Below are 50,975 nucleotides of genomic sequence, written 5' to 3' on the forward strand. Positions count from 1 at the left end.
GTGCAGGTGTAAAGACGGTGACGTCAAAGCCGAGCACTACTAATTGCCCGAGATCTTTCGCTTCATGCTGATATTATCAGATGTAATCTAGTATCTGAAACAAACTTCTACGGAGGTTTCTTGTGTCGACAATGTCAATAACCTATATCAGGTGGTTATTGCAGTGGGGTCCCACCTCTTCCCATTCCGAACAGAGAAGTTAAGCCCACCTGCGCCGATGGTACTGCAATGCAATGCGGGAGAGTAGGAAGCCGCCGTCTTTTTTCGAAGAGAAGCCTCGGGAATACAATATTCTCGGGGCCTTTTCGTTTTATCTATGTATGCAGTGGACTGATAGAATCCGACAAACGCTAATTTGATTATTATAACTGTTCATTGCGCTTGTTTATGTAGATGGCTATACCGATAACGATAAGAATTATGACTATTATGATGTGTAATGTGTCCATAATGTAGTGACGTTAATTCGTCCCAATAGGTTCTTCTTGATTGCGTAATTTTGCCATTTCTAGGTTGATGAATTGATGGGTACGGAAAAATTCATTTAGTTCCAATTTTATATAGTCCTCAATGACAGGAATCTCTGGAATGAAGAGAATGGTTGATTTACAATGTATATTAACTGTTTTTGCATTCTCGTCTATGGTATATACTGTTATCACACTATTATTGAGATTAGCAGCGTTAATCACTTTCTTTAAACGTGCGAACTCGTCGATATCGTAGAGTTCAATTTGTGCCCAATGGGTATCCCATATCTGAATGAATCGCAAATCGTTTTTGGCGTTTGCGATAAAATGTTCGCCTTGATATGCAAAGAGAATGCGATCGTCTTCCTCGTTCTGTGCAAGTTCGTATTGACAGCCAATCTTGTTAAGAGTCTCTAAAAGTAGATCGCGCGTACCTTTTTGTTCCATATTATTATTTTTTTCTGTTATTGTTTGCAAAGATACTTTTTTTTTCTCAATAATCCGAGTTTTCTATTATTATTTGTTTATCTGTGTGAGAAAATCCATATAAATGTGGATTGCATGTATTCAAAGAATGCATTACCTTTGCACCCATGCAAAACAAACTGATTAATAAGTATAATAGCCCAGTGCCTCGTTACACCAGTTACCCGCCTGCAAACTACTTTACTAAGTTTGCGGAAGAAGAGTTTCTGTCGATGGTAGTTAAGTCGAATCTGGCACATCAGAATCAGATATCATTTTATCTGCATATCCCGTTTTGTCGTCATTTGTGTCACTATTGTGGCTGTAATTCTTATCCTCAGGCTAAACCAGAAGTAGTGAAGGCGTATGTAGACGCTCTTCATCATGAGATAGATATGGTAGCTTGCCATATTGACCATAATCGACAGATTTCACAGATTCACTATGGTGGTGGTAGTCCTACAACCCTTCCTATTCAGTTAATTCGTGAGTTGAACGAGCATCTGCTATCTATTGCACCAACCATAGAGAAACCTGAAATTGCCATTGAGTGTCATCCTGGCTATATGTCAGAAGGAGATTGGGTACAGTTGACGGAATGTGGTTTCACTCGCTATAGTTTAGGTGTTCAAGATTTGCATCCTGAGGTGCTTAATGTTGTAAACCGCCGTCCGTCATTACTGCCCGTTTCCCAGATACTTGATATTCTGCGCGCATCTGGTGCTACTGTGAATCTTGATTTTCTCTATGGCTTACCTTTGCAAACTGTTGAATCGTTCAGATCAACCATTGAGCAGGCTGCAGAGTGGCTACCAGATCGTCTTGTCACCTTCTCTTATGCACATCTGCCTCATTTGTTTCCCCGTCAGCAAGTATTGGATAAGGTTGGATTGCCTCTTTCTAGTGAAAAGGGACGTATGTACGAGGTGGCTTCCGAAGTATTGTTAGAGGCAGGCTATCAGCCAATTGGTCTTGATCATTTTGTGTTACCTGGGGATGAACTTGCTGTGGCCTTGAATCAGGGTCAGTTACATCGTAACTTTCAAGGGTACTGTACACGTCGCACTACTGCGCAGGTTTATGCCTTTGGTGTAACGGCCATAAGTCAGCTTGATGATGCCTATGCCCAGAATGGACGTAATATCAGTGAATATATTGAAAGTATTAAGGCTGGGCGGCTTTATGTTCAGAGAGGTTATCACCTTTCGGCTCAGGAAAAAATGGTGCGCGAAGTTATTGAGACTTTAATGTGTAACTATACGCTCAGTTGGAGCGATGTGGCTTTACGTCTGGGTGTTGGTGTGGGCGAATTGCGCGAGGCATGTGGTTACAAAGAACAGCAGCTCTTGGAAATGCAGACCGATGGATTGCTACGTTTCGATGCTGACCGTATCGAGGTAAACACTTATGGTAGGCCTTTTGTACGTTGCGTAGCTGCTGCCCTCGATCCCTTGATGGCACATACGGATAAGAAATACTCTAAACCAATTTAATATGCAAGAAACAGATATTGTCATTATAGGTGCTGGATTGACTGGACTTAGTACAGCCTTTAATTTGAAAAAAGCAGGTCGCGATGTGCTGGTACTCGAAAAACAGCAACGTATAGGTGGACAGATATGTACTTACATCGATGAAGGATTTACTTTCGAGAGCGGTCCCAATACAGGTGTGGTGTCATTTCCTGAAGTGACAGAATTATTCCAGGCATTGGCTAATGAGTGCCAGATGGAAACGGCACGTGAGTCTTCAAAGCGTCGATTGATTTGGAAAGGCAAACATTTTCATGCTTTGCCTTCAGGTCTGATTAGTGCGGTAACCACTCCGCTTTTCTCGTTGAAAGATAAGTTTCGTATTCTCGGTGAACCTTGGCGCAAGCAAGGGACTGATCCTGACGAGTCTATCGGTTCGTTGGCTCAGCGTCGTTTGGGACGTTCGTTCTTCGAATATGCTGTCGATCCCTTTATCTCAGGTGTCTATGCTGGTGATCCGATGAAGCTATGTACACGCTATGCCTTGCCTAAACTGTATAATCTTGAGGCCAATTATGGCAGTTTCGTACGTGGAGCAATGGCTAAGGTTAAGGAGCCAAAGACCGATCGCGATCGCATGGCTACTAAGAAGGTTTTTTCGGCTGTTGGTGGCCTGCAACATTTGGTGCAGGCGTTAGCGAAGAATGTGGAAATTGTAACTGGTGCTCAGGATATTCGTGTAAGGCCTGACGGCGAGGGAATGTGGAAGGTTAGCTATGCTGATACAGTTATCAGTTGTCATCATGTGGTGACTACTGTTGGCGCTTATGCTTTGCCTGATTTGTTGCCTTTTATTCCCCAAGAGCAACTTGAGCCTATCACTCGATTGTTCTATGCTCCCATCATTCAGGTTTGTGTGGGGGTTCGTGATGCTGGTGCCTTACGTCTGCCAGCTTTTGGTGGCTTGGTGCCCAGTAAGGAGGGAAAGCAGGTTCTTGGTATCCTGTTCCCGTCAGAGTGTTTCGAGGGGCGTGCACCAGAGGGGGGCGCACTCTATTCCTATTTTATGGGTGGTGCTCGGCATGCTGATTATCTACAGAAAAGCGACGATGAGATCCGTCAAATGGTGATTGATGCCTTCCACGAGATGTTGAAATATCCTTCAGACATAGAGCCGGACATGATTCGTATTTTCCGTCACGAGCATGCCATTCCCCAGTATTATGCTGATAGTGGTGAGCGTCTTCGAGCGGTTGCTGATCTTCAGCAGCGTTATCCAGGTTTGGTGCTGGCTGGAAATCTTCGTGATGGCATCGGTATGGGTAATCGCATTCATCAAGCAGCAGAGATAGCAGCAACGATATAAATAGGAAGGGCGGACATCTGTCTTTTGGAAAAAATAAGAGAGAGGACTGGTAAAAGCCAATCCTCTCTCTTTCTGAGCCTCTTGTCGGATTCGAACCAACGACCCCGAGATTACAAATCACGTGCTCTGGCCAACTGAGCTAAAGAGGCGGGTGGGTAAGCGATCTGTATCGCGCCGCTACGACCTAATACCCTTGCTGCGTTCCCACCCTGGGGGATTCAAAGGGAGCTGGCCGTACAGGACTTACCCATTTTAGCGGGTGCAAAGGTACATAAATTAATTAAGAATTAAGAATTGGGAATTAAGAAAATTGGGATTTTTAACTATTTTTTTAGAGAAAGGACCTGTTATATGCAGGAAAATGCGTAATTTTGCACCCTGAAAGTGGTAAATGTTAAAAGATGACTGCACCAGAATACATACAATTGAAGGCTTACGCCCGTCAGGATGGTTTCTTCCTGGCAATTCTTTGGATTGTTAGCTTTGCCAGCTATATCATTGGATTATCTAATCAGTTGTTGGCTATGGCTTCTTTGCTGATGGTAGTTTCGACTCCCTTTTTTGTTGCCAATCGTTTACGTAAGTTTCGTGATGAGGGTCGGGAAGGTGTTATCTCCTTTGGACGCAGCTATGCGTATACCATTTTTGTGTTTTTCTATGGTGCTATTTTGTTGGCTGTGGCTCAGTACCTCTATTTTGCTTATTTGGATGATGGCTATCTGGTTAACTCTTTTTCTAAGATGATGACCAGTGAAGAAGGTCGCACCATGCTTGAACAATATGGTATGACCAAAGTGATAGACGAAAGTCTGACAGAAATGGCAACCACTCGTCCTATCGATTATGCACTGAATGTTTTGACAATCAATATTTTGTTGGGTTTCATTTTTGGTGTACCCATTGGTTTGATCATGCAGAAAAAAAGATTGAAGATTGACGAATAGAAATACTTATGGATATATCAGTAGTTATACCTCTTTATAATGAGGATGAGTCTATTCCAGAACTTTATGCCTGGATAGAGCGTGTGATGAAAGCTAATAAATTCAGCTATGAGGTGATTTTTATCAATGATGGTTCTACTGACCGTTCGTGGGAGATCATTTCGGAGTTGAACAAGCAGCAACCTGATGTGGTGAAGGGCATCAAGTTCCGTAGAAACTACGGAAAGAGTCCTGCACTGTATTGTGGTTTTGAACAGGCTCAGGGCGATGTGGTAATTACCATGGATGCTGACCTTCAGGACTCGCCTGATGAAATCCCCGAGTTGTATCGAATGGTTAAGGAAGATGGTTACGACCTTGTTAGTGGCTACAAGCAGAAACGATATGATCCTATTTCGAAAACTATCCCCACCAAGTTGTTTAATGCAACAGCTCGCAAGATTAGTGGAATCAAGAATCTGCATGATTTTAACTGTGGTCTGAAGGCTTATCGTAAGGCTGTTGTGAAAAATATTGAGGTTTATGGCGAGATGCATCGTTATATCCCTTATCTGGCAAAGAATGCTGGATTCAACAAGATTGGTGAGAAAGTGGTGCAGCATCAGGCCCGTAAGTACGGCTCGTCAAAGTTCATGGGGTTAAACCGTTTTGTGAATGGCTATCTTGATTTGCTGACACTCTGGTTTCTGAGTACTTTTGGCAAGAAGCCGATGCATGTTTTCGGATTTTTGGGTACTGTGATGTTTTTTATCGGATTCGTAGCTGCTGTTTGGATAGGTGCAGATAAACTATTGTGCTTGGCTAATGGTGTCCCCCAGCGACTGGTAACTGATTCTCCCTTCTTCTACATTGCACTCACTATGATGCTAATGGGTACCCAGTTGTTCTTGACCGGATTCCTGGGCGATCTGATTAGCCGTTCGTCGAGTGGACGTAATGACTATCAAATAGAAGAGAAGATATGATGAAACGTCTTGTATATCTGTTCCTGATGGTGCTGATGACAGCTTGTTCATCCATCGATTGTCCCGTAAACAATACGGTTGCTACTTTGTATCAGATACGTAATAGCGACGGAACAGAGTTGAAACTTACAGACACAATGACCATTTCGACAGTTCGTGCTGACGAGAATAAAGTTGTACTTTATAATGGTCGCGACTCTATCATCCTTAATAAAGGTATTGGTATCAGCAAATTTACCTTGCCTATTAGCTACTCGCATCCTGAGGATGTGTTGCTGTTTCAGTTTGATAATAACGATACCGATTTGCATGTTACCGATACGGTATGGATTAAGAAGAATGATTATCCTCATTTCGAGTCTGTAGACTGCAATACCGCTTTTTTTCATACCTTGACAGATGTGAAATATACGTGTCATCATATCGACTCATTAGTGATTAATAACCCCTCAGTGACCTATGATTATCAGACGGTTCATTTCTACCTCTATCCTAAGAGCGGCAATTAGTTTTGTGGCGCTTTCGGCATCGGTGCCAGCTCAGGCTCAGAAGTTTTTCTCATTCCAGAAAGACTCTATTCCTATGTTTCGTGGATTTGCCGTTTCGTTTGATCTGGTGGGTGCTGGCATGATGGCATTCTCGGATTGCGGACAGTATGAGGGCGCTTTGCGTATCAATCTTCACGATGAGTGGTTCCCGATTATCGAGGCTGGTTTAGGCAGATCCAATCACGATGACGATGTAACTCATATCCACTATAGCACTTCGGCTCCCTATTTCAAAATAGGTGTAGATAAGAACTTGTTGAAGGATAAGCATGGAGTTAACCGATTATATGGTGGTTTGCGCTATGCTTTTACGTCATACAAAGTGGATATTTCGCGTGCAGATTTCCCTGATCCTGTATGGCTTTGGAATACTGGCTATGGGGTGAAGGATGCCCAGTGTAACCAGCATTGGCTGGAAGCTGTGATAGGAGTGGATGCAAAGATCTTTGGCCCTCTACATCTGGGGTGGAGTTTGCGATATAAGCGTCGTATAGCCCATAAGGAGGGCGATTTTGGCAATACGTGGTATGTGCCGGGATATGGTAATTTTGGTGATACCCGATTGGGAGGGACTTTCAATGTCATAATAGATATTTAGACTGATGCAGAAACAGGTAAACAAGAAACTGATGTGGCAGTTGCCTTTCTTGGTACTGCTTATTGTGGGTACGGTGCTGATTATCCGTCAGCAGCGCAATCTCCCTTATCAGAAAAGTGCTGACAAGGTGTTTGGTACTTTCTACCATGCTGTTTACCAGTGCGATTCTGACCTTACGTATAGTATTAATGCTGAACTGGCAAAGGTCGATCTGTCGTTATCGCCTTTCAATAAGCAGTCAATCATTACTGTTGTCAATCAGAATCAGGACGTGAAGCTTAACGATATGTTTCTGGATGTTTATCAGTTGGCGATGAAGATATCGAAGGAGACTGATGGCGCATTCGATATTACAGTGGCTCCTTTGGTTAATGCCTGGGGCTTTGGTTTCAAAAATGGTATTGAGCCTACTAAGGAGCAGGTGGACAGTCTGATGCAGATTGTCGGCTATCAGAAAGTGTCGCTTGAAAAAGGACGGATTCATAAGACTGACCCTCGTATTATGCTCGATTGCTCAGCTATAGCAAAGGGATATGGCACCGATGTGGTGGCCAGGTTGTTGCGTAGTAAGGGAATCAATAATTTTATGATTGAGATTGGTGGCGAAATTGTGACCAGTGGTGTGAACCCTGAGCAGAAGCCTTGGCGTGTGGGTATCTCGAAACCTGTAGAAGACCCTCAGGGTGTTGGTCAAGGCGTTCAAAGTATTATTGCTATTACAGATAAAGCGATGGCTACCAGTGGAAACTATCGTAACTTCTATTATAAGGATGGTAAGAGATATGCTCATACCATCGATCCCAAGACGGGATACCCCGTTCAGCATAGCATCCTCTCTGCAACGGTTTTTGCCAATAGTTGTGCCATGGCCGATGCCTATGCCACCTCGTTTATGGTGATGGGTGTGGAAAAAGCGCAGATGATTCTTAATGAGCACCCGGAACTAATGGCTTATCTGATCTATAGTGATCAGAATGGCAAGAATGCCGTTTGGTATTCTCCTTCGCTTAAAAATAAAATCCAGCAATAGTGTTATGGCTGTACTCCAGTTGTTCGACAAGTTGTTGCAATTCCCCTTGTTTCAAGGGATGAGTCGCGACGATCTGGAGATAGTGGCTGGACATACCCGTTTCGGATTTGTGAAACTGGGGGCTGGCAAGACTGTCGTCAAGTCGGGCGATGCGTGTCATCAGCTTCATTTCTTGATTAATGGCAGTTTGAAAGTTCGGACCTATGCCGACGACTATGGCTATTCGGTTGAGGAACAGATGGTTGCACCTCATATTCTTCAGCTTGAAGCTGTGTTTGGCTACTATCAACGTTATACCCACGATTTCATTGCTCAAACGGATGTGAATTTCATTACTATCGATAAGGAGGAGCTCGTGCGGTTGACGGAGGATTTTCTAGTGTTCCGTCTGAATATGATGAACCATTTTGCTACGCAAACCCAAAAACAGATGCGATTGCTTTGGAATCGTCCAGTTCCGTCGCTCGAAAACCGTATTATTCGTTTCTTGACTCAGCACGTCACTTATCCAGCAGGTCATAAGGTGTTTAGTATTCTGATGACTCGATTGGCAGAGGAAGTGAACGATAGTCGCCTCAATGTATCGCGTGTATTGAACGAGATGCAGCATCAGGGACTGATATCTCTGAGCAGGGGTAAGATCGAGATTCCACAGCTTGAAAGACTGCTCTATACCAAGTAGAGTCGGCTATTCTGGCTGTTTTAACTTTTTTAATGCATACTTTTAACAAAGTATCGGATTTTTGTCGTAACTTTGCAATCCAAAAGATGTTAGTATGAAGACGAACGAAAATATTGAGAGAACGAATCCGTTTTTCGAACCTTATAACACACCTCACAACACAGCTCCTTTCAATCGTATCCGCATGGAGGATTACGAAGAGGCTATGTTGGAGGGTATCCGCCGTGACGATGAGCAGATAGAGAAGATCATCAATAACCCTGCCAAACCTACTTTCGATAATACTATCATCAGTGTAGATGATGAGAAGGATAAGGATGGCTATTACGATTTGCTGGGGCGTGTGTCTACCGTGTTTTTTAATCTGCTCTCGGCTGAGACCAACGATGATATGGATGCGTTGGCTCAAAAGATGAGTCCTATTCTCACCAAGCATTCTAATGATATCCGACTGAATGAGCGCTTGTTCGAGCGTGTGAAATATGTGCATCAGCATCACCGCAAGCTGACGCCTGAGGAAAAGATGCTGCTTGACAACTGCTATGATGGTTTTGTACGTAGTGGAGCCCTGCTCGATGTTGCAGGTAAGGAGCGCTTGCGCCAACTTACCGAAGAGGCTTCTATGCTTAGTCTGCAGTTCTCACAGAATCTGTTGAAGGAGAACAAGGCTTTTACACTGCATATCACAGACGAGGCACAGCTTGACGGTCTGCCTGATACAGCCCGAGAGGCGGCTGCATTGGCGGCTAAGGAGCAGGATAAGAAAGGTTGGGTATTCACACTCGATTTCCCTTCGTATTCTCCTTTCATGACCTATTCAACTCAGCGCGAACTGCGCAAGCAGTTGTATATGGCTAAGAATACGGAGTGTATCCACGATAATACGGAGAATAACCTTGAGATTTGTAAGCGATTGGTCAATCTGCGTCGTGAGTTGGCTCAGTTATTAGGTCATAAGACCTATGCCGACTATGTGCTGAAGCACCGTATGGCCGGCAATGTGCGTAATGTGTATAAGTTGCTCAACGATCTGATAGCTGCCTATAAACCCACCGCTATCAAAGAGATTGAGGCCATCGAAAAAATGGCCCGAAAGCTGGAGGGTAAGGACTTTAAACTCGAGCCTTGGGATTTTTCATATTATTCGCATAAGTTGCAGCTCGAAAAGTATAACCTTGATGCAGAGATGCTGCGCCCTTATTTCGAATTGTCGAAGGTGATTGATGGCGTGTTCGGGCTGGCTAATCGTTTGTATGGCATCACCTTCAAGGAGAATAAGGAGATTCCTGTATATCATCCTGACGTGAAAGCCTACGAGGTGTTCGATGCCGATGGCTCGTTCCTTGCAGTCTTTTATGCCGACTTCCATCCCCGCAAGGGTAAGCAGGGTGGTGCCTGGATGACCGAATATCAAGGTCAGTGGAAAGAGCGCGTTGACTCGAAGAAACCCTTCGGTCCCGATAATATGAAGAATGTGCGTCCCCATGTCAGCGTGGTGATGAACCTTACTAAACCTACAGAGGACAAACCTGCACTGCTGACATTGGGTGAGGTGGAAACCTTCTTGCATGAGTTCGGCCATTCATTGCACGGCATGTTTGCCAACACACGCTTCGAGAGCCTGAGTGGCACCAATGTGTGGTGGGATTTCGTAGAACTGCCCTCTCAGTTTATGGAGAACTTTTCCATCGAGAAGGAGTTCCTCCGCACTTTTGCTTTCCATTATCAGACAGGCGAACCATTGCCCGATGAACTTATCGACCGTATCGTGAAGAGTCGTAACTTCAATGTGGCTTATGCTTGTATGCGTCAGGTTAGCTTTGGTCTGCTTGATATGGCCTACTATACTCAGAAGGATGAGTTTACTGCCGATATCATTCCTTTCGAAAAGAAGGCATGGGAGAAGGCTATGATACTGCCGCAATTGCCTGATACCTGTATGACAGTGCAGTTCTCGCACATCATGGCTGGTGGTTATGCTGCAGGCTATTATAGTTACAAATGGGCCGAGGTGCTCGATGCCGATGCCTTCAGCGTGTTCAAGAAGCATGGCATCTTCGATAAGAAGACTGCTGACAGCTTCCGTGAAAATATTCTTTCGAAAGGTGGCACGGAGAATCCGATGACATTATATAAACGGTTCAAGGGTGGCGAACCCACCATTGACGCATTACTGAAAAGAAATGGAATCAAACGACAAGCAAAGTAAACTGGACGTACGCTATCTGCGGATGGCGCGTATCTGGGCAGAGAATTCCTACTGCAAGCGTCGCCAGGTCGGCGCGTTGGTGGTTAAGGATAAGATGATCATCAGCGATGGTTATAATGGCACACCAAGTGGCTTCGAGAATGTTTGCGAGGACGACAGCAATGTGACCAAGCCTTATGTGCTCCATGCTGAGGCAAACGCCATCACCAAACTGGCCCGTAGCAACAACAATAGCGATGGTGCTACCATCTATATCACCGCTTCTCCTTGTATCGAGTGTGCTAAGTTGATTATCCAGGCAGGCATCAAACGTGTGGTCTATGGCGAGAAGTATCGTTTGACCGATGGTATCGAACTGTTGGAACGTGCTGGTATCGAGGTGATTTATATAGGATTAGATAACATTGAGTAATGAGTAAGAATAGAACCAATCGTTTCATGCCTTTGCTGATGGCCGTTTGCGTGGTTGTCGGCATAGTGATAGGCTCTTTTTATGCCAACCACTTTTCGGGCAATCGTTTGAATATCATCAATTCGAGTGGCAATAAGTTGAACAATCTGCTTCATCTTATCAACGATCAGTATGTTGATACCGTCAATATCAATGATCTGGTTGAAAAAGCCATGCCTCAGATTCTGGCGGAGTTGGACCCTCACTCAGTGTATATTTCTGCCCGCGATGGCGAAATAGCTAACGATGACTTACGTGGTTCGTTCTTCGGTATCGGTATCGAGTTCACCATTCGTCAGGATACTATCCGTGTACAGAATGTGATTGGCAATGGTCCTGCAGAGCGTGCCGGCGTGTTGGCTGGTGATAAGATTGTGGAGGTGGATGACTCTGCCTTTGTAGGAAAGAAAGTTACTAACGAGGAGGCGATGCACCGCTTGAAGGGACCTAAGGATACCAAGGTCAAGTTGGGTATTATCCGTTATGGCGAGAACAAGATTCATCATATCACCATCACTCGTGGTGAGATTCCTACCAAGAGCGTTACCGCTTGCTATATGCTCGACACGGAGTGCGGTTACATCAAGATCCGTAACTTTGGCGAGAATACTTACCCAGAGCTGTTGATTGCGCTTGCCAAACTGTCGCAGCAGAACTTTAGCAATCTGGTGATCGACTTGCGTGGCAATACAGGTGGCTATCTGGAGTCGGCCGTGCAGATTGCCAATGAATTCCTGTCTCGTGGTCAGTTGATTGTCTATACACAGGGTCGTGCCTTCCATCGTCAGGACTATCGTGCTGATGGTCGAGGCTCTTACCAGCGTATTCCTTTGGTAGTTCTGGTCGACGAGAGCTCTGCATCAGCCTCTGAGATCTTGGCTGGTGCCATCCAGGATAACGATCGTGGAACCATTATTGGTCGTCGCTCGTTTGGTAAGGGATTGGTACAGAAACCTATTGAGTTCAGCGATCACTCCATGATCCGTCTCACCATTGCCCGCTACTACACACCTTCTGGACGTTGTATCCAGAAGCCTTATAACAACGGCAATCATTATGACGACGATTGGTTGACACGTTATCAGCATGGTGAGTTCTTCTCGAAGGACAGTATTAAGAATACCGGACCGGAATACCATACCAACAATGGTCGTATTGTCTATGGCGGTGGTGGTATCACTCCCGATATCTTTATTCCGGAGGATACACTTGGTGTCACCTCATACTATAAAGAGGCTGCCATGTCGGGCTTGATTCTGCAGTTCGCCTTCACCTATACCGATGAGAACCGCGCCAAGCTCAGCGCTTTGAAGAGTGTGAAAGAGATGGAAACCTATTTGAAGCGTCAGAATGTGTTGGAGAAGTTTGTGGTATATGCTGATAAGAACGGTCTGAAGCGTCGCAATCTGATGATTCAGAAATCTCAGAAGCTGCTGGAGCGTTTCGTTGTGAGCCGTATCATTTACAATATCCACAACGAGCAGTCGTGGACAGAGTATCTGAATCAGGATGATCCTGTAATTCTGGAAACGCTTCGTCTGTTCCACGAAGAGGGCGCTTTCCCTAAGAAGCCAGTGGCGCCGGTCAAAGGAAAACAAGTGGCAAAGATAGCTGATGATCGCTCTTTGAGACTCCGTAGCACATTTATAGCTTATGCTTAAGAGCGAGCTCAGAACATTAGTGCGTCAATACAAACGACAGTTCACTCAGCAACAACTGTGTGGGCTGTCGTTGCCCATTATAGACCGCATCAAGCCGTTGCTCCGTGAGGCCCATACCATTGTGGCCTATTATTCGTTGGCAGACGAGGTTGATACCCATCGCTTCATTGATGAACTTCTGGCTGCAGGTAAAACTGTTTATCTGCCTCGGGTGGTGAGTGCCGAGGAGATGGTGCTTTGTCGTTATACGGGTGCCGATAGTTTGCGTCAGGGTGCTTACGGTATTATGGAACCGATTGGCGAGCCGATGCCTGCCGACGAGTCTATTGATGTGATATTGGTGCCTGGAATGGCGTTCGATGCCCAAGGTCATCGGTTGGGTAGGGGAAAGGGGTACTACGACAGGTTCTTGGGTTCGTTATCTCAGCCTTGCCCTCAACTCATTGGTGTTTGTTTCGATTTCCAGAAAGTGGAAATTGTACCCACAGAGCCATGCGACGTGTCTGTCGACGTGGTGATTTAATTAAACTTGATGTCAACAATGATCTGAGTGCCTACATGGGCATTCAGTTTTTTCACCAGTTCGCTGCGCATCATCGACAGGTCGGCTCTCAGAGCAGGATTTGTGATGTGTACGAATAGTGTCTGGTTCCTGATAACCAAGCCGTCGGTATAGCTGGTTATCATCTGGCCCACCACTTCGCTCCATGAGTCAATCAGCCGCTTCTGTAGCAGAGGCGTCTCCAGTCCCTGATTTCTCAGATTCTTCAGAATCAGGTCTTTGATATTGTGTACGTCGCGTTTAAACATCTTTCTTGATTTCTTCTATTTCACCGTTGTCAACATGGAAAATCTTATAGTCGAGGCTAGATCGGCTGAGAATCAGATCCAGATGGTCGCGGTTGGTATCGGTAATGAAAATCTGTCCGAATTCATCACCTGCCACCAGTTTCACGATTTGTTCCACACGCTGCGCATCCAACTTGTCGAAGATGTCATCGAGTAGCAGCAGTGGTGTGGTTTTCGAGTTGGTGCGCTTCAGGAAGTCGAACTGTGCCAGCTTCAGGGCGATGACAAAGGTCTTGTTCTGTCCTTGGCTGCCTTCGCGCTTCATCAGATGCCCATCAAGGGTTATTTCCAGGTCGTCGCGGTGCACGCCATGTAGCGAGTAGCCGATGGCGCGGTCCTTGAATCGGTCACGCTGTATCACCTCCAATAGCGGACCTCGCTGACAATGCGAGATGTAGTTCAGACCTACCTGCTCTCTGTTTTCAGCAATCGTGTCGTGGATACGTTGGAAAACCGGTGTCAGTTCTTCAACAAATGCCTTTCGACTTTGGTATATGCGCTCGCCCTCTGTGGCCATCTGTTCTTCAAACAGACTGATCACATCAATGTTGGGCTCTTCTTCCTGTTTCAGCATGGCATTTCGCTGTTGCAGGGCTTTGTTATAGCGGTTCATTGCCTCCATGTAGCCATGGTCGTACTGCGCTATCACCATGTCCATCAGTCGGCGTCGCTCCTCGCTTCCTCCCTCAATGAGCAGGGTGTCTGAGGGTGCTACCACCACAATCGGTATCAGTCCGATATGTTCCGACAGTCGGCGGTATTCTTTTTTATTGCGTTTGAAATGTTTTTTTACGCCGCGCTTCATGCCACAATAGATGTGGAGGTCGTTCTCGTATGAGCCCTCCAGCACAAAGAATTCGGCTCCATGTCTGATTACCTGTGAGTCGATGGGGTTATTAGCCGAATGGCAGAATGACAGATAGTAAATGGCATCGAGCACATTGGTTTTTCCCACGCCGTTCTGCCCGATCAGGCAGTTGATTTTGGGTGAGAATTCCAAGGTGGCCTCTGCGATGTTTTTGTAGTTGATGACCGATAACTTTTCTAGAATCATAGTGCAAAGGTAGCGTTTTTTGAGCATTGATGGCACGGATTAACACAGATTAATAAATATTTTCCCTGAAAATATGTAAAATATGTGGCTTTTTTAGTAACTTTGCACCCGATTTTTGGAAATTTAAATATAAATATTATAATGGCAAATACAACAAATCAACAGCAGGCCGCCCAGACAGCTGAGCAGAGCCTGAATCAGAGTGAGGCTTTCTTCGTAAAGTACAAGAAGGCCATTGGTGCTGCAGTAGTAGCAATTGTATTAATCATCACAGGTACAGTCCTCTACGTGACCTATGTAAGCGGTCCTAACGAGGTGAAGGCAAGCACCGCCATTGCTAAGGGCCAGGAGCTCTTCATGGCAGGCGAGTATCAGAAGGCTTTGACTGGCGATAGCGCTAATTTCAAGGGCTTCGTGAAGTTGGCTGATGAGTACAGTTCTACAGATGCTGGTAACCTGGCTAACCTCTATGCCGGCCTTTGCAGCGCAAAGCTCAATAAGTGGGAAGATGCTGCTAAGTACCTCGAGGAGTTCGATGGTGCCGACGATCAGATGATTTCTCCTGCTGCCGAGGGTGCTTTAGGTAATGTATATGCTCACCTGAACCAGCTCGACAAGGCTGTTTCTCACCTGAAGAAGGCTGCTGAGAAGGCCGACAATAACTCTCTGTCTCCTACCTTCCTGATTCAGGCTGGTGAGATTCTCGAGAGCCAAGGTAAGAACGATGAGGCTCTGAAGTTGTATCAGGAGGTGAAGGAGAAGTACTTCAACTCAATGGCTTACCAGACCATCGATGGTTATATTGAGCGTGTTTCAGCAAAATAAAAAACATGGCTACTAAAAACTTATCGGAATACGATATTACCACAGTGCCCGATGCTTCGAATATGATTTTCGGAGTGGTAGTGGCAGAGTGGAATCCCGAAATAACTGGCGCCCTGCTTGACGGATGTGTTAGCACACTCGAAAAGCATGGCGCTTTGCCTGAAAACATCCATGTGAAGACCGTTCCTGGCAGTTTCGAACTGATCTATGGTGCTCACCAGATGACACTTAACGATGGTTACGATGCTGTAATCGTGCTGGGTAGTGTGATCCGTGGCGAGACACCGCATTTCGACTATATCTGTCAGGGCGTAACTGAAGGTATTGCCCGTATGAATGCCACGAGCAATATTCCTGTGATCTACGGCTTGCTTACCACCAACGATAAGCAGCAGGCGCTCGACCGTGCAGGCGGCCGTCTGGGCAACAAGGGTGATGAGTGCGCTGTAGTAGCCATCAAGATGGCAAAATTCTAACACAGCTACGGCTAATTTCTAATTATAACTATGGTATTATGAAAAAAGTATTTATTCTACTCTTTTGCTTGAGCTTAGGCTTTAGCAATGTAAGCGCACAAGAGACCAAGAAAAGTGAGTTGCATCAGCGTGCTGAGAGCGAGTTGGCAAAGGGAAGCGTGGCAGGTGCCCGTTTCAATTTCATCCGTGCTTTCGAAGAGTATGCCAAGGCTGGCCAGTTAAAGGCCGGTATGGAGTGTGCTACTCGTGGTGCGGCCATGTACTATAGGGATAACTTTTGGAAAGAGGCTTTCGATTTGCTGCGTCGTGCCGATCAGGAGATTGATATCCGCACAAAGGATTCCAAGCAGCGTGCTGCGCTCCACTATATCATCACCAAGGAGCGCCTGGTCATGTATATCAAGCTGCGTAAGAGCGACAGTGCCAAGGACCAGATTGGTATCATGGAGAATCAGGTGACCTATGCTGCTGATGAGGCTTTGAAGAACGACCTGCTATATAATAAAGCGGTGTACCACTATTCGTTCGGACAGAATGCCCAGGGCAATGCCGTATTCCAGGAGATGGCCAGCAAGCTGACCGCTTCGAAGCAGTACGACAAGGTTGACGGCGTATATCAGACGCTCATTGCCAATGCCCGTCGTAGTGGCAATGCCAATATGGTGGCTCAGTCGTACAGCAACTATCTGGCATGGAAGGATTCGGTTAACAATCTGAAACTTGCCGACGAGACAGGTGCTCTGAAGAAGCAGATTGCCGACAACGAGGCAAAGATTGACGATCAGGCCAGCTCGCTCACAGCGCGCCAGGCTATCATCGTGGGTCTCTGCATCCTCGCTGCTGCGCTTGCTGCCGCTTTGGTGCTGGGTGGCATCGTGCTGATGCGCTTCATCCTGCTCACCCGCAACCAGAAGAAGACCATCCGTCTGGCTAATGATAACAATGCGCTGAAGGCTAAGTTCATCAGCAATATCTCGGCTCAGCTCAATCCTACGCTCCACAAGCTCGATGCAAAGATCCCTGAGGTGAAGGCCTTGCTCGATTTCTCCGAGCACATTGCCACCCTCTCAAATCTGGAGAACTCGATGGATGAGGCGGTAGCTGCCGAGGATGTTCAGATTACCCCGTTCTGCGAGTCGCTGGCTCAGGAGGTTAAGCCTAAGTTGAAGAAGGGCGTGGCCTTGAAGGTCAATGTGCCCAATCTGAGCGTCAGCATGAACAAGGAGTATGTATCGCATATCCTGCTCCATCTGCTGAATAATGCAGTGATCTATGTTCCTGAGGATGGTACCATCAGTCTGGAGTACAAGAAGCGTGGTGCTCACGTGCACCAGTTCCTGGTATCCAATACGGGTGAGCCTATCCCCGAGGATAAGCGCGACGATGTGTTCAAACCATTCACCGAGGTGAAGGACTTTACTGAGGGCGACGGTCTCGGCCTGCCAATCTGTAAGCAGATGGCACTGAAGATGAAGGGCGACCTCGATATCGATCCCGAGTTCACCAAGGGTACACGTTTCGTGCTGTTGTTACATTCTTAAGCAAACAACTACACCTTTTATAACTTTACAGTTGATATGTCCACCAGCCCATTGACTATTGCATAGATGGTCAATCCGGCTGGTGAATGTATTTGAAGCTTGCGGGCTATGTTGCGGCGGTGTGTAATCACCGTATTGATCGAGATACACAGATGATCGGCTATCTCCTTGTTCGACATACCCTGTACCAGCGAAATAATCACGTCTTTCTCGCGGTCGCTCAGTGCGTCAGGATTCTGTGCCTGGGCGTTACCGAATACCATGCCTGAAATGTTGCGGCTCACATCCTGCTGCTTGGTGATCTGTTCCAGTCGGCGGATGGCGGGCACAAAGATATGGTCCTCCACGTCGGCGTGCTGGCGCAGCCATACCTCGTTCTCGTAGATGTCGTGGAGGGTGGCTGTCAGCTGGTTGTTGTGCAGTCCGTCTTGCGGCAGATATTTGATGATGAGCAGTTTCAGCTCGCGCAGTTTCTTGTCGGCGGCACCGTGGTGCTTCGAGAAGGTCTCTACATTGTAATCATTGGCAGGCTCACCGTCAATCAGCTGTTGTACGTAGGGGAACAGGGTTTTCTGTTCGTACTGCATGTGTCGGCGTATCTCGTGGGCATACTCATCGTAGAATTTGAGGATGAGTCGGCCCAGCGAGTCGTTCTCGTCGAGGCTCTCAGCCAGCTCTCTACGGATATAAGGTAGCTGAAACTCCAGAAAATAGGCGTGGCTGGCCTCCAGATAGTGGAGCAGGGTGGGCACACTGAGTTGCTCGTCGGCCTCAAACTCGCCGTAGCCGTTGATGGTGTAGTTCACCACAGCCAGGAAGGTGTAGGTGTCTACATCATTATCCTCGCAGGTCTCGCGCACGGTCTTGTCGCCAAAACCTAAGTTGATGCCAAAGCTGCCCAGACTCTGTAACAGGTCGTAGTTGTCGCGGATCAGCGATATCATTTTGTCGTCCGCCTCGTACATTTTCTGATTCTTCATTTTCTTCTATCTACCTATTAATGATTACGGGTGCAAAATTACGACATATTTTTGATTTCTGCAATAATCACAATTGGGTATTTTCTACACTCTTTGTGGTGATTTAGCGCTTTTTTAACGCTATTTCATTATTTTTAGGTATTGTGTAATTGTGCGAATCGCTCTACCTTTGCAGCCAAAATTGGAAAATTGAGTTAGTAATGAATAAGTTTGTTAAGTTTTCAATGTGCTGCATGGCGGTGGTTTGTGCCACCGATGCCATGGCACAGGTTAATGCTGCCGACAGCGTGATGCAGCACGCCAAGGGCAACAAGTTGAGCGTGGGTGGCTACGGCGAGGTAGCTTACTCACGTAATTTCTTTAGCGACCATGTGAGCCGTTACAGTCAGCCCGAGGCTCATAAGAACGATCCCAGCCACGGGCGTTTCGATATCCCCCATGCCGTGATTTATCTGGGCTACGACTTCGGTAAGGGCTGGTCGTTCGGTACCGAGGTTGAGTTCGAGCATGGCGGTGCCGGCCTGGCCTACGAGAAGGAAGACGAGGAAGGCGGCGAATGGGAACAGGAGACCGAGAAGGGCGGCGAGGTAGAGCTGGAGCAGTTCTGGATTCAGAAAACCTTTTCGCGCGCAGCCAACCTGCGTTTCGGCCATATCGTGGTGCCCGTGGGTCTGAACAATGCCCACCACGAGCCTCTGAACTTCTTCACCGTGTATCGTCCTGAGGGCGAGAACACCATCATGCCCAGCACGTGGCACCAGACAGGTGTGTCGTTCTTCGGCCGCTATAAGTCGTTCCGCTACGAGGCGCAGCTGCTGGCTGGCCTGAATGCCGACAATTTCACGAATGTGAACTGGATCAAGAAGGGGGCAGCCAACCCGCTGGAGTTCGAGGTGGCTAATAAGTATGGTGTGGCCCTGCGTATCGACAACTATGCGGTGCGTGGTCTGCGTTTGGGCCTGAGCGGCTATTATGGCGAGAGCATCGGCAATAGCTATCCCCGCAATGCCAATGGCGTGGATGCCGAGTATAAGGGGCAGGTGCTGATTGGTGCCTTCGACTTCACCTACGACGACCACAACTGGATTGTGCGCGGCCAGGCCGACTATGGCTATCTGGGCGATGCCGAGCAGCTGAAGTATGTGTATAACCGCACAAATAAGAAGTCGCCCTACCACCATTCTGCTTTCGTGAGCAAGAATGCCTATGCCGTGGGTATCGAGGCCGGCTACGATGTGTTCTCGCAGATCAGCTGTATGCGTGCCGATGAGCAGAAGCTCTACGTGTTCGGCCGCTACGAGCAGTACAACCCCTATGCCAGCAACACCAAGAGTACTGCCTACGACTATACCGAGGTGAAGCGTATGGCCTTTGGTGTGAACTACTATCCTGTGCCCGAGATTGCCATCAAGGCCGAGTATTCGCACCGTCTGCTGAAGAGTCTGTACAACGACGAGCCTTCTGTCAGCATCGGTGTCACCTACGAGGGCTTCTTCATGTAAACTAATCAATAATTATAAATAGGTATTTAAGAAACTGATTAATGTAAAAAGAAAAATGAAAAAGATCTATTATTCAATGGCTGTCCTGATGATGGGACTCTCGTTCGCTGCTTGTAGCAACGACGACGACAAGAAGGGCAATGAAGACGAGTTCAGTGTGACTGAGACAACCCCAGTGGTTGACGAGGATTCCTATGGCCTGAACACCACAGCTGCTAACTTCAGTGTGAAATCGTTTGGTGAGGGTGCCGTCGATGGTTGTGCCGACGTGGTCAGCGAGCTCGAATCAGCCAATGCCCTGATTGGCTCGGCTAAGCTCACCGAGGCTCAGGAAACTTACCTCCGCGAGGTGCTGAAGAATCTGGTCAACAATGTGATTGTGCCTACCTACACCCAGCTGGCCGACAACACCGAGGCGCTCGAGAGCACCCTGAACGGCCTGACCACCAGCACCATCACTCAGGCTCAGATCGATGAGGCTTGCCGCGACTTCAAGGCAGCCCGTATGTACTGGGAGCAGAGCGAGGCCTTCCTGATGGGTGCCGCCTCTGATTTCGATGTCGATCCTACTATCGACTCATGGCCATTGAACCGTTCGCTGCTGCTCAGCTACTTCAACAACGGTATGAACGACGAGATGCTCGACGATGCTACCATCCTTGGTTTCCACGCCCTCGAGTTCATCCTGTTCCGCGATGGTCAGCCTCGTAAGGTGGCCGAGCTGAAGGGCAACGATACCTACAAGAATTTCGAGAATATCACAGGTGCTCAGGAGCTGGCTTATGCCCAGACCATCTGCACCCTGCTCAAGCAGCGCACCTTCCAGCTGCAGTGTGCCTGGGACGGTGGTAAGAATGCTGCCCGCTTGTCAGTAGTGAAGGGTGCTAACCTGAAGTATCAGACTGAGAAAGGCCTCTCTTATGGCGACAACCTGATCAATGCCGGCGTATCTGGTAGCAACAGCTCGTTCCCAACCCTGAAGGACGCTATCGCCCAGGTGCTCTCCGACGATGAGGGTAGCTGTCTGGCCATTGCCAACGAGGTGGGTACCGCCAAGATTGCCAACCCCTTCTCGGCAGGTGATGTATCGTATGTTGAGTCGCCTTACAGCTATAACTCTATCACCGACTTCCGCGATAACATCCGTTCTATCCGCAACGTATGGCTGGGTTCTACCGATAAGAAGGCCAATAAGTACAGCTTCCACACCTTCTTTGCCAGCGTGAAGAAGGATGCCGTCAACCAGAAGGTGGAGAATGCCTACGTAAGCGCCATTGCTGGTATCAGCAACATGCCTTCACCCTTCGTGAAGTACTGCTGCACCATCTGGAACATCGCTTTCGAGGACGATGAGGACTGGGAAGTAGATGAATAATAAGAACAATGTAAGGATAATAACTATGACAAGTACTTGGAAGATTACTAATTGGGCCATGGCTGCCCTGATGGCTGTACCAGTGCTTACAGCTTGCTCTGACGATCATGCTAAGACGTTGGGCGAACTGGAAGAGGAGGAACAGGCCTTCGGTAAGGCTGTGGGTAACTTTACGGCCGACGAGTGGTTTCCTGGTGGACAGCTGGGAACCACCGACAAGGCCAGCTATTCAGCCCCCGCACCTGTTGTCGAGAAGATGGCAGGCATGCTTGAGGACTTCAATACCGGCGAGGGTTTCTTCGAGAAGCTCTACACCTTCGAGCAGGAGCCCCGCAAGGGCTTGGGCCCCGCCTGGGTGCGCAACTCGTGTATCGCCTGTCACCCCAGCTATGGTCACGGCAGGCGTCAGGAAGCCTATCGTGCCAACCAGATTGGTAACGGCTATCTGCTGGTGATCTATCACCCCGAGACCAATGCCTATATCTCAGAGGTAACAGGCATGCCGCAGACACAGGCCATGGCTCCCTTCAAGGCGCCTATCGACGAGAATCAGATTGAGATTGAGTGGAAGAACGTGACGGCGATGGAGAGCGGCCTCTCGATGACCTTCCCCGATGGCGAGAGCTACTCACTCATCTACCCCGAGGTGCGCATCCCGCAGTCGGCCTTCAACACCAATCCTAAGCCCACCGACTATGCCGTGCGCTTAGAGTCGACCATCGGTGTGTATGGTACCGCCCTGCTCGATGCCATCGACGATGCTGATATCGAGGCCCAGTGGGCCAAGGAGGCCGCGCACGCCACGCTGAACCCCGCCATGTGGGATCAGGAGAACAACACGTTCAAGGCCAGCGCCTACTATTCGGCACCTTACAACGACCTTGGCTCGCACCACGGTTCGCACGGTCCGCTCAAGCGCTTCACCTATGCCATGACCCGTGGCTCGCTGCAGGACGGTGCAGGCTCGAATGCTATCTGGAACATCACTAACGTGACCCGTTCCGACCGCCACTGGCTCTATTCTACCGCTGCCTGGGCTAAGGCTCAGAGCGAGGACCCCGAGGTGATCAGCTACATCAAGCAGCACGGCTCGTCGCCCACCAGCATGCTCTATCCCTACTATGCCGATGGTACCGACGAGGGCATCGCCACCCGTGTGAACGAGATTCTGAGCTGCACCTCTGTCGGCAGCAAGGACACCTTCGAGAAGTACCTGGTGAATGGTGCGCCCTATCATGGCAACGAGGAGATGAGCGACAAGCAGTACTACCAGTTTATGGTATGGCACCGCGGACTGGCTGTGCCTGCTGCCCGCAACCTGAACGATGCCGATGTGCAGCGTGGTAAGCAGCTCTTCAGCGAGATAGGTTGTACCAACTGCCACCGTCCGTCGTGGAAGACCGGATCAGACAATATGTGGATCGATGCCAGCATTAAGTCGTATGCCCAGTCGGTAGGCAAGAGCGCCAGCAGCATGCTGCCTAAGTATGCCAACCAGACCATCTGGCCATACACCGACCTGGTACAGCACCGTCTGTTCATGGCCAACGATATCCGCACTGGCTGGTGCCGCACCACGCCACTCTGGGGCCGTGGTCTGAGCCGCCGTCTCACAGGTGCCGACGACCGTCTGCACGACTGTCGTGCCCGCACGGTCATCGAGGCCATCATGTGGCACGGCTACTCTAAGCAGAGCGATGCTTACAAGCCTGCAGAGAAGTTCTACAATCTGCCCAAGGCCGATCGCGACGCCGTGGTGAAATTCATCGAATCTATCTGAGGATGAGAAAAAACTTGTTTATATTCCAATGTTTCATGGTGCTGACCCTGCTGCTCGTGGCAGGGTCAGCCTCTGTCTCGGCATCCAGGCTGCTCATGCCTCAGAAGCAGGCGGCCCACTTCTGTCAGCTGCTGCTCAACGACGGCACGCGGGTGTCGTCGCTCACCAGTCATGCGCGCCAGTTGATGCAGGCTGAGGACACGCTCACGGTCGAGCAGCTCTTCGCCAGCTTTATCCTGCAGGACGACAACTGGCAGGGCATGCGCTTCTTTCCCCATCAGGTGGAGGGCAGGGTAGAGTGGTACAGCGCCATCGACCAGCTGCCCGCTGCGATGGGTGCCGAGCATCAGCGCTACATCCACGAGGTGTTCCCCCGCCTGAAGGCCGAGGTCGAGGCAGGGCGCTGGGCCACGGTCGATGCCTATATTGAAAAGATGCTGCAGTACCAGTGCCGTTTCGGAGGCACGCAGGCCAAGAGCCCCGTGCAGGCAGCCCACCTGGCTTATATCGCTGTATTTTTTCTGTTGGTTGTGCTCGTTTCTCGATTATTATTCGTAACTTTGCACCCCAAACGAATAGCATCATGAAAGATCTGAAACTGACTCAAATCGAATTCAATCAAGCCCGTGCCGAAGTGTTCAGCTTCGATAGCGGCAACGAGGTGCGCGAGTACCACGCCATGATCCATGTGGCGGGCAGCCGCCTGACGTTTGCCCAGCAGCTCGAAGCCGTGATGAACGCCTATGCCGGCTTGCTCTCCCAGTTGCCTGGCACCCAGGCCGTCTTCAAACGCTACTTCCTGAGCGATGCCGCTAATCAGGCCGACGATGTGGTAGTGGCCGACGTGACCGATTGCGCCAAGAGCATCATCCAGCAGCCGCCCCTCGATGGCACCAAGATTGCCCTGTGGGTGTGGCTCATGTCCGACGTGCAGACCGGTATGACCAACAGCGGCCTCTACGAGGTGCGCCACGGTGCCTTCCGCCATCTGTTCAACGCCTCGGCACATAACCTCGCTGCTAACTCCGAGTACCAGATGCGTCTGCTCTTCAACGAGTATATCATGCAGCTGGCCGAAGAGGGCTGTACGCTGGCCGACAACTGCCTGCGCACCTGGCTCTTTGTCAACGATATCGACCTGAACTACGGTGGGGTGGTGCGTGCCCGCAACCAGGTGTTCTTCACCCAGGGCCTCACGCAGAACACCCACTTCATAGCCTCTACCGGCATTGGTGGCCGCCAGCAGGATACCAACGTGCTCTCGCAGATGGATAACTACGCCATTGCCGGCATCCGTCAGGAGCAGATCCACTACCTCTATGCGCCCACCCATCTCAATCGCACCAGCGACTATGGTGTGTCGTTCGAGCGTGGCACCTATATCGACTATGCCGACCGCCGTCATGTGCTGATTTCGGGTACCGCCTCGATCAACAACAAGGGCGAGGTGATGTATGCCAAGGATATCGAGCAGCAGACGCGCCGCATGTGGGATAATGTGGAGGCGCTGCTCAGCGAGGCGGAGTGTACGTTCGACGATGTTGCCCACATGATAGTGTATCTGCGCGACGTGGCTGACTACGATGTGGTGCGCAGCCTGTTTGCCGAGCGTTTCCCCGGCAAGCCCTGCGTCATTGTGTTGGCGCCCGTGTGCCGTCCCGGCTGGCTGGTCGAGATGGAGTGTATGGCTATCAAGGCCGTGAGTCATCCCGAACTCCCACAGTTCTGATATAACAAAAGGGGCTTGCAAACAAATGCAAGCCTCTTTTTTTGTACCTATGGTTGCAGGCGCTCTGCCAGTTCGAAAGCCAGTCGGCTGTTGTGATAGGGGCAGTTCCACTCGCTCACCTTCGGTATGTCGGCTGGTCGCCCGTCGTCAGTCAGCGACTTGAACCAGCCGCCCTTCTGGTCATCCACGAAGTGGGCCTTCACGTATTTCCAGTTGTTGAGTGCGGCCTCTAAGAACGTCTCGTCGCCAGTTATCTGCCAGGCGTTCACGCAGCCGATGATGGTCTCGCATTGCGGCCACCACGACAGTTGCTTGTTCATGCCCTTGGGTGTCTTCTCATAGAGCATGGCACCCTCGGCGTTGAGGCCCTCGCGCAGGGCTGTACGCGCCATGTCCACAGCCTGCTGCTCCACCTGCTTCTTCAGTGCTGCATCGCCTATGGCAGCGGCAGCCTCGCACATCAGCCACGACGTCTCGATGTCGTGTCCGTACGAGTCGGTCTCGCCTATGGGCTGCCAGTCGTCGTTGCAGTACAGGATGAGGTGGTGCGTCTGGGGCGCATAGAGCTTGGTCTGCAGGATGTCGATCAGCTCTATGAGGTTACGCTTCAGTCCCTCGTCGGGCCACACCTGATAGAGCGTGGTGTAGGCCTCCAGCAGGTGGATGTGGGTGTTCATCGTCTTCGAGGCGCCCGCCTGTCCGTCAACGCCTATGAGCGGAGCTTTCGTAAAGTCGCGCTTATACGATTCTATGTAGCCCTGCTTGCCCTTGTCGTGTACCTTCTCTTCCAGTGTGGCATAGAGCTGCTTGGCAGCCTCTAAGCTGTTGGTGCTGCCCGTGGCGCGGTAGTGCTCGGCCAGTCCGTAGATGCCGAAGGCGCAGGCGTAGGTCTGTTTGGTGGTATCCCAGGGCTTTCCGTTGCAGTCCACCATCCAGTACACGCCGCCGTATTGCAGGTCTATGAAGTGGCTGATGTAATACGCAGCGGCGCGGTCGGCCATCTGTTTGTAGGCAAGCAGCGAATCCTGTCGGTAAGCCTTGGCAAAGGTCCAGACGATGCGTGCATTCAGCACCGCCCCTTTGGGCGCCCGTTCCACGGGCTGTCCGCTGTTCAGCACTACGCCATAGAATCCGCCGCGCGGGTCGATGGTCTTCTCCATCCAGAAGGGCAGGATGTTCTCTTTGAGGTTCTGCGTAGTCTCTGTGCGCAGCACCTCTTTCGTGTCAGCCCAGCCAGCTACGGCCATCGCCATCGCTGCCAGCATCATTACCATGTTCTTTCTCATGTCTCAGTAAGATTTACGCTGCAAATATACATACAAATCCGATAAGTTCCAAATTTTATCCGTAGAGATTCATTTTGTTCCCTAAAAGTTTTGTGTCTCCGTAAAAAATGTTATCTTTGCAGACTGAAAGGATATTGATAGAATACAAAAATTAAATATGTACAAGGATAATAAAGAAATCGTCGAAGAAGCCAAAGGAATCTTTATTACGCCCCGAAGGGCGAGAAAGGCCTTTATTGAGAACCAGCTCACACTTATCAGGATGTGTAAACCATATCTTGAAGAACGTCCTGCCTTCATCTTAACAGAGCTGATATCAGGTGAGAACCTATCTTATGTAGCCGAAACAGTAGGCCTTCCTCGTGAGCGTGTTATGACGATAGCGGCAACAACAGCATTAAAGTTATCGAAAATTGATGAAATCGATAAAATACATACTAAAAACGAACTTTTGCGTGAAGAGAACAAGCGTCTTCTGGATAAGATTGCCGAATTGGAAGATCGTTTGGCTGTATATGAAAAGAATCCGGAAAAGCCTATAGATCCACTCGTCTTATCTAAGCCGCTAACTGATTGTGGTTTAACAGTCAGGACAGTGAATGCCTTGAAAAGTTATGGTTGCAATACAGTTAGAGACTTAATTAACCAGGATAAAGACACACTCATGTTAATTCCTCGTTTTGGTCGGAAATGCATGGATGATTTGGAATCGTTGTTTAAGCGACTTGACATAGAGTGAGACGAGAATACAGAGATGACGGACGTACTATCGCATCATTCTCCCCATCTTCTTAGGAGGAGGGGTGGAGTTGGAGGAAATAAATTCTTCTATCGCTTTAAATAAATAGGAATAAGGGATTATTTCAGACACTCTGTGTATTCTTAATTGCATTTTAGTGGAGTTTTTGAGATATAATTGTATCCTTGCAGAGTCATAGACGTCGTTCATACACTACTCACTAACAACCGAGTGTTGTGATTTGCTAAAAAATTAGTATCTTTGCAGTGTCATAGACATCATATAACAAAAGGGGCTTGCAAACAAATGCAAGCCTCTTTTGTTTGTTTTCCCTCTGTACGATGTGCTAATAACCCATACACGAGGTAGCTCCCAGTGCAGTCAGGATTGCTGTTGCGATTGATGCAATCAGCTGCACGATAAACTTAATGCTTTCTTTCTTACTCATAACTTAAATCTTTTAATGGTTAATGTTCAAAGCGCTGGGGCTTTCGCCCCTAAGCGCTAATCTTCGGTGCTACCGTCGGGGTTAGGCTCACCGCCTCCGTTTCCGCCTGTGTTGCCACCCTGGCCGCCGCCAGTGTTACCACCGTTCTGACCTGAACCGCTGTTCTCGCCGTTCTCCTGCTCGGGGTCCTCGATGTTGCCCTCGTCGGTCGAGGTCACACGCTTCACCTCCTTACCATCGCGGTCGTAGCAGGTAATCTGCACGGCAGTCTTGGCCAGCTCGCTCTTCAGGTCGGTGTCGGGCGTAAAGATGATGCGACGACTCGAAATCAGTCCGGCCTTCACCTCCTCGACCTTCTCCACGCTCTTGGCGCGCAATCCGAATCGCATGGTTCCCAGACCTGGCAGTGCTACCGAGTGACCTTCGGTGGCCCACGCCTTGATTACTTCGCCGGCTGCATCCCAGCATGCCTGCATCACACCCTTGCTCACGCCGCTGCGCAGAGCTGCTTCCTTAATCACTTTGTCCTGAGTCAGAGCCGTGTAGAGCTCCGGCATCATTACGTAACGATACTTACCAGCATACTTGCCGATGTTTTGAAACTGTTCCTTAGCTTTTACTTTCAGTGCCATAATCTTTTAATTTTAATGGTTAATGTTATTGTTAGTAGTTCTCTCATTTGTCGCATTCGATCGAAATTTTCGCCTCCCCCGTGGGCCCGTAAATTTTTTCTCGTGGGCGCGCAATTTTTCTCTCTCATTTTGACAATGCAAAGGTACAACAATTTTAGCCCGATTCCAAATAATCGAGTTCGAACTCTCTGTTAAAATATGTAAACAGATGGCGGTGCTACGCTATATAGTTGACAAGCGTCTCAACCGCCTCAACCGTCTTTTCTATTTTCCAAAAATGCACAAAATGGCATGCAAAACATCAAAGCCTCACGTACCTTATTAATAATGAATTATAATATTAATATATATTTACTATTCTTCTCTCTACATCTATGTGTTTCCACAAAAAGACGCTAAGACGTTTAAGACGCTTGAGGCGCCTATTATAAGAATTGATTGAAGATTTTAGACTGAAAAGTTTGAAATTTCAAAAATTCTCCTTATCTTTGCCGCAGATATGAGACGAACAGAAATTACCCAGTCCATCAAGGAAGCCCTGAAAAGCGTTCCTTACAAGATGGAAGCAAGGCTTTACGGAAGTGAAGCTAGGGGAGATGCTCGTCTTGACTCTGATATCGATTTGCTGATATTGGTAGATCAACCCGTTGTGACAGGCAAAGATGAAGACGCTATTTTTGCTCCGCTATACCAGGTAGAATTACAATCAGGCGTACTAATCAATCCACTTATTATCCCCAAATCACAATGGGGCGTAAATGTTAGTCCTTTCTATATCAATGTTGAAAATGAAGGAGTGCCTCTATGAATAAGACATTGACCGAAAAGCAAAGAATAAGCATTGTGCGTTATCGTATGGAGAACGCAGAAAGTACTTTTGCCGAGGTGGAAACACATCGCGCCAACGGTTTCTATAATACAGCTGTAAACAGATTGTACTATGCCTGCTATTATGCTGCAACAGCCATACTGATAGCTAATGGAATCGAGGTGAAATCGCACGACGGTGTGCGTATGAATCTGGGTAAGTATATCGTTCAAGAAGGTATTCTTTCTCCCGAACTTGGCAGATACTTCAGCCGTCTTTTCTCAAAGCGTTCTACTGGTGATTATGATGATTTCTTTAATCATAGCGCAGAAACAGTAGACGAATTGATGCCTGATGCAAAACTTTTCATCCAGACTATCAAGGACTGGACAGATAAGTGGTTGATAGAACAAGAACATTGAGCAATTTTGTTCGTTGCAACGAACAAATTTCATTATTTGCCAATAATTCGTCAGTTACGACTGATGAATTTACATAATTTTACAATAGTTTGGCAGTTGTCAAACATGCCGCTTCTTTGCGGCTTTTAGCATTGCAAATTGCTTTATTGCTTCTTCGCGAGTAGCACTCGACGGTGGACGCCCTAACGCCTGCTGAATCTCCCTTGCCGATTCCTGAATGCTTTTGTATATCAAATCGAGAAGAACTTTCTCTTCCATATCATCTATTCTGAATGCAAAGATAGGTCTTAATCTAAATAATAAAACTATTTAAGCGCTTTTTTCTAAGAAAAAACGAAAAATATTATCCGTTTTGAATTTTTCTTAGTATATTTGCAGCAGCATTCCGGAAGGATTGCAAGGACATATTGCTCAAATTCTCCTGTCGAATCACCACCTCACAACGAGATATGAGAGCAATCCCAATTTACATTTGAAGTGTACGCTTGAGCGTAGACTTCAGTCATAGTAGATTGGGGGCTTGTGGTGAGCCTGACAGGAGATATGGCGGGTCTGCGCTCTCTCCGTGTCAAAGGGCTTGTGCGACTTGTTGAATAAGAGATAGTACAAACCTAAAACAAATGAGTATGAAGAATTTGAGCATTGTATTCATCGTATCGGCAATTGCAACTTGCCTTCTTTTATCGTGTACGCAAGCCAGCAAGGCAGATGTCTCAGCCCAAATTGCAGAAATAGAAGGTAAGTACCAAGATACTATAAAGGTTTTAAGAAAACAACTTAGTGAAGCTAATGACAAAATTGGAGTCCTAAGTTATCCTGCTGATCAAAGGTTTGCCCATATTGGAGAATTATTCAATTCTGGGGATTATGATGGAGTTAAAAAAGAAGTAGCAGAGCTTAAACGTGTTTTCCCTAATGCAAAAGAAAACGACGGCTGTTATGAATTTCTGAAGAAAATAGAGACGATTGAAGCAGTAAAGAAGGCCGAAGAGGAAAAAATAAAAGCATTGGGATATAAGGCATTTAAGGATAATCCCACGGTTAAGTTCGACAACGTTACATATTCTTTTTCAGGTTTTACCTATGGTCGCACGTTTACTTTCGAATATGTACTTGATGTGAATGAATACTCATACGAAGTTGCAGACAAGAACTGTACCTATATTCTTGCTTCACTCTCTATTTCCACAAAAGAGAACTATGCCTCCAATCCTAATGTCTATGCCTGTGAGATAGTGGATGGCAAATTGAAAGAGTTAGATGATTTCAGGATAGAGTACGCTACTTATAACACCTATGGTGCAAGTATTGGCAACTATTCCGAAACAAGTCACGATTTCTCGAAGGTTAGCTCTGTAAAATATAAAATGGCTGCTCAGATACCACAGTCATACACGAACAAGCCCATTGTTATAATTGTGAGAAAGACATCTGGGTATTTGTCGCGTGAAATATCTATTGACGAGGTCAGAGAAAATTATGAAGTAGTGAAAATCTTAAATAGGAATAGATTATGAGCAAGTTAGTGAAAAGTATCTTCGTTTGCTTAGTGATTCTCGTATCACTATGTAGTTGTAATAGCTTTAAGTATCGCGAACTATATGGTATTACGGATGAGTTTGTGGAAAAACTTCAAACGACATATCAAAGTTATGGAATGTTTGGCGGAATGGAATACACTAAATATACTGAAGATAAAGAATATAAAGTGTTCCCCATGGGCCGCTTAATCAATGTGCGAATTGAACGATATGCGGATGACGACGAATACGAAACCCTGAGAAAAGCTTTGGAGTCTCACTATTCTGGCGACAGAAGAGTTAATCAGGTATATCGTAATCAGGCAGGAACAATTATGATTGATTGTAGAAACTAATATTATACGATTATGAAACACATGAAAGTCTTGAGCATACTGATGCTCTCAGCAATGGCGATGTCACTTATGACATCATGTTCAAAAAGCGCCAAACTTGAAAAAGCTGCTAAAGAGCAAATGGAGGCAACTTTCAAAGAAATGGCAAGGGATCCATCCAGTGTTAGTTTGTCGAATATAGAAACTGTTTATAGCGATGACTCCCTGTGTATTCTTCATTGTGATTTTTCTGCAAAGAATGGTCTAGGTGCTGAGGTTAAAGACAAGTGTGAATATATCTTCATCAGTAGCAACGGAAAGAACTATGAGTCATATATGGAGATAAGCAAGAACGAAGAAGGCGTTTTTGTTAGTCCTGAAAAATATGATAAAGAAAAGAAAGGTACGATTTATGAACCTCTATCTTATGAAGCTGGTTTAAGATACCTTGCTGCAATTTATGTAAATGGTAAGGGAAGAGAAGCTGGAGTAAAGGACGGAGAGGAATTCTGTATACCCGTTCCTACAGGAACAGGTTCATGGGAACTCAGAGCATATCAAGATGAATTTGGCGAGAAGGGCTCTCAAAAGTATTTGTTGTTGATGGGCAGTGGAGTGTTTAGTAATTCAGCTACAACTAATTCAAGAATGACTGCGATTCTGTACATGGATAAAGATGATTTCTCTTTCAAATTGATAGAGTATGATTCAAGCGTAGTAAAAACAGATGATTCATATAGGTATCGTATCAAAGATTCAGATGGCGATGTCTATGAAATGACTCTATACAATAGCGATTCGACTGGTCAGATGTCTTCATGGGGATCTGAAGATATGAAGAAAATAGAAGAAATACTTGCTAAAGGTGGAACGATAACAGTATCTGTGAAAGAAAGAAATGCCTATTCAACACCTGATACATATCTTTTCAAATTAAATGTTGAAGGTTATGCGAAAGCTAAGTCTTTCCTAAAATGACTCTAAATGCCCCTTCTTTGAGGGCACAAACTAAAATAAAAATAATATGGCAATTATTGATATTGTAAAATACGAGCAACAGGAAGGTGTCATTGTACATAAGTTTCCGTCATGCGATTTGCGCTGGGGCTCTCAGTTGGTTGTATATCCTGGGCAAGTAGCTTTCTTCGTGAAAGGTGGTACGGTCTGCGATAAGTTTACTGACGGTACTTACACGCTTAAAAGCAATAACGTTCCGCTATTAAACAAAATTATTAATCTGCCATTCGGTGGAGACTCTCCATTCCAAGCTGATGTGTGGTTTGTAAATCTACTCCAGCGACTAAGTCTCAAATGGGGAACGGAAACACCGATTCAGCTGGAAGACCCAAAGTACGACATCATAGTACCAGTACGGGCTCATGGTCAATATGGATTCAAGATAAACGATGCAGAGAAATTCGTTTTTTCTCTTGTAGGTAATATGCCTAATTTCAACGAAACACAGTTGCAAGCGTACTTTCGTGGTTTGCTCTTGACGAAATTAACAAGCATTATTTCCCAGAAGATTATCAACGACAAGATATCTGTGTTAGAAATACCAATGCATTTGGAGGAAATATCTAGTTTCTGTCAAGACAAGTTGACACCATTCTATGCTGATTATGGTGTAGAAATAATGCTCTTTAATATTATCTCTATCAACATACCAGAGGATGACCCAAGTTTGAACGAAATAAAGAAAGCCAAAAATCTCTTTGCAAGATTGAAGATAGCGGGACGTGACAACTATAAAATGGAGCGTTCTTTTGATGTGATGGATAAAGCTGCAGAAAATGAGAGTGGTGCAGGTGCTGCTTTCATCAACGCAGGATTAGGGTTGGGTGCATCGCTTAGTATGGGTAAGCAAATGGGGAATCAATTAATGCCTGACGGTAATGATGTTCCGCCGCCAATACCTACAAGCGTTTCCTATTTTCTTGCAGTAAACGGACAACAGCAAGGCCCGTATAATGTGCAGCAGATACGAGATGCTATTGCACAAGATATGAACGTCTTGAACCTGTTAGCATGGAAGAAGGGTATGAAAGGTTGGCAGCCGCTTAAAACGTTTGTAGAGTTCGCTACTAAGGATAGTAGTGAATGTCCCCCCCCAATTCCTGAATAATAAAAACAGCATAAACAAATCAAAAACTTAAAGCATATGAAAGCATTGCAATGTGAAATGTGTGGCAGCCAAGATTTGGTAAAAGACAGTGGGGTCTTTGTATGCCAGTCGTGCGGAACTAAATATTCCGTCGAAGAAGCCAAGAAAATGATGATTGAAGGAACTGTCGATGTAAAGGGCACGGTAAAAGTTGATAAATCACAAGATGCTAAGAATCTTGTTCAACTTGCTAAAGATGCCATAGAAAGTGTTAATGGCGAAGAGGCATATTCATACGCAAATCGTGCTCTTGAAACAGATCCCTCAAACGCGGATGCTTGGTTTATAAAAATGAAGGCAGCGGGTCTTATTGCTACACTTGGCGACTTAAAAGTTCTGGATGTTATAAATGCAGGTAAAAAGGCCATAGAGCTCTCTAACAAAGAACTTGAGAAAGAGGTATATGTGTACTATCTAACAAAATGCCTAAACGATCTCCAGTTCTGTATGACACAACTTCAAGATACTCAGACAATGAAAGAACTCTATGAAGCAAACTGTCAATTATCCCCTTTTAGTGCTACAGAGAAGACGCTACAATGTGATAGCGTTTTGGGAATGATACTAATCCAAGTGGATACAGTAGTAAAATTAAGGGCAATGGTTCCAGAGAGTTTTGTATCAAGTGATGAAGATATTACGCATTTAGTAGGTGAGGTTGCAAAACAATGGGTTTATTACACTAACGCGGTGAATAGTCGTTTTAATGTATATGGAACGAATATTAATGATGAAACGGTTGCAAAATACAGGGAAGTATTAAGTGATATAAAGAAAGGCTTGCCAGAAGAAAAACAAGATGTTATAGGTGAAGAAGCAATAAGCAATCCATCTTCAGGCCCCTGTTATGTTGCAACAGCTGTATATGGTTCATACGACTGCCCAGAAGTCTGGACACTTCGTAGATTCAGAGACTTTACGCTTAATGAAACATGGTATGGGCGACTGTTCATTAGAGTGTATTATGCAATTAGTCCAACGTTCGTTAAACATTTTGGCAATGTAAAGGTGTTTAAATCACAAGGTAAAAGAATTCTTGATAAATGGGTTGTCAGACTAAATAACAAAGGCTATACTAACACCCCTTATAAAGACAAATACTAAAAGAGTGAAAATATAGACCAACCACAGTTAAATCTATATTGAATTCCTAAAATCTCTTAATATAAATCCCGTTTCTTTTTAAAGGAGTGGGATTTTTATTATCTTTGCATCTCGAATATAAAAAACAAAAGCTATTCGAGAAAGGATAATTGAAAACCTGTAAGAAAACAAATAGTGGAACCCGGATCTTCAAATCGTGTGGTTATAACAGGATGCGCCACACACCCTTGCGCAGGATGTTCAAAAATAATAGAAACCGTAGGCCACAAGTAACTAATATATTTATCACTATTGCTCACCATGAGCCAAAGATATAATACTCCGAAAGGATTATTACGCAAGAAAGAGAGCCACTGCGTGGCTGCTCTCTAAAAAGTATTTTGCACCCACATTTGGAAGCGATTCCATTTGCGGGTGTTTTTTTTTCGGTCAAATTCGGACAAAAACGACAAATGTAAGCCAACGCCTTTTTCTATCTTTATATTTTTGCAAACGAATTTGGATAGCAAACCTTAATTAGAATTATCCACTATATGTATAACAAATAAAATGGTCGAATAAGGAGCGACCTGTTGGGCGAAGTGAGCGAAAGAAGTCTCGCGAGTGAAAAAGGGTCCAATTCTGGAACTTCTTCCTCACAAACCTGGCAAATTGAAAAAGCTAAAGCAAGTCCGTCCTGAGGACTTTGACGTGGAGGCGCTGATGGCGGCTGCACGAGAGGGAAGATTGTATGTTGACGAGAAGAAAAAGACAGTCAACAAGGAACAGGTAAAGAGTGATGTACGTGCGTATGTGGCGCGTATCAGTCCGTTGGTTACTCGACGCTACAGCTCGTTGATTGATGAGCTGTGGGAGGAGATCTTCGGCAACGATGTGCTGATGGACCTGATGATGCCTAAACCGAGGGCCAGAAAATTCACGAAGTTTGATAAGTATGGTGTGATGCGCATAGTGGGTGTGCTGCGCGTAAAAGGCGTGTACGAACAGCGTAGCGACCCGCAGTTTGATGCACTGCTGGAGCAGCCCGGACAGGATAGTCCTTACCGCCGATACCTGGGTCAGGGGTTGGAACAGCGGGCTCAATTGCTGGCCTTGAGAAGCATTGTTGAAACTTTAACAATCTGGTAAAATGAGTTATTTTTACCAGGCTGAAATACGCCGTACCTTTGCACCGTCAAAACATTTAAATAGGACAAAAAAGAGCATGAAACAGAAGTACGTAAGAAACGAGCACGGCATCAACATCAAGATGTGTTGCGCATCGTGCAAACAGCGAAAGATTACGAGCGACCGAGGTCGCGTATGTGGTCTGACTGGCAATAAGGTTAAGGCGGGCAACTGCTGCAACCAGTGGGAGATGAACCGACGCCTGCAGAATGCTGGCATGAGTGGCGGAAAGGTGAAAAGTTGGCGCTACCTGAGTTACTACCGCGAGCGATGGACTGAGCAACGTGAAGCGTTGACAGCCGGAAGGATCACTGCCACAGCAATGCTATCAGTCGAGGAAATCAGACTGGAATACGAACAGGAGCTGGGCTCCATATACATAAACTTATAAGTAACAATTAAATGATGAAAAAGAACAGTATGAAAAAGAATCAGAGAGAGGTAACGCTGGATGGTATGATGACCATCGGCAAGAGTGACAACAATCTGCGTCAGGCTGACTTCCAGTGCTGCGAGGATGTGAAGGTTGAGTCGTTCATCGGCAGATTCAAGGTACAGGGTATGCATAACGGCGACGTGTATATGCAGGAACTGCCCAAGCGATTCAGGAACAAGCCCTTGTTCCGACTGGACAACAGCTCGCTATCGTTAGGACGCAACGGGCGATACTATTTCAACTTCCGACTGCCAGAGAGTGAACTGAAAGCACTGCCCGAGCTGCTGTTGAAGGACGCCCGAGAGGCTGCGGGAAAGGTAATCAAAATGTACTTAAATAATTGATAATTATGATAAGACCAAGCTATTTTAACAGCGTGAGAGACCGCAGGGCGAAGACCCTGACCCCTGCGGCGCTCAGCGCCCTACAGACTCGACGGGCAACCATCGACGGAATGGCGGAGATAGCCAAGCTGCAGGGCGAAGGTAAGGACATACGTCCAGGTAAGGAGATGCTAAGTGTGATAACCTGGGGCGCACGCTACAATGATGGCGATCCGCGAGGTACAGAGGGGGCACAGCCTACGGGTCTGTTTTTTATAGACTGCGACCATCTGACAGAACCGCCACGCGATGTATACGAACGACTGATGACGGCCAGCAGCATAACCGACGAGGTTCGCCGAAAGGCTGTGGCTGATGTGATGAAGCAGCACACAAAAGGTGCTCACGTAACGCCCAGCGGCGAGGGGCTGAGACTCATCCTCGTGAAGCTACTGCCCAATAAGGATAACGAGGCAAACATCCTGGCCTTCAAACAGATGCTGGCTGCCGATCCCGCCATCGTAACGGTAGATGAGAAGGTGAAGGATATCGGCCATCCAAGCTACGTGCCGAGTCAGGATTATTGGATTTATTTTGATAATGATATATTGAATGAAGATAAGAAAGAAGAATCAACAAGCGTCGCAGACCTCATCGGAGAAGCCGCAACAAGTGCAGGAGCCGAAACCGTTCAAACTCAGGACGAGCTACGGGGAGATTATCGACTTCGATTAAGTTATGATGCTGAGGGCTATCCCATCGGCATGAATGGCAAACGTCTGCAAACAGAATATCGTGGCCATCAGCTGGCCGAGATTCGCGATAATATCGTGACGCTGATGGGTGGACAACCCGCGATTGGCGATCGCAATATGCGCACATACAAAGTTTTGTCGGCAATGGCTCCCATCGTAGATTATAAGGAAGAGGTGCTGCGAACGCTGATACCTTACTGGGGACTATCGTGGAACGAGGCCGAGCCAATAGCCAAGAGTGCCGCCAAGCGCCGCCCTTCAGAAAAGTTGCCCTACCTGCTGTGGAAGGTGCTGCGCGAGATGGGTATCGACGATGCCTCGATGCAGGTGGACGAAGAAGATGAAGATTGTGAGGACATCGAAGACATGCTTGAAGAGACGGGCCCTTCGCGCGACCTGATGCCGCCGTTAGCACCAGTGTTCAAACAGTGGGTGGGGCGTGCGCCTAAGGACTATCTGGAGATGATTTACTTCTCGGTGCTGTTCTGCATGTCTTGTCTGGCTTCGAAGCTACGTGCGCGCTATCTTGACGGACGCATCCATTCGCCATCGCTGTTTGTAACTGTTGAGGGCACATCGGGCTCAGGCAAATCGTGGGTGTGCGATGTTTGCGAGATGTTGTTGAAACCGATGGCTCAGGACGACGAGAAAGGGCAGGAGAAACAATTGGAATACGAACGCGAACTGAAGCGCTGTCGCAACTCGAAGAAACAGCCCGAAGACCCGCTGGTTATCCAGCGTCTGCTGGATCCTACCATCTCGGTGACCGCTTTCCTAAAGCAGAATTTCCAGAACAAAGGTCTGCACTCGGTGACTATCTGTCCCGAAGTGGATACGATGGTGAAACAGCACAATCGCGGAGCATGGGGACAGTTATCTGATATCTACCGACTGGCCTACGAGAATGCTATTACAGGACAGAAATTCATGTCGGAAAACTCGTTCTCTGGAAGAGCTAAGGTGTTCTACAACCTGCTGGTGACAGGTACTCCGAAATCGATGGCTAAGTTCTTCAGGAATGTTGAAGACGGATTGGTTACGCGTACTATCCCAATCGTGCTGCCCGACCAATTTGGCGCCCGTAACCCTCAGTGGAAACCTTGGACGGCGTTGCAGCGAAAGGTCATTAGTGATACCATCAGTCGCGTGTACCATGCGTTGTCGATGGACGAAGAGGGCAATGTGGCTGAGGAACATATGATGCAGCTTGAGTGGCTGAACAAAGCGCTGGACGAGTGGCTGGAGGAACAGCGATTGAAATCCATTAAGGAGATGTCGCGTTCGCGCGACCAGTATCGTCGCCGAGCTGCTAACGATGGATTTCGTGCAGGAATGGTGGTATATTATCTGCTGGGCGAGAAACCGACGGCCGAGGTGAAACGCAAAACGATAGCCAACGCTCTGTATGTGGCCACCTACGCCGTAGAATCGCTGATAGCCAAGTATGGTCGTGAGACAGAGGAAACGCTGGTTGACAAAGACCGTCGCCCCACGAAGAGCATCATACTGTTCGACATGATGCCCGAGGAGTTCAGTCGCGACCAACTGAAGCAGAAGATGCAGGAGTTGAAGGTGTTATCGAAACTGCGCGATGTAGTGTGGCGCTGGACAAAGTCAGGTCTCATCGACGTACAGCCCGATGGAACCATCCGCAAAGCGTCTCAACCGCCTCAAGCGTCTTAGCGTCTTTTTTAGGAATAACAAAAGTACAGAATATGAAGGAAGTAAAATTCAAACTAAGTGAACATTTTTACGCTCGCCGAGATGTGTAAGACGAACGTGAAGTTAAATAACGTGCCCAACGAGGCACAAGTAGCAAATCTGAAGCGCCTCTGCAGCTGGTTGGAGATGCTGCGCAGTGAGTGGAACAGCCGCTATGGCAGGGGTAACGACCCGATTATCATCAACAGCGCCTTTCGTTCGCTCCAGGTGAACAAGGCGGTGGGTGGTGTTGCCACCAGCAATCACCTCACAGGGTGTGCGGCTGATATCAAGGTGAAGGATATCTGTCAACTCATCCGCTACGCCACTATCCTGCTCGACATCGCAGACGAGAGCCAGGAGGATTTCGACGAGCTGCTGATAGAGCGAAACGACAGCGGCGACGTCTGGCTACACTTTGCGGTGCGACCTAAGGATAATCGTAGAAAGGTGAGGCTGATACAAGCGTAGGTATTGTGAATAATGGTTTAATAATTTTGTCTGCAAAGAAAAAAATACTACCTTTGCAGGCAAAATTAAATTCAGATATGAATAAGGTAGAGACATACAGAATGCTGACAGAGCAGATTAAGGCGCTGACAGCGGGAGAGACAGATGAGGTGGCGGTGATGGCTAATGTGGCTGCTGCGATACACTTAGAGATGGGATTCTGGTGGACAGGATTCTATCGGGTAAAGAACGGTGAGCTGGTACTGGGCCCTTTCCAGGGGCCTGTGGCCTGCATGCATATAGGCTACGGGAAGGGCGTGTGCGGAACGGCCTGGAAGCAGGGCGAAACCATTGTGGTGCCCGATGTGGAGCTGTTTCCTGGGCACATCGCCTGCAGCAGTGAGTCGCGTTCGGAAATCGTGGTGCCTGTAAGGGCTGCCAATGGTGAGATTACGGCGGTGCTCGACATTGACAGCAAGGATCTGGCTACCTTCGACGATACCGACAAACAGTGGTTGGAGGAGATTGTGAAGGTGTTCGCATAAAAAATAAAAAAAACGCAGGGATTTTTTGGCAGTATGGGCAGAAATGCTTAATTTTGCAGCCGATTTAAATAGTTAACGCCCAAGTCGCATCCTCGTGTAGGGTGGGAGCGAACTGACAAGACGACGGCTCTCGGGTAGGGCTGGCACAGGACGCAGGGATAAAGTACAACATCTTGGCGAGCCAAAGAGGCAAGCCGAGTTAAAAATTTAAAGCTATATGGCACAAATGAATTTCGGTGGCGTAACAGAGACTGTAGTCACCAGCAAAGAGTTCTCACTCGAGAAAGCACGTGAAGTATTGAAGAATGAAACCATCGCTGTGATCGGTTATGGCGTTCAGGGTCCAGGTCAGGCCTGCAACCTGCGTGATAACGGATTCAATGTGATTGTGGGACAGCGCCCTGGCAAGACCTACGACAAGGCTGTTGCCGACGGATGGGTTCCTGGCGAGACTCTGTTCTCGATCGAGGAGGCCGCTGAGAAGGGTACTATCCTCTGCATGCTGCTTTCAGACGCTGGTCAGATTCAGCAGTGGCCCACCATCAAGCAGTATCTGAAACCTGGTAAGACGCTTTACTACAGTCATGGCTTTGCCATCAACTGGAGCGATCGCACAGGCGTTGTTCCTCCAAAGGATGTCGATGTGATTATGGTGGCTCCTAAGGGCTCAGGTACCAGTCTTCGCACCATGTTCTGCGAGGGTCGCGGACTGAACTGCTCGTATGCCGTTTACCAGGACGCTACTGGTAATGCTAAGGAGAAGACATTGGCCTTCGGTATCGGTATCGGTGCTGGATATATGTTTGAGACAACCTTCGAGCGTGAGGCTACATCAGACTTGACTGGTGAGCGTGGATCGCTGATGGGTGCCATTCAGGGACTGCTGCTGGCTCAGTACGAGGTGCTGCGCGAGCACGGACACTCTCCCTCGGAAGCTTTCAATGAGACTGTTGAGGAATTGACCCAGAGCCTTGGCCCTCTGTTCGGTGCTAAGGGTATGGACTGGATGTATGCTAACTGCTCGACCACCGCTCAGCGTGGTGCGCTCGACTGGGCTCCACGATTCCACGATGCTATCAAGCCTGTGATGGAGTGGCTCTATTACTCGGTACAGACTGGTAACGAGGCGCAGATCACCATCGACGCTAACTCGAAGCCCGACTATCGTGCCGGTCTGGAGAAAGAGCTCGAGGCTATGCGTAATCAGGAGATGTGGCGTGCCGGTGAGACCGTGCGCAAGCTGCGTCCTGAGAACCAAGACGTATAACACTACAATCACGGGGGTGCACACGCATCCCCGTGATTCATTTTAAAATATGATATGGGAAAATTAGTAATTAATTCGTACGATGAATTCGCAGCCCACTTAGGTGAGGAGCTCGGCGCTTCTGATTGGCTGCAAGTAGACCAGGACCGTATTAACATGTTTGCCGATGCCACTCTCGACCATCAGTGGATACATGTCGATGTGGAGCGTGCTAAGAAGGAGAGCCAGTATCAGAGTACCATCGCTCATGGTTATCTGACACTGTCGTTGCTGCCTTATATGTGGGACCAGATCATCGAGGTGAACAACATCAAGATGCTGGTTAACTACGGCATGGACAAGATGCGTTTCGGACAGCCTGTCATCACAGGTTCGAAAGTGCGCCTGGTAACCAAACTGCACAACATTCAGAACCTGCGTGGTATCTGTAAGGCCGAGATTGAGTTCAGAATTGAAATCGAGGGACAGCGCAAACCCGCACTCGAGGGTATCGCTTCGTTCCTGTATTATTTTAATTAATAGGTATGGGTGGATTTTTTGGAACCATTTCCACTAAGTGCTGTGTGAACGATCTGTTCTACGGCACCGATTACAACTCACATCTGGGCACCAAGCGTGCCGGATTGGTTACTTACGATAAGGAGAAAGGTTTTAGTCGTAAAATTCACAACTTGGAGCGTGATTACTTCCGTTCTAAGTTTGAGGATGAACTCGACTCGTTTTCAGGACAACAGGGTATCGGCGTCATCAGCGATACCGACCCACAACCCATACTCGTTAACTCGCACTTAGGTCGCTATGCTGTGGTGACAGTAGCGAAAATCAATAACCTGGAGGAGATTGCACAGGAACTACTGGACCGTCGTATGCACTTCAGCGAGTATTCGGCCAACACCATCAACCAGACCGAACTGGTGGCCCTGCTCATCAATATGGGGCGCACATTTGTTGAGGGTATCAACCTGGTATATAAAAAGATTGAGGGCTCGTGCTCCATGCTCATCCTCACTGAGAAGGGAATCATTGCCGCACGCGACTTCCTGGGCCGCACGCCTATCGTGATTGGTCAGAAGGAGGGTGCCTACGCTGTGAGCAGCGAGACGACCAGTTTCCCCAATCTCGATTATAAGCGCGTGAGAGACCTGGGACCAGGCGAGATTGTGCTGCTGACAGCTGACAAGATGGAGGTGCTTCAGGCCCCATTCAAGCGCGAGCAGATCTGTTCGTTCCTCTGGGTGTACTACGGATTCCCTGCTTCGGACTATAATGGTATCAACGTAGAAAACGTGCGTGAGACCAATGGTAAGATGATGGGTGAGAAGGATGATACTGAGGTGGACTGCGTTTGCGGTGTGCCCGACTCGGGTGTAGGTATGGCACTTGGCTATGCAGAAGGCAAGGGCGTGCCCTACAAGCGTGCCGTACTGAAATATACGCCTACCTGGCCACGTTCGTTCACTCCTGGCAACCAGGAGCGCCGTTCGCTGGTGGCTAAGATGAAGCTGATTCCTAACCCAGCCCTGCTGAAGGATCAGCGCGTGGTGTTCTGCGACGACTCTATCGTACGTGGCACTCAGCTGAAGGACAACGTGAAGACCTTCTTTGAGTATGGCGCCAAGGAGGTGCACTGTCGTATCTCTTGTCCACCACTGGTGTATGGCTGTCCGTTTATCGGCTTCACCTCATCGAAGAGCGATATGGAGTTGATTACACGTCGTATCATCAAGGATTTCGAGGGCGACGACAAGAAGAACTTAGAGAAATATGCCCAGACCGACTCACCAGAGTACAAGCGTATGGTGGATGAGATTGCCAAGCGCCTGGGCCTGACCTCACTGAAGTTTGCCAAGCTAGAGGACCTGGTGAAGAGCATCGGCATGGATAAGTGCCGCGTGTGCACACACTGCTTTGATGGCAGCAGCTACTGCCACGAGCACGACCAGGAGGATGATCGCCAGTTGAAGCTGGACTTCTAAAAGAAAGAATCAGATTTTTGAGACGAGGCCGTCGGCCTGGCGGATATACTCCTCGTCGGAAAGATAATCCAATGCAGCATCGAGTTCGCTTTCGGGCAGCTCGATGCTTTTTATGTCTGTTATGGGGTGGGGCTGTCCGTCGCTGAGCAGTTGCAGGATGCGGGTGGCAGCCTGGTTCATGCGTGGCTCTGACACCAACCCCTCCTTGCGGTGCGTCAGACAGACATCGCACTGGGCACAGTCGTGATCGTTGTGCTCGCCGAAATAGCGCAACAGCTGGCGACTGCGGCATACATCGTTGCAGGTGGCATATTCAATCATGGCGTGGATGCGCTGTGCGAACTGCGACTTGCGTTCCTCGTACACCTCGGGCATCAGCTGGATATGCTCCATATCCTCGCGGCGCTGGGTATAGCGGATGTAGGGGGTCTTCTTCTGCGGAATGAAATGCAGGATGTGGCGCTGCGACAGACTCTTCAGCGTGAGATATACCTGTTGGGGCTGCAGCTGGGTGACGGTGGCGAGAAAGGCCTCGTCGATATAGTTGTAATCGGTGAAGAGACCGCCGTAGTTGCGCAGGAGGGCAGTGATGACCAGCTCTTCGTTGGCGCTGTTGTTCTCTAATCGGTACAGGTCGTTACGGCTCACGGTGAACATGACGCGTGCCTGATTGTCCTGCTCTTCGGTGTACTCGATATAGCCGGCACGCTGCAGTATCTTGAGCGCAGAATCGACCTGGATGGGGAAGTGGTGGAAGTTATGACAGAACTTATCGATATTAAACTCGAAGGTAAAGCCGTAGCCCGAGCCTACGCCTATCTGATAATAGTAGGCCAGATGCTCATATACCTGACGGATATAGTCCTTGTCGGGGAAGGTGTCGGCAATGCGCTTCTGCAGCTTGCGCTCGTCGGCATGGTTGTAAAGCAGTACGGCATAGGCCTTCAGACCATCGCGACCAGCACGGCCTGCCTCCTGGAAGTAGGCCTCGATGCTGTCAGGACAATCTACATGGATCACCAACCGTACATCGGGTTTGTCGATACCCATACCAAAGGCGTTGGTGGCCACCATCACGCGTTGCTGGTTGGCCTGCCACTCACGCTGGCGCTGGTCCTTGGCACAGGCGTCCAAGCCTGCGTGGTAGAAAGTGGCGCTGATGCCTGCCTCGTTGAGTAGCTCGGCATACTCCTTGGTGCGACGGCGACTGCGCGCATAGACAATGGCCGAGCCTTTCATGCTCTTGAGGATATGGATGAGCTGCCCGATCTTATCGTCGGCCTGACGCACCACATAAGCCAGGTTCTTGCGCTCAAAGCTCATGCGGAAGACGTTGAAGCTTTGAACATTTGTCTTTGAACTATGAACTTTCAGGCGCTCCTGGATGTCGTCAACCACCTGTGGGGTGGCGGTGGCAGTGAGTGCCAATACGGGCACGTCGGGTACCAGCTTGCGTATCTGTGCTATCTGCAGGTAGGAGGGACGGAAATCGTAGCCCCACTGCGAAATGCAATGGGCCTCATCGACCGTGATAAAGCTCACCTGCATGTGGCGGAGCTTGGCTTGAAAAAGATCGGACGAGAGTCGCTCTGGTGAGACGTAGAGCAACTTGATGCCGCCAAAGATGGCGTTCTCGAGGGTGATGATAATCTCTTCGCGGGTCAGACCGCTGTAGATGGCTGCTGCCTTAATGCCGCGTCGACGCAGATTGTCGACCTGGTCCTTCATCAAGGCAATGAGTGGGGTGATGACGATACACGTACCTGCTTGTGCTAAGGCTGGTACCTGGAAGGTGATCGACTTGCCGCCACCTGTAGGCATCAAGCCTAAGGTGTCGTGGCCATTACCGATAGACTCGATGATTTCGCGCTGAATTCCGCGGAAATCATCGTAGCCCCAGTATTGTTTAAGTATCTGTTGATATTGATCACTCTTCACATTCACTATTCACTATTCACTCTCAGAGGGTTGAATATCTTCAATCTGTAACTGGACCTCAGTGCGCTTGTAGATGTTGTCCTCGATGGTATAGACGATATCGAACGAACGTTTCGACTTGATATAGCGTGCCGAACCGCTCTGGCCGAAGGCAATACCATTGAGTACGTTGCTCGACTTGGAGTCGACCAGTTCGAGCTTGATATGCTCCTGTTGGCGACCCACTACCTTCGAGGTGCCGTAGTCGTACACATTACGTGTGCAGAACAGTGGCTTGGGGTTGTCGGGACCATGAGGGGCAAACTTCTTCAGGTCGTTGTGCAGTTTCTTGGTGACCTCCTTGAAGTCGATCATGGCATCGATATCGAGGGTAGCCTCTGTCTGTTCGGGCTGGATATGTTCCATCACGTACTTCTGGAAACGGCTGCGGAACTCGGGGATATTCTCGATTTTCAGCGACAGACCGACTGCATAGGTATGACCACCGAAATTCTCGAGCAGATCGCGACAGCTCTTGATGGCATCGTAGATGTCGTAGCCAGCCACACTGCGTGCAGAGCCTGTGGCGATACCATTAAACTTGGTGAGCACCACCGTGGGCTTGTAATAGAGCTCGGTGAGGCGGGATGCCACAATACCGATGACGCCTTTCTTCCAGTTCTCATCGTAGAGCACGATGCTGGCATTCTGTTTCTGGCTCTCCAGCTTTTCTACTATCTGGTTGGCCTCTTCGGTCATCTGTTTGTCTACATCCTTACGCTGCTCGTTGTATTCGTTGATATGATTAGCCTCCGACAGCGCTTTCTGCAGGTCTTTTTCAACCAGCAGGTCGACAGCCTCGGTACCATTCTGCATGCGTCCTGATGCATTGATACGTGGGCCGATCTTGAACACGATATCGCTCATGGTGATTTCGCGCCCTGTCAGTCCGCAGATGTCGATGATGGCTTTCAAGCCCACCGATGGACTCTGATTGAGCTGCTTCAGTCCGTGATAGGCCAGGATGCGGTTCTCGCCCATGATGGGTACGATATCGGCCGCAATGCTGACAGCACAGAAGTCGAGCAGAGGTATCAGTCGTGAGAAGGGAATGCCGTTGTTCTTGGCAAAGGCCTGCATCAGTTTAAAGCCTACACCACAGCCGCACAGGTCTTTGAAGGGGTAGGTAGAATCTACGCGTTTGGGGTTCAGAATAGCAACGGCATTAGGCAATTCATCATCTGGGACGTGGTGGTCACAGATGATGAAATCAATACCCAGACTCTTGGCATAAGCAATCTCTTCAATTGCCTTGATACCGCAGTCAAGTACTATAATGAGCTTGATGCCTTTTTCCGCAGCATAGTGCAGTCCTTTCTTGCTGATACCATATCCCTCTTCGTAACGGTCGGGGATATAATATTCGATATTGGAATAGAACTGCTGCAGGAATTTGTACACCAAGGCAACCGCCGTACATCCATCGACATCGTAGTCGCCGTAGACCATGATGCGCTCTTTACGCCCCATGGCGTCGTTGAGCCTGTCTACCGCCACATCCATGTCGTTCATCAGGAACGGATCGATCAGCTCGTTCAGCATCGGACGGAAGAAGCGCTTGGCAGCGCTCTCCGTCTTGATGCCTCGCTGGATAAGGAGTTTGGCGAGTATCGGATTCATGCCGATTTTCTCACCGAGCTCCTTAGCCGCCGCTTGTTGTTCTGATGTAGGTGGTTCGTAATTCCATTTAAAATGCATTAGATACCGAGCTTTTTACGTATATCTGCAGGAATAGCGTTCTTATTAATCAGGAAGTCCATCGTGTTCAGGGCGATGTAGTCCTTGGTCATATACCAGATTCCCTTGTAGGCACCTGTCTCGCCCCAAGAGTTCTTTACCATGTAATACAGTTTGCCGTTCTGGTCCTTTGCCACACCGTAGATCAGCATGCCGTGGTCGTCGGTCAGCTCCCAGTTGTCGAAACGCTCCTGGCGCATCTGCTGGGTAGGCTTTACCTCAGGCACCTTGCAACCCAGTGAGTCGATCACGTTGCGCTTCTTGTCGGGTGACAGGTTCAGCCAACGGGCCATATCACTACCAGCAAGGCTCTTGGTGGCGTTGCCGTCAACAGCGTAAGCCAGACCATTGCGGGTGAAACCCTCTTCTGATACGTCGCCGCCCCAAGCGATGGTGTAGCCGTTCTCAACAGCATTGTCGATCACGCGCATCATCTCGTCCATAGGCAGGTTGTAGCTCTGTGGGAAGCGCCAGTTGTCCTGTACCTCTACAGCGAAAGTAGAGTAGAAGGGATGGTGGGTATAGCTGGTGATGCTGACATAGTCGTCGAGGTTCAGACCGAGTGTAGCCATGAAGCTCTTTGGGGTGTACTCCTTGCCCTCGAAGGTGAACTTCTCAGGGCACTTGCCCAGGTAGGCATCGAGAATACCCTGCAAACCAACCTTCCACTGGTTTGAGATCTTACGGGCGCTGCTCTTGGCAATAGCTGCAACGTAAGGCTCCAGCTGACCGAAGAACTCGTTGAAGTTGTTGAGTGAGTCGCCATACAGTGAGCCAGGGAAAGGCATGATGCCCTGAGGCACGATACCGTGAGTCTTCAGTGTGTGGAGTACGTCCTCGGCCGATCCGCCCTGAGCAAACTGGCAGTCGCCATGATAGCGAACCACCTGGATAGCGCGCTCCATGTAGGTCTTGTTGGCTACGAACGACTCGTCGAGATCGTAAGTCTTACCAGTAGCCTTCAGAATCTCTGCCTCGAAATAAGAGAGGGTAGAGTAGTCCCAGCACGTACCCGAACGGTTCTGGTCCTTGATGCTGGTGATGGGGTTCTCCTTCACCACAGTGAATACTGGCTTGTTGGCATCTTTTGCTGGCGCCTTCTTCTTGGCTGCCGATGCGCTCAGAGCTACCAATGTAGCGAGCGCAAGTGTTGTCATTTTCTTCATTTTGTGTTATTTTTATAATTATTTCCTATTTCCCCTAATTGTTTTATCCCCAAAACTATTTCTATTTTGCGGCCATGAAATCCTCTACATCCTTTGGATGATAAGGAATGCGCTGCTTGCCTAAGAATCGGCATCCGTCCTTGGTGATCAGGATGTCGTCCTCAATGCGGATTCCGCCGAAGTCCTTGTAGGTCTCGAGCTTGTCGAAGTTCAGGAACTCCTTGCAATGTCCGCTGGCTTTCCACTCGTCGATAAGTTGTGGAATGAAGTAGATACCAGGCTCGTCGGTAATCACAAAGCCCTCTTCGAGCTTGCGACCCATGCGCAGACAGTTGGTACCAAACTGCTCCAGATTAGGACGTGTCTCCTCGTCGAAGCCAACGTAGATCTGACCCAGACCCTCCATATCGTGAACGTCCATACCCATCATGTGGCCCAGTCCGTGAGGCAGGAACATGGCATGAGCGCCAGCGCGAACAGCCTCGTCGGTGTCACCCTTCATCAGGCCGAGCTCCTTCAGGCGCTCAGTCATCAGTCGGCACACGGCAAAGTGTACATCCATATATCTTACACCTGGCTTTGCCACCTCGATGGCATAATCATGACAGGCCTCTACAATCGAGTAGATTTCCAATTGACGCTGACTGAATTTACCGTTAACAGGCATGGTGCGGGTGTGGTCAGAGCAATAGTCGTCGAGCTCGCAACCTGCATCGCAGAGTGCCAGTCGGCCAGCCTCCAGTTGGGCATCCGATGGGTTACCATGCATAATCTCGCCATGCTGGCTGAAGATGGTGGCAAAGCTGGTGCCCTGAGCCAGACTGCGGGCGATACCGTCCACCTGTCCGCCGATGTAACGCTCTGTCACACCTGGACGGATCAGCTTCTGCGCTGTGGTGTGCATCATATAGCCCACCTCGCAGGCACGCTCAATGGCCTCAATCTCCTGAGGCTCCTTGGTGGCGCGCATCTTGACTACTGCCTTGATGAGCTTCAGCGAAGCCTGCTCCTTCTGCTGGTTGGGATGGATGCCCAACAGATCCATGATCTGAATCTTGGTATCGAAGCGGTAGGGGGGCAGGAAGTGTACCTTTTTATCAGGTGTGCATATCTTGGCCAGCTCCTTCATGGGAGCGGTCTTTTTCACACCTACCTCAGCAGCCAGATCGGCTACCGATGGGGTGAAGCCCATCCATACAATATCCTCTACGTCGATATCATCACCGAAGAGCCACTCTTCGTCGTTATCGATATCTATCACACCAACCAGCCCGTCGCGGTGCTGTCCGAAGTAGTACAGAAACGAAGAATCCTGGCGCATGGGCGCATAGGCATTGGCCGGATAATTAACCGGTGAATCGTTGTTTCCAAACAAGATGATAACTCCTTCGCCTACGAGTTTCTTCAGTTCCTGACGTCTATTTACATAAGTATCTATGTTAAACATTTGTCGAAAATACGTTATTTATATTCATTTTGTCGGCAAAGATACATATTATTTATCAAAAAGCAACCCTTTTAACTCTATTTTTTACAATATTTATGCAGATTAGTAGAATTTATTTCGTACCTTTGCACGCAAATTTGAAAAATAAGACTAAAAGACATATGGGAAAAGTAATTTTGACGGGCGACCGTCCCACTGGTAAACTTCACTTAGGGCACTATGTAGGCTCACTGCGTCGACGTGTGCAATTGCAGAATCAGGGCGATTTTGATCGCATGTTTGTGTTCATGGCCGATGTGCAGGCTCTGACCGATAATGCGGACAATCCTGAGAAGATTCGTCAGAACATCATTGAGGTGGCGCTCGACTACCTTGCTGCAGGACTTGATCCTGAAAAGTGCACGCTCTTTATCCAGAGTCAGATTCCTGAGCTGGCTGAGCTGACAACCTATCTGATGAACCTGGTTTCGGTGAGCCGTGTACAGCGCAACCCAACTGTTAAGACTGAAGTGAAGATGCGTGGTTTCGAAGGCGAGAGTATTCCTCTTGGATTCTTCTGCTACCCTGTGTCGCAGGCTGCTGACATCACCCTGTTCAAGGCAACTACTGTTCCTGCAGGTGAGGACCAAGAGCCTATGCTCGAGGTGACCCGTGAGCTGGTGCGCCGTTTCAATCAGATCTATGCACCAGTATTGGTTGAACCCAATATCATGCTGCCTGAGAATCTGACTGCTCGTCGTCTGCCTGGTACCGATGGTAAGGAGAAAATGTCGAAGTCGCTGGGCAACTGCATCTACCTCTCTGATACTGCCGATGATGTATGGCAGAAGGTTCGCTCAATGTACACTGACCCTGAGCACGTGAACCTGAACGATCCTGGTCACGTGGAGGGTAACGCTGTGTTCACCTATCTCGATGCTTTCTCAACTGATGAGGACTTCAAGAATTTCTGGCCAGAGTATCAGAATCTGGACGAGCTGAAGGATCACTACCGTCGTGGTGGACTGGGCGATATGAAGTGCAAGAAGTTCCTGAATCAGGTGCTCAACCAGTTCCTGGAGCCTATGCGCCAGCGTCGTGCTGAGTTCGAGAAGGATATTCCTGAAATCTACAACATCCTGAAGAAGGGTACAGAGCAGGCCCGCGAGGTTGGTGCCCAGACCATGGATGAGGTTCGCAAGGCTATGCGTATCGACTACTTCAACGATACAGAGCTGATTCGCTCACAAGCCGAACGCTTCGCAAAATAAATAAATATCCCCCGCCAGCCGGGAGGGCACTGAAAAAGCCCTCCATTTGAGGGGGCAACCTTGATTTTTATTAAAAGCAGATTGCATATAGCCGTTACATACGGATTGGCAATCTGCTTTTTTCAATTTTCAGTTTGTGGTCAGTAATACCCCCAGATGAGGTTTATACGGCTTCTTAAAGAGCTTTTTTTGAGAAATATATTCTTTGCTCAGATTAGTTTGAGGATTCTCTTGATATTTGCGGCAAAAATGGTGATAGCTCCTTGCATTTGCATGGAGTACAGGCCATATGATTCTGCCCTGTTGTAGCCATAGACGTGCTTCAGCTCTGCATTTTTTGCCTCTATC

General features: G+C 48.2%; 50 protein-coding genes, 1 tRNA gene and 1 rRNA gene. 39 read left to right on the forward strand and 13 right to left on the reverse strand.

What is annotated here, in order from left to right; all coding sequences use genetic code 11:
* The first annotated feature begins 147 nt into the window (after positions 1-147).
* Positions 148-260 (forward strand): 5S ribosomal RNA (rrf, locus tag T491_RS0113665).
* A 201-nt stretch (positions 261-461) separates the two neighbouring features.
* Here the strand turns inward: rrf and T491_RS16660 are convergent.
* Entirely contained in the window at positions 462-917 is a 456-nt protein-coding gene (locus T491_RS16660) for a hypothetical protein (RefSeq protein ID WP_051523171.1), read from the reverse strand.
* Positions 918-1,063: 146 nt separating this feature from the next.
* Between T491_RS16660 and hemN the strand changes: the two genes are divergently transcribed.
* Both hemN and hemG read left to right on the forward strand, forming a co-directional pair.
* Complete coding sequence (gene hemN / locus T491_RS0113675; protein WP_028904380.1) at positions 1,064-2,428, forward strand: oxygen-independent coproporphyrinogen III oxidase; 1,365 nt, start codon at positions 1,064-1,066, stop codon at positions 2,426-2,428.
* Between the two features lies 1 nt (position 2,429).
* Positions 2,430-3,773 carry a protoporphyrinogen oxidase gene (hemG, locus tag T491_RS0113680; RefSeq protein WP_028904381.1) on the forward strand — a complete coding sequence of 448 codons (1,344 nt, stop codon included), beginning with the start codon at positions 2,430-2,432 and terminating at the stop codon, positions 3,771-3,773.
* A gap of 75 nt (positions 3,774-3,848) precedes the next feature.
* Here the strand turns inward: hemG and T491_RS0113685 are convergent.
* Positions 3,849-3,922: transfer RNA gene (locus tag T491_RS0113685), tRNA-Thr, on the reverse strand.
* A gap of 252 nt (positions 3,923-4,174) precedes the next feature.
* Here T491_RS0113685 and T491_RS0113690 point away from each other — a divergent pair.
* The 10 genes from T491_RS0113690 (at position 4,175) to T491_RS0113735 (ending at position 13,384) form a co-directional block, all read left to right on the forward strand.
* Positions 4,175-4,717 carry a DUF4199 domain-containing protein gene (locus T491_RS0113690; protein ID WP_028904382.1) on the forward strand — a complete coding sequence of 181 codons (543 nt, stop codon included), beginning with the start codon at positions 4,175-4,177 and terminating at the stop codon, positions 4,715-4,717.
* Between the two features lie 8 nt (positions 4,718-4,725).
* Positions 4,726-5,682 (forward strand): glycosyltransferase family 2 protein, encoded by a 957-nt coding sequence (locus T491_RS0113695; RefSeq protein WP_028904383.1) that lies wholly within the window; start codon positions 4,726-4,728, stop codon positions 5,680-5,682.
* Positions 5,679-6,191 (forward strand): DUF6452 family protein, encoded by a 513-nt coding sequence (locus T491_RS0113700; protein ID WP_051523172.1) that lies wholly within the window; start codon positions 5,679-5,681, stop codon positions 6,189-6,191. The genes T491_RS0113695 and T491_RS0113700 overlap by 4 nt, the downstream gene beginning before the upstream one ends.
* Positions 6,142-6,828, forward strand: coding sequence for a DUF6048 family protein (locus tag T491_RS0113705; protein WP_036916152.1), 687 nt, complete (start codon positions 6,142-6,144; stop codon positions 6,826-6,828). Before T491_RS0113700 ends, T491_RS0113705 begins: the two co-directional genes overlap by 50 nt.
* A gap of 4 nt (positions 6,829-6,832) precedes the next feature.
* On the forward strand, positions 6,833-7,858 hold the full coding sequence (locus tag T491_RS0113710; RefSeq protein WP_028904386.1) for an FAD:protein FMN transferase: 1,026 nt from the start codon (positions 6,833-6,835) through the stop codon (positions 7,856-7,858).
* A 4-nt stretch (positions 7,859-7,862) separates the two neighbouring features.
* Positions 7,863-8,540, forward strand: a complete 678-nt coding sequence (locus T491_RS0113715; RefSeq protein WP_028904387.1) for a Crp/Fnr family transcriptional regulator — start codon at positions 7,863-7,865, stop codon at positions 8,538-8,540.
* A 94-nt stretch (positions 8,541-8,634) separates the two neighbouring features.
* Entirely contained in the window at positions 8,635-10,749 is a 2,115-nt protein-coding gene (locus T491_RS0113720; RefSeq protein ID WP_028904388.1) for a M3 family metallopeptidase, read from the forward strand.
* Positions 10,724-11,161: a dCMP deaminase family protein gene (locus T491_RS0113725; protein ID WP_033147231.1), complete on the forward strand. Its 438-nt coding sequence runs from the start codon at positions 10,724-10,726 to the stop codon at positions 11,159-11,161. Before T491_RS0113720 ends, T491_RS0113725 begins: the two co-directional genes overlap by 26 nt.
* Entirely contained in the window at positions 11,161-12,861 is a 1,701-nt protein-coding gene (locus T491_RS0113730) for a S41 family peptidase (protein WP_028904390.1), read from the forward strand. Before T491_RS0113725 ends, T491_RS0113730 begins: the two co-directional genes overlap by 1 nt.
* Positions 12,854-13,384: a 5-formyltetrahydrofolate cyclo-ligase gene (locus T491_RS0113735; RefSeq protein WP_028904391.1), complete on the forward strand. Its 531-nt coding sequence runs from the start codon at positions 12,854-12,856 to the stop codon at positions 13,382-13,384. Before T491_RS0113730 ends, T491_RS0113735 begins: the two co-directional genes overlap by 8 nt.
* Here the strand turns inward: T491_RS0113735 and T491_RS0113740 are convergent.
* Together T491_RS0113740 and T491_RS0113745 are read right to left on the reverse strand one after the other, a co-directional pair.
* Positions 13,381-13,671 (reverse strand): DUF721 domain-containing protein, encoded by a 291-nt coding sequence (locus tag T491_RS0113740; protein WP_028904392.1) that lies wholly within the window; start codon positions 13,669-13,671, stop codon positions 13,381-13,383. The genes T491_RS0113735 and T491_RS0113740 overlap by 4 nt on opposite strands.
* Complete coding sequence (locus T491_RS0113745) at positions 13,664-14,764, reverse strand: DNA replication/repair protein RecF (RefSeq protein ID WP_028904393.1); 1,101 nt, start codon at positions 14,762-14,764, stop codon at positions 13,664-13,666. The genes T491_RS0113740 and T491_RS0113745 overlap by 8 nt, the downstream gene beginning before the upstream one ends.
* A 141-nt stretch (positions 14,765-14,905) precedes the next feature.
* Here T491_RS0113745 and T491_RS0113750 point away from each other — a divergent pair, with 141 nt between their 5' ends.
* The 3 genes from T491_RS0113750 to T491_RS0113760 are packed head-to-tail and all read left to right on the forward strand — an operon-like array spanning position 14,906 to position 17,606.
* Positions 14,906-15,589: a tetratricopeptide repeat protein gene (locus T491_RS0113750; RefSeq protein WP_028904394.1), complete on the forward strand. Its 684-nt coding sequence runs from the start codon at positions 14,906-14,908 to the stop codon at positions 15,587-15,589.
* A 5-nt stretch (positions 15,590-15,594) separates the two neighbouring features.
* Positions 15,595-16,065: a 6,7-dimethyl-8-ribityllumazine synthase gene (gene ribH / locus T491_RS0113755; RefSeq protein ID WP_028904395.1), complete on the forward strand. Its 471-nt coding sequence runs from the start codon at positions 15,595-15,597 to the stop codon at positions 16,063-16,065.
* 38 nt (positions 16,066-16,103) lie between these two features.
* Positions 16,104-17,606, forward strand: a complete 1,503-nt coding sequence (locus T491_RS0113760; protein ID WP_028904396.1) for a HAMP domain-containing sensor histidine kinase — start codon at positions 16,104-16,106, stop codon at positions 17,604-17,606.
* A gap of 17 nt (positions 17,607-17,623) precedes the next feature.
* On the opposite strand, the gene T491_RS0113765 is transcribed toward T491_RS0113760, so the two are convergent.
* Positions 17,624-18,586 carry a LuxR C-terminal-related transcriptional regulator gene (locus tag T491_RS0113765; RefSeq protein WP_028904397.1) on the reverse strand — a complete coding sequence of 321 codons (963 nt, stop codon included), beginning with the start codon at positions 18,584-18,586 and terminating at the stop codon, positions 17,624-17,626.
* A gap of 200 nt (positions 18,587-18,786) precedes the next feature.
* On the opposite strand from T491_RS0113765, the gene T491_RS0113770 reads away from it, so the two are divergent.
* Genes T491_RS0113770 through T491_RS0113790 form a run of 5 tightly spaced genes read left to right on the forward strand, consistent with a single transcriptional unit; the run spans position 18,787 to position 24,972 of the window.
* Positions 18,787-20,088: a hypothetical protein gene (locus T491_RS0113770; protein WP_028904398.1), complete on the forward strand. Its 1,302-nt coding sequence runs from the start codon at positions 18,787-18,789 to the stop codon at positions 20,086-20,088.
* A 55-nt stretch (positions 20,089-20,143) separates the two neighbouring features.
* Positions 20,144-21,463, forward strand: coding sequence for an imelysin family protein (locus T491_RS16665; protein WP_051523173.1), 1,320 nt, complete (start codon positions 20,144-20,146; stop codon positions 21,461-21,463).
* A gap of 25 nt (positions 21,464-21,488) precedes the next feature.
* Positions 21,489-23,243: a di-heme oxidoredictase family protein gene (locus T491_RS0113780; RefSeq protein ID WP_051523177.1), complete on the forward strand. Its 1,755-nt coding sequence runs from the start codon at positions 21,489-21,491 to the stop codon at positions 23,241-23,243.
* Between the two features lie 2 nt (positions 23,244-23,245).
* Entirely contained in the window at positions 23,246-23,830 is a 585-nt protein-coding gene (locus T491_RS0113785; RefSeq protein WP_155950147.1) for a hypothetical protein, read from the forward strand.
* On the forward strand, positions 23,827-24,972 hold the full coding sequence (locus T491_RS0113790; protein ID WP_028904401.1) for a Rid family hydrolase: 1,146 nt from the start codon (positions 23,827-23,829) through the stop codon (positions 24,970-24,972). The genes T491_RS0113785 and T491_RS0113790 overlap by 4 nt, the downstream gene beginning before the upstream one ends.
* 47 nt (positions 24,973-25,019) lie before the next feature.
* Here T491_RS0113790 and T491_RS0113795 read toward each other — a convergent pair whose 3' ends face one another.
* Positions 25,020-26,258, reverse strand: coding sequence for an AGE family epimerase/isomerase (locus tag T491_RS0113795; RefSeq protein ID WP_028904402.1), 1,239 nt, complete (start codon positions 26,256-26,258; stop codon positions 25,020-25,022).
* A 157-nt stretch (positions 26,259-26,415) separates the two neighbouring features.
* On the opposite strand from T491_RS0113795, the gene T491_RS0113800 reads away from it, so the two are divergent.
* Positions 26,416-26,997, forward strand: coding sequence for a DNA-directed RNA polymerase subunit alpha C-terminal domain-containing protein (locus tag T491_RS0113800; protein ID WP_028904403.1), 582 nt, complete (start codon positions 26,416-26,418; stop codon positions 26,995-26,997).
* 346 nt (positions 26,998-27,343) lie between these two features.
* Here the strand turns inward: T491_RS0113800 and T491_RS17745 are convergent, their stop codons facing one another.
* Together T491_RS17745 and T491_RS0113810 are read right to left on the reverse strand one after the other, a co-directional pair.
* Positions 27,344-27,445: a smalltalk protein gene (locus T491_RS17745; protein ID WP_155950148.1), complete on the reverse strand. Its 102-nt coding sequence runs from the start codon at positions 27,443-27,445 to the stop codon at positions 27,344-27,346.
* Between the two features lie 56 nt (positions 27,446-27,501).
* The gene (locus T491_RS0113810; RefSeq protein ID WP_028904404.1) at positions 27,502-28,077 is read right to left on the reverse strand and encodes a DNA-binding protein; all 576 of its coding nucleotides are present in this window, start codon (positions 28,075-28,077) and stop codon (positions 27,502-27,504) included.
* Between the two features lie 499 nt (positions 28,078-28,576).
* Between T491_RS0113810 and T491_RS0113815 the strand changes: the two genes are divergently transcribed.
* Both T491_RS0113815 and T491_RS0113820 read left to right on the forward strand, forming a co-directional pair.
* Positions 28,577-28,885: a nucleotidyltransferase domain-containing protein gene (locus T491_RS0113815; protein WP_028904405.1), complete on the forward strand. Its 309-nt coding sequence runs from the start codon at positions 28,577-28,579 to the stop codon at positions 28,883-28,885.
* Positions 28,882-29,307: a HEPN domain-containing protein gene (locus tag T491_RS0113820; protein WP_028904406.1), complete on the forward strand. Its 426-nt coding sequence runs from the start codon at positions 28,882-28,884 to the stop codon at positions 29,305-29,307. The genes T491_RS0113815 and T491_RS0113820 overlap by 4 nt, the downstream gene beginning before the upstream one ends.
* 99 nt (positions 29,308-29,406) lie before the next feature.
* On the opposite strand, the gene T491_RS17750 is transcribed toward T491_RS0113820, so the two are convergent.
* Positions 29,407-29,565 carry a hypothetical protein gene (locus T491_RS17750; protein WP_155950149.1) on the reverse strand — a complete coding sequence of 53 codons (159 nt, stop codon included), beginning with the start codon at positions 29,563-29,565 and terminating at the stop codon, positions 29,407-29,409.
* Positions 29,566-29,927: 362 nt separating this feature from the next.
* Between T491_RS17750 and T491_RS0113830 the strand changes: the two genes are divergently transcribed.
* The 14 genes from T491_RS0113830 to T491_RS16680 all read left to right on the forward strand — a co-directional run bounded on the left by T491_RS0113830 (position 29,928) and on the right by T491_RS16680 (position 43,050).
* Entirely contained in the window at positions 29,928-30,824 is an 897-nt protein-coding gene (locus T491_RS0113830; RefSeq protein ID WP_028904407.1) for a hypothetical protein, read from the forward strand.
* Complete coding sequence (locus T491_RS0113835) at positions 30,821-31,183, forward strand: ABC transporter (RefSeq protein ID WP_231480261.1); 363 nt, start codon at positions 30,821-30,823, stop codon at positions 31,181-31,183. The genes T491_RS0113830 and T491_RS0113835 overlap by 4 nt, the downstream gene beginning before the upstream one ends.
* 12 nt (positions 31,184-31,195) lie before the next feature.
* Complete coding sequence (locus T491_RS0113840; RefSeq protein WP_028904409.1) at positions 31,196-32,140, forward strand: hypothetical protein; 945 nt, start codon at positions 31,196-31,198, stop codon at positions 32,138-32,140.
* A gap of 46 nt (positions 32,141-32,186) precedes the next feature.
* Positions 32,187-33,287, forward strand: a complete 1,101-nt coding sequence (locus tag T491_RS16670; protein WP_051523174.1) for an SPFH domain-containing protein — start codon at positions 32,187-32,189, stop codon at positions 33,285-33,287.
* A gap of 36 nt (positions 33,288-33,323) precedes the next feature.
* Positions 33,324-34,430: a TFIIB-type zinc finger domain-containing protein gene (locus T491_RS0113850; RefSeq protein ID WP_155950150.1), complete on the forward strand. Its 1,107-nt coding sequence runs from the start codon at positions 33,324-33,326 to the stop codon at positions 34,428-34,430.
* A gap of 651 nt (positions 34,431-35,081) precedes the next feature.
* Positions 35,082-35,558 carry a hypothetical protein gene (locus T491_RS0113855; protein WP_155950151.1) on the forward strand — a complete coding sequence of 159 codons (477 nt, stop codon included), beginning with the start codon at positions 35,082-35,084 and terminating at the stop codon, positions 35,556-35,558.
* A gap of 76 nt (positions 35,559-35,634) precedes the next feature.
* A complete protein-coding gene (locus T491_RS0113860) occupies positions 35,635-35,988 on the forward strand; it encodes a hypothetical protein (RefSeq protein ID WP_028904412.1) in 354 nt (117 codons plus the stop codon).
* A 29-nt stretch (positions 35,989-36,017) separates the two neighbouring features.
* Positions 36,018-36,377, forward strand: coding sequence for a hypothetical protein (locus T491_RS0113865; protein WP_155950152.1), 360 nt, complete (start codon positions 36,018-36,020; stop codon positions 36,375-36,377).
* A 5-nt stretch (positions 36,378-36,382) separates the two neighbouring features.
* On the forward strand, positions 36,383-38,794 hold the full coding sequence (locus T491_RS0113870) for a DUF3987 domain-containing protein (RefSeq protein WP_081773398.1): 2,412 nt from the start codon (positions 36,383-36,385) through the stop codon (positions 38,792-38,794).
* Positions 38,795-38,851: 57 nt separating this feature from the next.
* Positions 38,852-39,283 (forward strand): D-Ala-D-Ala carboxypeptidase family metallohydrolase, encoded by a 432-nt coding sequence (locus T491_RS16675; protein ID WP_231480262.1) that lies wholly within the window; start codon positions 38,852-38,854, stop codon positions 39,281-39,283.
* Positions 39,284-39,360: 77 nt separating this feature from the next.
* Entirely contained in the window at positions 39,361-39,807 is a 447-nt protein-coding gene (locus T491_RS0113880) for a GAF domain-containing protein (protein ID WP_028904415.1), read from the forward strand.
* 217 nt (positions 39,808-40,024) lie between these two features.
* Complete coding sequence (gene ilvC, locus T491_RS0113885) at positions 40,025-41,074, forward strand: ketol-acid reductoisomerase (protein WP_028904416.1); 1,050 nt, start codon at positions 40,025-40,027, stop codon at positions 41,072-41,074.
* Positions 41,075-41,128: 54 nt separating this feature from the next.
* Positions 41,129-41,593, forward strand: a complete 465-nt coding sequence (locus T491_RS0113890) for a MaoC family dehydratase (RefSeq protein WP_028904417.1) — start codon at positions 41,129-41,131, stop codon at positions 41,591-41,593.
* A 5-nt stretch (positions 41,594-41,598) separates the two neighbouring features.
* Positions 41,599-43,050 carry an amidophosphoribosyltransferase gene (locus T491_RS16680; RefSeq protein ID WP_036916157.1) on the forward strand — a complete coding sequence of 484 codons (1,452 nt, stop codon included), beginning with the start codon at positions 41,599-41,601 and terminating at the stop codon, positions 43,048-43,050.
* A gap of 9 nt (positions 43,051-43,059) precedes the next feature.
* On the opposite strand, the gene T491_RS0113900 is transcribed toward T491_RS16680, so the two are convergent.
* From T491_RS0113900 to T491_RS0113915, 4 genes are all read right to left on the reverse strand, one after another.
* Positions 43,060-44,988 carry an ATP-dependent DNA helicase RecQ gene (locus tag T491_RS0113900; protein WP_036916165.1) on the reverse strand — a complete coding sequence of 643 codons (1,929 nt, stop codon included), beginning with the start codon at positions 44,986-44,988 and terminating at the stop codon, positions 43,060-43,062.
* 12 nt (positions 44,989-45,000) lie between these two features.
* Complete coding sequence (gene recJ / locus T491_RS0113905; RefSeq protein WP_028904419.1) at positions 45,001-46,725, reverse strand: single-stranded-DNA-specific exonuclease RecJ; 1,725 nt, start codon at positions 46,723-46,725, stop codon at positions 45,001-45,003.
* Complete coding sequence (locus tag T491_RS0113910) at positions 46,725-47,930, reverse strand: aminopeptidase C (protein WP_028904420.1); 1,206 nt, start codon at positions 47,928-47,930, stop codon at positions 46,725-46,727. The genes recJ and T491_RS0113910 overlap by 1 nt, the downstream gene beginning before the upstream one ends.
* Before the next feature lie 61 nt (positions 47,931-47,991).
* The gene (locus T491_RS0113915; RefSeq protein WP_028904421.1) at positions 47,992-49,377 is read right to left on the reverse strand and encodes an aminopeptidase P family protein; all 1,386 of its coding nucleotides are present in this window, start codon (positions 49,375-49,377) and stop codon (positions 47,992-47,994) included.
* 161 nt (positions 49,378-49,538) lie between these two features.
* Here T491_RS0113915 and trpS point away from each other — a divergent pair, with 161 nt between their 5' ends.
* Positions 49,539-50,627: a tryptophan--tRNA ligase gene (gene trpS / locus T491_RS0113920; protein WP_028904422.1), complete on the forward strand. Its 1,089-nt coding sequence runs from the start codon at positions 49,539-49,541 to the stop codon at positions 50,625-50,627.
* Positions 50,628-50,975: the final 348 nt, after the last annotated feature.

The organism is Prevotella sp. P6B4 (genome assembly GCF_000619985.1).
In the GTDB taxonomy this organism is placed as follows: Bacteria; Bacteroidota; Bacteroidia; order Bacteroidales; family Bacteroidaceae; genus Prevotella.

Excerpts from the sequence above, each read along its gene's own strand:
- T491_RS16660 (WP_051523171.1), bottom strand. The coding sequence starts at position 917 with ATGGAACAAAAAGGTACGCGCGATCTACTTTTAGAGACTCTTAACAAG.
- hemN (WP_028904380.1), top strand. The coding sequence starts at position 1,064 with ATGCAAAACAAACTGATTAATAAGTATAATAGCCCAGTGCCTCGTTAC.
- hemG (WP_028904381.1), top strand. The coding sequence starts at position 2,430 with ATGCAAGAAACAGATATTGTCATTATAGGTGCTGGATTGACTGGACTT.
- T491_RS0113690 (WP_028904382.1), top strand. The coding sequence starts at position 4,175 with ATGACTGCACCAGAATACATACAATTGAAGGCTTACGCCCGTCAGGAT.
- T491_RS0113695 (WP_028904383.1), top strand. The coding sequence starts at position 4,726 with ATGGATATATCAGTAGTTATACCTCTTTATAATGAGGATGAGTCTATT.
- T491_RS0113700 (WP_051523172.1), top strand. The coding sequence starts at position 5,679 with ATGATGAAACGTCTTGTATATCTGTTCCTGATGGTGCTGATGACAGCT.
- T491_RS0113705 (WP_036916152.1), top strand. The coding sequence starts at position 6,142 with ATGATTATCAGACGGTTCATTTCTACCTCTATCCTAAGAGCGGCAATT.
- T491_RS0113710 (WP_028904386.1), top strand. The coding sequence starts at position 6,833 with ATGCAGAAACAGGTAAACAAGAAACTGATGTGGCAGTTGCCTTTCTTG.
- T491_RS0113715 (WP_028904387.1), top strand. The coding sequence starts at position 7,863 with ATGGCTGTACTCCAGTTGTTCGACAAGTTGTTGCAATTCCCCTTGTTT.
- T491_RS0113720 (WP_028904388.1), top strand. The coding sequence starts at position 8,635 with ATGAAGACGAACGAAAATATTGAGAGAACGAATCCGTTTTTCGAACCT.
- T491_RS0113725 (WP_033147231.1), top strand. The coding sequence starts at position 10,724 with ATGGAATCAAACGACAAGCAAAGTAAACTGGACGTACGCTATCTGCGG.
- T491_RS0113730 (WP_028904390.1), top strand. The coding sequence starts at position 11,161 with ATGAGTAAGAATAGAACCAATCGTTTCATGCCTTTGCTGATGGCCGTT.
- T491_RS0113735 (WP_028904391.1), top strand. The coding sequence starts at position 12,854 with ATGCTTAAGAGCGAGCTCAGAACATTAGTGCGTCAATACAAACGACAG.
- T491_RS0113740 (WP_028904392.1), bottom strand. The coding sequence starts at position 13,671 with ATGTTTAAACGCGACGTACACAATATCAAAGACCTGATTCTGAAGAAT.
- T491_RS0113745 (WP_028904393.1), bottom strand. The coding sequence starts at position 14,764 with ATGATTCTAGAAAAGTTATCGGTCATCAACTACAAAAACATCGCAGAG.
- T491_RS0113750 (WP_028904394.1), top strand. The coding sequence starts at position 14,906 with ATGGCAAATACAACAAATCAACAGCAGGCCGCCCAGACAGCTGAGCAG.
- ribH (WP_028904395.1), top strand. The coding sequence starts at position 15,595 with ATGGCTACTAAAAACTTATCGGAATACGATATTACCACAGTGCCCGAT.
- T491_RS0113760 (WP_028904396.1), top strand. The coding sequence starts at position 16,104 with ATGAAAAAAGTATTTATTCTACTCTTTTGCTTGAGCTTAGGCTTTAGC.
- T491_RS0113765 (WP_028904397.1), bottom strand. The coding sequence starts at position 18,586 with ATGAAGAATCAGAAAATGTACGAGGCGGACGACAAAATGATATCGCTG.
- T491_RS0113770 (WP_028904398.1), top strand. The coding sequence starts at position 18,787 with ATGAATAAGTTTGTTAAGTTTTCAATGTGCTGCATGGCGGTGGTTTGT.
- T491_RS16665 (WP_051523173.1), top strand. The coding sequence starts at position 20,144 with ATGAAAAAGATCTATTATTCAATGGCTGTCCTGATGATGGGACTCTCG.
- T491_RS0113780 (WP_051523177.1), top strand. The coding sequence starts at position 21,489 with ATGACAAGTACTTGGAAGATTACTAATTGGGCCATGGCTGCCCTGATG.
- T491_RS0113785 (WP_155950147.1), top strand. The coding sequence starts at position 23,246 with ATGAGAAAAAACTTGTTTATATTCCAATGTTTCATGGTGCTGACCCTG.
- T491_RS0113790 (WP_028904401.1), top strand. The coding sequence starts at position 23,827 with ATGAAAGATCTGAAACTGACTCAAATCGAATTCAATCAAGCCCGTGCC.
- T491_RS0113795 (WP_028904402.1), bottom strand. The coding sequence starts at position 26,258 with ATGAGAAAGAACATGGTAATGATGCTGGCAGCGATGGCGATGGCCGTA.
- T491_RS0113800 (WP_028904403.1), top strand. The coding sequence starts at position 26,416 with ATGTACAAGGATAATAAAGAAATCGTCGAAGAAGCCAAAGGAATCTTT.
- T491_RS17745 (WP_155950148.1), bottom strand. The coding sequence starts at position 27,445 with ATGAGTAAGAAAGAAAGCATTAAGTTTATCGTGCAGCTGATTGCATCA.
- T491_RS0113810 (WP_028904404.1), bottom strand. The coding sequence starts at position 28,077 with ATGGCACTGAAAGTAAAAGCTAAGGAACAGTTTCAAAACATCGGCAAG.
- T491_RS0113815 (WP_028904405.1), top strand. The coding sequence starts at position 28,577 with ATGAGACGAACAGAAATTACCCAGTCCATCAAGGAAGCCCTGAAAAGC.
- T491_RS0113820 (WP_028904406.1), top strand. The coding sequence starts at position 28,882 with ATGAATAAGACATTGACCGAAAAGCAAAGAATAAGCATTGTGCGTTAT.
- T491_RS17750 (WP_155950149.1), bottom strand. The coding sequence starts at position 29,565 with ATGGAAGAGAAAGTTCTTCTCGATTTGATATACAAAAGCATTCAGGAA.
- T491_RS0113830 (WP_028904407.1), top strand. The coding sequence starts at position 29,928 with ATGAGTATGAAGAATTTGAGCATTGTATTCATCGTATCGGCAATTGCA.
- T491_RS0113835 (WP_231480261.1), top strand. The coding sequence starts at position 30,821 with ATGAGCAAGTTAGTGAAAAGTATCTTCGTTTGCTTAGTGATTCTCGTA.
- T491_RS0113840 (WP_028904409.1), top strand. The coding sequence starts at position 31,196 with ATGAAACACATGAAAGTCTTGAGCATACTGATGCTCTCAGCAATGGCG.
- T491_RS16670 (WP_051523174.1), top strand. The coding sequence starts at position 32,187 with ATGGCAATTATTGATATTGTAAAATACGAGCAACAGGAAGGTGTCATT.
- T491_RS0113850 (WP_155950150.1), top strand. The coding sequence starts at position 33,324 with ATGAAAGCATTGCAATGTGAAATGTGTGGCAGCCAAGATTTGGTAAAA.
- T491_RS0113860 (WP_028904412.1), top strand. The coding sequence starts at position 35,635 with ATGAAACAGAAGTACGTAAGAAACGAGCACGGCATCAACATCAAGATG.
- T491_RS0113865 (WP_155950152.1), top strand. The coding sequence starts at position 36,018 with ATGAAAAAGAATCAGAGAGAGGTAACGCTGGATGGTATGATGACCATC.
- T491_RS0113870 (WP_081773398.1), top strand. The coding sequence starts at position 36,383 with ATGATAAGACCAAGCTATTTTAACAGCGTGAGAGACCGCAGGGCGAAG.
- T491_RS0113880 (WP_028904415.1), top strand. The coding sequence starts at position 39,361 with ATGAATAAGGTAGAGACATACAGAATGCTGACAGAGCAGATTAAGGCG.
- ilvC (WP_028904416.1), top strand. The coding sequence starts at position 40,025 with ATGGCACAAATGAATTTCGGTGGCGTAACAGAGACTGTAGTCACCAGC.
- T491_RS0113890 (WP_028904417.1), top strand. The coding sequence starts at position 41,129 with ATGGGAAAATTAGTAATTAATTCGTACGATGAATTCGCAGCCCACTTA.
- T491_RS16680 (WP_036916157.1), top strand. The coding sequence starts at position 41,599 with ATGGGTGGATTTTTTGGAACCATTTCCACTAAGTGCTGTGTGAACGAT.
- recJ (WP_028904419.1), bottom strand. The coding sequence starts at position 46,725 with ATGCATTTTAAATGGAATTACGAACCACCTACATCAGAACAACAAGCG.
- T491_RS0113910 (WP_028904420.1), bottom strand. The coding sequence starts at position 47,930 with ATGAAGAAAATGACAACACTTGCGCTCGCTACATTGGTAGCTCTGAGC.
- T491_RS0113915 (WP_028904421.1), bottom strand. The coding sequence starts at position 49,377 with ATGTTTAACATAGATACTTATGTAAATAGACGTCAGGAACTGAAGAAA.
- trpS (WP_028904422.1), top strand. The coding sequence starts at position 49,539 with ATGGGAAAAGTAATTTTGACGGGCGACCGTCCCACTGGTAAACTTCAC.